Raw genomic sequence first — 57,011 nt, 5'->3', positions numbered from 1 at the left:
AGCTCGATCAGCGCGTCGGTGTAGCCGAGCCGGTTCTCATAGACCGTCTCGTGCATGATCGACAGCCCGTTGGCCTGGGTCAGGGCCACGACGAGCGGTTGCTGCCAGTCGGTCATGAAGCCGGGGTGGACGTCGGTCTCCAGCGCCACAGGTGACAGCCGGTCGCCGGGGTGCCAGAAGCGGATGCCCTCGTCGGTGATGTCGAGCGCGCCGCCCACCCGGCGGAAGACGTTGAGGAACGTCATCATGTCGGCCTGCCGGGCGTTCCGTACGAAGATGTCGCCGCCCGTCGCGAGCGCGGCGCAGGCCCACGACGCGGCCTCCATCCGGTCCGGCAGCGCGCGGTGGACGTACCCCGTCAGCCGAGAGACTCCGGTGATCCGGATGACCCGGTCGGTGTCGAGGTTGATGATCGCGCCCATCTTCTGCAGTACGCAGATCAGGTCGATGATCTCCGGCTCGACGGCCGCGTTGCGCAGCTCGGTCACGCCGGACGCGCGCACGGCGGTCAGCAGCACCTGCTCGGTCGAGCCGACGCTGGGGTACGGCAGCTCGATCACCGCGCCGGTGAGGCCTTTCGGCGCGGTCAGGTGCAGGCCCTCCGGCCGCTTGTCGACCACGGCGCCGAACTGGCGCAGCGCGTCGAGGTGGAAGTTGATCGGCCGGTCGCCGATCTTGCAGCCGCCGAGGTCGGGAATGAACGCGTGCCCGAGCCGGTGCAGCAGCGGCCCGCACAGCAGGATCGGGATCCGGCTCGCGCCCGCGTGCACCTCGATGTCCGGCAGCGCGGCCAGCTCGACGCGCGCCGGGTCGAGCGTCAGCGACTCGCCGTCGGAGCTGCAACTGACGGCGACGCCGTGGATCTCGAGCAGGTTGCGGACGATCTCGACGTCGCGGATCCCCGGGACGTTGGTCAGCGTCGATGGACTGTCGCCCAGGACGGCGGCCACCATCGCCTTCGGAACGAGGTTCTTCGCACCGCGGACGCCGATCTCGCCGACCAGCGGGGTACCACCCGAAACGTCGATGGTGTCTGCGCTCATGCCGACTCCTTATCCGTGGACACAGCGATGTGACCGCAGCAGAGGGCGCTCAAGGTCGGACATACCGTAGTGCCTTGGACGCAGGTCCGTCCCCGGTGGTGCCATTCCGTTTCGGGCCGGACGCGGGTTACAGTGCCCGGCATGCCACAAGACACGAAGCGTGAGCTCGCGGTTATCGGCGCCGGCCTGATGGGTGGCGGTATCGCCCAGGTAGCCGCGGTGGCCGGCTGGAACGTCACTCTGCGAGATGTCACCGACGAGGCACTGACCCGCGGTATCTCCGGCATCCGCGCCTCGCTCGGCAAGTTCGTCGAGAAGGGCCGCCTCGATGCCGACGCGGCCGAGACCGCCGTCGAACGCATCACGCCGACGACGGACCTGGACGCAGCGGCCGGCGCGAGCATCGTGGTCGAAGCGGTGTTCGAGCAGCTCGACGTCAAGCGCGAGGTGTTCGCCGTTCTCGACCGGATCTGCGGCGACGAAACGATTCTGGCCACGAACACCTCGGCGATCCCGATTACCAAGATCGCCGCCGCGACGTCGCGGCCGGAGGTTGTGGTCGGTACACACTTCTTTTCACCCGTACCCCTGATGCAGCTCTGTGAACTCGTGAGGGGCCTGCACACGTCCGACAGCACGCTCACGACGGCCAGGGAGTTCGCCGAGTCGGTCGGCAAGACCTGCGTCACGGTCAACCGCGACGTCGCCGGCTTCGTCACCACGCGGCTGATCTGCGCGTTCGTGATGGAGGCCGTACGCCTGGTCGAGTCCGGCGTGATGAGTGCCGAGGATCTCGACGTCGCCTGCAAGCTGGGCTTCGGCCACGCGATGGGCCCGCTGGCGACCACCGACCTCACCGGCGTCGACGTCCTGCTGCACGCGTCGACGAACATCTGGAACGAGACCGCCGACCCGAAGTTCTTCCCGCCGGAGCTGCTGACCCGCATGGTCGAGGCCGGCGTGCTCGGCCGCAAGTCGGGCCAGGGGTTCTACTCCTACGAGCGATGATTTCCGCTCCTTTCGCAGATCTGTACTAGTAGAAGCGAAAGGAGAATCTCCACGATGGATATCACCGCCCGACCGAACGTCGTGTCGCCGCAGGACTGGCTCGCCGCGCGCAAGGAGCTGCTCACCGCCGAGAAGGAGCTGACCCGCCAGCGCGACGCGGTGAACGCCAGGCGCCGCCGGCTGCCGATGGTCCGCGTCGAGAAGGACTACGTCTTCGAGGGACCGGACGGCAAGCGGAGCCTCGCAGACCTGTTCGAGGAGCGCAGCCAGCTCTACGTACATCACTTCATGTGGCGCGACGAGCTGGACACGGGCTGCCCGAGCTGCACCCGCGCGGCGGGCCGGCAGTTCAACGACGCCCACTTCAGCGCACTGCACGAGCGCGACGTCTCGTTCGCGGCCATCGCCAGGGCGCCGTGGGAGAAGCTGCGGGCGTACAAGGAGGAGCACGGGTGGACGTTCCCGTTCTACTCGTCGTACGGCAGCGACTTCAACTACGACTTCCACGTGAGCCTGGACGAGTCGAGGGCGCCGATCGAGTACAACTACCGCGACAAGGCCGGGTTGCTGGCGGCCGGCTGGCCGGAGCAGTTCCTCTCCGGTGACCTGCCGGGCGCGAGCGTCTTCCTGCGCGACGGCGACGAGGTGTTCCACACCTACTCCGCCTACGCCCGTGGCCTGGACGCGCTGACACCGACCTACCAGTTCCTCGACCTCACGCCGTTCGGACGGCAGGAGGCCTGGGAGGACTCGCCGGAAGGCTGGCCACAGGCAGTGACGTCCGGCCCGTGACGCTGTGTGCCGGCGTCCGGCCGACGAGGGCGGTTGGCCGCCGGCACTAGTCTCAACCACGTGACCGAAACGCTGTTCAACGTCGCGCTGTTACTGGCCGTGGTCGGTCTGGTCTCCGGCCTGGCGCGACGGCTCGGCCTGCTGCGCCCGATCCTGCTGCTGGTCGTCGGCGTCGGGTTCTCGTACGTGCCGTGGGTGCTCAACATCGAGCTGGATCCGGAGCTCGTGCTCGAGGTGATGCTGCCGCTCCTGCTCTACGCCGCGACGCTCGAGATCTCGGTGCCGGCGTTCAAGCAGAACCTCCGCCCGATCGGCTGGCTGGCGCTCGGGCACGTCATCTTCATCGCGGTTCTGGTCGGCTTCGCCGTGCACGCGGTGGTGCCGCAGATTCCGCTCGCCGCGGCCGTCGCACTCGGAGCGATCGTGGGGCCGCCCGATGCGGTCGCCGCAACCGCGGTGGCACGCAGGATCGGCTTACCGCGGCAGGGGGTCACGATCCTCGAGGGCGAGAGCCTGCTCAACGACGCGACCGCGCTGACCCTGCTCCGCGTCGCGACCGCGGCGGTCGCCGGCACCGCCGTCGGCTGGATCGACGGGAGCCTGCAGTTCGTGGTGTCGGCCGTCGGGGGAGCGCTGGTCGGCGCCATCGCGGGCCGGCTGGCCGCCTTGGTGCACCGGCTCACCGACCACCCGCTGATGGACAACACGATCTCGATCCTGACGCCGTTCTTCGCCTTCCTGCCGGCGGAGTTCTTCCACTGGAACGACTACCACCTGTCCGGCGTCGTCGCTGTCGTCGTCTGCGGCATGTACGTCTCGCATCGCCGGCCGCTGCTGATGGGCGCGGCGTCCCGGCTGCAGATGGACGCGTTCTGGCGGGTGGCACGCTTCCTGCTGGAAGGCGCGGTGTTCCTGCTGGTCGGCCTGCAGGTCCGCGGCATCCTGGCGAGCCTGAAGTTCTCGGTGTGGACGGTCGTGGTCGCCACGCTCGTGGTGATCGGCATCGTCGTGGTGGGCCGGTTCGCCTGGGTGGCGCTCGGCAACGTCGTGCCGAAGCTGTTCGGGAAGCAGCCGGTGCTGCCACCCAGGCTGGCGGCGGTGGTCTCGTGGGCCGGCATGCGCGGCGTGGTGTCGCTGGCCGCCGCCCTGGGCCTCGCGGCCGACTTCCCGGGGCGCGACCTGATCATCTGGATCACGTTCGAGGTGATCGTGGTGACGCTGGTCTTCCAGGGCCTGACGTTGCCGTGGTTCGTCCGGGTGCTGAAGGTGCCGCGCGACGATCCGGCCGACGACGTACTCGCCGAGGCGCAGGTCCGGCAGGCCGCCTTCCGGGCCGCGTCGATGTGTCTCGACAAGCACGTCGCCGACGACGACCAGCCCCGCGACGTGATCGACCGGCTGCGTACGTTGTCGGAGAGCCGTGCGCTGCGAGCCTGGGAGCGACTCGGCGACCAGGCACGCGTTCCGGCGTCGGAGGCGTTCCGGTCGCTCCGGCTGGACATGCTCACCTATGAGCGCCAGGCACTCCTGGACGCGCGCTCCGACGGCGTACCGGAAGAAGTGCTGCGCAAGATCCAGAACGAGCTGGATCTGGAGGAGATGTTGCTGACCCGGCGGGCCAGGGACGAGGAGGTCACTGTGAGCGGTCCAGGCACTGGCCAGTGCAGGCATCTGGCGGACGCCGTGGAGGACGTCACTCCGCGCACGCCCAGCGGGTGCGAAGGCTGCATCGCCGACGAACGGACCGACTGGGTGCACCTGAGACTGTGCCTCGACTGCGGCTACGTCGGCTGCTGCGACTCCTCGCCGCAGCGGCACGCCACCCAGCACTTCCAGGCCGAGGGCCACCCGGTGATCCGCTCCTTCGAGCCGGGCGAAGTGTGGCGCTGGTGTTTCGTCGACGAGCAGCTCGGTTAAATGCCTCGCTCCCGCGCGACCTGAACCGGCCAGGCGCTTTACGAACGCCCCGGACCGTCTCAGTGTGAAAGGAGGTGTTCACGCTGAGGGAGGGCCGGGTCGATGCGCAATTCGGGGTCTGGGGTCGTCGCCAGAAAAACACTGCCAATCCGCCTGCTTGCCGCGACGGCGATCGTGGGTGCCTTGCTGGCGCCGATCTCCGCGAGTGCGAGCCGTTCGGTTCCGACTCCGGAGTCGGTCATCGGCTGGAAGCCCTGTGCTGACTTGCAGATGGCGACGTACGAACAAATTGCCGACTACTACCGCAAGCTGGACCAGGCCAGCGACCGGATGCGGATGTGGGAGATCGGCAAGAGCTCTGAGGGCCGGCCGATGTATCTCGCCGCGGTCTCGTCGGAGAAGAACCTGCGGCCGGAGAACCTCGAACGCTACAAGGCGATCGCCGGCCGGCTGGCCAAGGCGAAGGGCCTCTCGGCGAGCCAGGCCCGGGCGTTGTCCGAGCAGGGCAAGACGATCGCCTGGGTCGACTTCGGCATCCACGCGACCGAGACCGCGCCGACGCAGGAGGCGCCGGACTTCGCGTACCAGCTGGTCTCCGGTGAGTCGGACGAGCTGAGGAACATCCGCGACAACGTCGTCACGTTGATCGTGCCGAACCTCAACCCCGACGGCGGCACGCAGGTCACCAACTGGTACCGCGCCAACAAGCAGAAGTCCTGGGAGCTCAGGCTGCCCGAGATCTACCAGAAGTACGCGGGACACGACAACAACCGCGACTGGTACATGTTCAACCTGCCGGAGTCGAAGACGATCGCGCGGCAGTTGTACGCCGAGTGGTTCCCGCAGATCGTGCACAACCACCACCAGTCTGGGCCGTTCCCGTCGCGGATCTTCGTTCCACCGTTCGAGGATCCCGTCAACCCGAACATCCCGCCCGAGGTGACGCGAGGCGTCAACCTGATCGGCGACACCATGACGCGCCGGCTGACCAGCGAGGGCAAGGAGGGCGCGGTCTCGCGGATCTCGTTCGACATGTGGTGGAACGGTGGCATGCGCTCGGCGCCGTACTACCACAACATGGTGGGGATCCTGACCGAGACGTCACACAACTCACCGACGCCGACGTTCAACGATCCGGCGGACTTCCCGGACACCTTCGACAACGGCGAGTCGACGAAGGACCCGTCGGTGTCGTACCCCGATCCCTACCGCGGTGGGGAATGGCACATGGGCCAGAGCTGTGGGTACGTATTGTCGACGTCGCTCGCGATGCTGGATCTGGCGGCCGAGAAGCGGACGGAATGGCTGTACGGCATGTACCGGATGGCAAGCCAGGCTGTCGCCGCCGGCGCCTCGGAGACCTACGTCGTGCCGGCCGACCAGGTCGACCCGCCGACCGCCGTGAAGCTGGTCAACACATTGCGCCACGGCGGGGTCGAGGTGGAGCAGGCGATCGCTCCGTTCGCGGTGGGCTCCCGGACGTATCCGGCGGGCAGCTTCCTGATCCACGGCGCGCAGGCGTTCCGGCCGTACCTCACCGATCTGCTCAACCCACAGGTCTATCCGGAGCGGCGGGCCTGCGACACCTGCCCGCTCGACGAGCCGTACGACATCACGGGCTACACGCTGTCGATGCAGATGGGCGTGACCGTCGACAAGCTCGCCTCACACGTGTCCGCGCGGACGCGCCCGGTCTCGTGGGCGAGTGTGCCGCCCGGTTCCCTGAGCGAGGCTCCCGGCGCGGCGTGGGCGCTCGACCCGCGCGTCAACGACAGCTTCGCGGCAGTGAACGCCCTGCAGAAGAAGGGCGTCTCGTTGAGCCGGGCCGCCGAACCGGTGACCACGGACGCCGGCGCGTTGCCGGCCGGCGCGTTCCTGGTGCCGCAGAACGCCGGAAACCGCTCACTGCTTGCGGAACTGACGTCCAGGCTGGGGTTGACGGTGGGCTCGGTGGCGTCCATGCCGTCGTCGGCCCACCCAGTGCGTGCGCCGCGGATCGCGTTGTACCAGGCGTGGAACAGCGGCGCCTACGACGAGGGCTGGACGCGGTATGTCTTCGACACCTTCGGCTTCCCGTACACCCGTCTGCACGACTCGGACATCCGCGCCGGCGGCCTGGCCGACCGCTTCGACACCATCGTCCTCCCCGACGCGACCTACCGTTCGATGCGCGACGGCAACGCCCCCGGCTCGATGCCCCCGGAATACACCGGCGGCATGACAGCGGCGGGCGTCGCCAACCTCGACACCTTCGTCAAGGCCGGCGGAACTTTGGTCGCGATGGACTCGGCCACGCAGCTCCCCGTCCAGGGATTCGGGCTTCCAGTCCGTGACGTGACCAGCGGAGTGCCGGACTCGGAGCTGTACATCCCAGGCTCTGTCCTGAACGTCGACATCGACAACAGCCGGCCGTTGGCGTACGGCATGCCGGAGAAGGGTTACGCGTTCTTCTCCGACAGCCCAGCCTTCGAACTGTCATCAGCCGCCGGAACGACGGTGGCGAAGTATCCGTCATCGAATCTGCTGGCCAGCGGCTGGATCCTCGGCGAGGACATCCTGGCCGACCAGACAGCCGTCGCAGACGTACCAAGGGGCGACGGTCACGTGGCCTTGCTCGGCTTCCGAACGCAACATCGAGCCCAAGCCCACGGGACGTACAAGCTGCTGTTCAACGCCGTGTACCTATAAGCAGCGGATTGGGCTGGGTGGGGGAAGTGTGCACCCCCAGCACAATCCAAGTCCCGCTTTCCGGTTCCTCGCCTGTCGGACGCGGCATGCTTGCATTTGGCCGGCGCTGCCCAGGGATGCAAGGCCAAAGCCAAAGCAGACCGAGGCCGGGCAGCCTTGCATCCCTGGGCAGCGTCGGCTAAACCTCTGGTGACGTGTCCGACAGGCGAGGGGCCGGAAAGCCCCGGTTCCGAACCCGAGTGTCCGGCCCGCCGGAGGCCACCCACAACGACGACTCGCCGTCAACAGCCGAGCCCAAAGCGACGACCGTCACCCATCCGCATCCGTCACAAGAGCCCGCCGCGGCCCTTCCCGGACGACAGCGATCGTCTCCTCAGGCTCCAGCACAGGAATCCACTGCCCGAACCAGGTGGCTCCAGCTTCAGCCTGCCCGGGAACGTATGTCGGATCCGGCCCGCCTCCGACTCGAAAGTCGTAACCGTCAGCCGTCCCCTTCTCCTCTTCCACCAGCCGCCGGAGCTCACGAATGTCCTCAGCCGTGATCGGCTCCGGCCCAGACTTGTAGGCGAAACACCCATCCCACCGAGCCAACCGCCGCCGCACGCCGGGAAGACGCAGGTCTCCACCCACCCAGATCGGAATCCGGGGCCGTTGCACCGGCCGAGGCGACAACCGCACGCCGTCGACCTGATAGTGCTTGCCCCTGAACGTCACCGGCTCACCACTCCACAGCCCGTCGATGATCGCTAGCGCCTCGTCGGTCAGCTCGGCCCGTGTGCGAGCGTCCACCGCCTCGCCGACCGAGGAGACGAACGGATCACCCCCATCTCCCAACCCGACACCAAGGATCACCCGCCCACCCGACAGATGATCGACCGACATCGCCTCGGCCGCGAGCTTCCACGGCCGCCGTCGCGGCAACGGAGTCACCGTCGTGCCGAGGCGGATGCGCGAGGTGGTCATCGCCATCGCCGCCAGGCAGACCCATGGGTCGTACGTCGGCACGTCGGGCTCGCCCTGATAGGCGATGTAGTCCTCGAGGAAGAGCGCGTCCCATCCGCTGGCTTCGGCGAGCCGAGCCAACTCGGCCAGCGAACGCGGATCCCGGCCAGGCCCGCAGGCGCCGAGCGTCAGAGAGAATCGCATGCCCGGCACCCTAACCGCTTCCACCGACACCCCGCCGTCGAAGGAAATCCGCTGGCCGCCGCCAACATCCACCTGCGAGCATCACCCGCATGAGCACCAACGTCGCCCAAGTGATCGACGCGCTCGCGGAAGGGTGCCGGCGGCTGGGTTTCGAGCAGTCGTCCGGCCCGCTCACGGGCGCGCTGTTGCGCAGCCTCGCCGCCTCCAAGCCGGACGGTTCGATCCTCGAGCTGGGCACCGGCGTCGGCATATCCACCGCCTGGCTGGTGGACGGTATGTCGCCAGGCGCCACGCTGCTCACCGTCGACAACGCCGCCGACCAGCTGGCGCTCGTCGAACAGGTTCTGGGCGACGACAGCAGGCTCACGATCGTTCACGCGGACGGCGCGGATCTGCTGACCGAGCTCAACGCGAGCGAACGCCGCTTCGACCTGATCTTCGCCGACACCTGGCCTGGCAAGTTCACCCATCGCGAGCCGGCGCTGCGCCTGCTCGCCCCCGGTGGCCTCTACGTGGTCGACGATCTGCTCCCGCAGCCCACGTGGCCGGCCGACCACAAGTCCGCCGTCGACGCACTGTGCGCGGACCTGACCGCCCGCGAGGACCTCGCCGTGGTCGAGGTGCAGTGGTCGACCGGCCTGCTGATCGCGACTCGCCGGCCGACGCCATAGATCGTCTAGCCACGTGGCAGCAGCCCGCGCTCGGTGGCGACGGCGACCGCACGGGTGCGGTTGTCGACCCCGAGCTTGCCGAACACCTTCAGCAGATGGGTCTTCACCGTCGACTCGCCGATGAACAGCTGCCGGCCGATCTCGGCGTTGGTCGAGCCCGCCGCCACCAGCTTCAGCACCTCCAGCTCCCGAGCCGTCAGCGCCGGAACGGCCGGATCGGCGCCGATCCGCAACCGCCCCACCAGCTTCGCCGCCACCGGTGGCGCCAGCACGGTCTCACCGCGCGCGGCCGCCCGCACGGCATCGGCCAGCTGCGAACGCGGAGTGTCCTTCAGCAAATAGCCCGTCGCGCCCGCCTCGACCGCCCGCACGATGTCGGCGTCGGTGTCGTAGGTCGTCAGCACGAGCACCCGCACACCCGGCACCTCCCGCGCGATCCGCGCGGTCGCGCTCGCGCCGTCCAGCCGCGGCATCCGCAGGTCCATGAGTACGACGTCGGGCCGCAGCCGCACCGCCAGCGCCACCGCCTCGTCGCCGCTGCCGGCCTCGCCGACGACGTCGAGGTCGGGCTCGGCCGAAAGCATCGCCGCCAGGCCTTCGCGTACGACCGGGTGGTCGTCGGCCAGCAGGACTCGTACGTTCACGGTACGACCACCTTCACGCTCGTGCCCTGCCCCGGTCTCGACGTGACCTCGAGCCGGCCCTCCACCTGCCGCACGCGGTTTCGCATGCCACGCAAGCCGAAACCCTCGGCCGCGTCGACGTCGAAGCCGACGCCGTCGTCGCTGACCTCGACGCTCGTCTGGTCGTCGCCATAGGTCAGCGTCACCTCGACCAGGGATGCCCGGGCGTGCTTGCGTACGTTGGTCAACGCCTCCTGCGTGGCGCGCAGCAGGACGACCTCGGCGTTGGCCGGCAGCGTCCGCGGCTCGCCGTGCAACCTGAACTCCCCTCGCACCTCGAGCCTCTCGACCACCCTGCGGCAGGCGTCGGCGAGCGTGCCGCTGCGCAGGTCGTCCGGCCCGAGCGCCTCGATCAGCGAGCGCGCCTCGGCGAGGTTTTCCCTTGCCGTACGTTCGATTCGCTCCATCCGGTCGGGTGTCTCCGGCGCCTGGCTCAGCATCAGGATGCTCATGAACCCCTGCGCGAGCGTGTCGTGGATCTCGGTCGCCAGCCGCTCGCGCTCGGCCAGGACGCCTTCCCTGTGGTGCGATTCGGCCAGTTCGGCGCGGGTCTGCTCGAGCTCGTCGATCAGCGCCTGGCGCTGCTCGCTCTCGCCGATCACCCCGGTGATCCACATGCCCAGCAGGAATCCCAGCGCGGTCGTGATGCCGTAGACGATCAGGCTGGTGAGGATCGCCGACAGCGTCCGATCGCCGAAGACGAGCGACAGCACGACCAGGGCACCGGACAAGCCGAACGCGAAACCCGCCGACCAGCGAAACGGCAGCATCGACCAGATGTGGGAGAACGCGATGAACAGCAGGAAATGGCTGAACGCCTGCATCTGGATGAGCACGAGCGTGCACACGCACACCAGCAGGAGGTAGCCGATCTTCTCGGCCGACGCGTCCATGGCTCCCATCAGCAGGCGCCGCCCGACCGTGGCGTAGGCGGCCACCATGACGGCGAGCAGGCCGAGCCCGATCCAGCGCTGCGTGGGGGGAATGTCGGGCCCGACTGCCCAGGCCGCGGCGATCACGAGCATGAACACGACGTAGGCCACATGCCACCATCGCTGGGAGCGTTCACGGAACGAACGCTCCCGGGCGACGGTCTGGACGGAGTTCATCACGAGGGAATCTACCCTTCGCCGCGGCGCTTCCAGCGGAACGTCGTGAGGCAGAGCACGACGGCAACCACCAGCCAGGTGAGCAGCACCAGCGCCACGCGGCCGAGCTCGAAGCTGTGGGCCGGCTCGATGACCGCCATCTCGTCCGGCAGGAACGCCGCCCGCAGGCCCTGGGCGATCCACTTCAGCGGGAAGAACGAGCCGATCGTGTGCAGCCAGTCGGGCAGCTGGTTGAACGGGATGAAGATGCCCGACAGGAACTGCAGCACGAGCACAGGAAAGTTGATGACCGCGGCCGCCGACCGCGAGCTGCGCGGCAGGCTGGACAACGCGACGCCGAGCGTGCCGCAGACCGCGAACGCCACCAGCACCACCCAGGTGAGCGTCAGCCACTTCTCCGGCGTCGCGGGCAACTGCACGCCGTACATCAGCACGCCGGCCACGAGCAGGATCGCCGACTCGATCAGCCCGACGACGACCATCATCACGATTTTGCCCAGAAAATAGGCGATTCGCGGCATCGGCATCGTGGTGAGCCGGCGCAGCGTGCCGTTGTCGCGGTCGACCGCGATCCAGATGCCGATGTTGACCAGCGTCGTCGATGCGATGCCGAGCGTGAGCATCGACGGCACCAGCAGCTGGCTGTACGTCGTGGTCCCGACCACCGTGTCGCTGCCGAAGATCACGCCGAACAAGGCCAGGAAGACCACCGGCAAGGCGAACGAGAACACCACCGAGTCGCGTTCGCGGAAGAACTGCTTGATCTCGAGGCGGCCGCGGGCCCAACCGACGCCGAGGGTGGACGGCAGCTTGATGGATTCGGAAGTGCTCACAGCGAGTGCTCCTTGTCGTTGCCGATCAGCTGGAGGTAGATGTCTTCCAGGCTCGGCCGATGAACGGTCAGCCCTGGGATCTCGCCGCCGAACTTCTCGGCGAGCGCGAGGACGGCTTCGGTGGGCTTGCGGGTCTGGATGACCTGCTCGGCGCCCTGGTCGTCCCAGCGCACCGTGATGTCGGCCTGGTGCCGGCCGCCGAGCTCGGCCGGCTTGTCGGTGGCGACGATCCGGCCGCGCGTGATCACCGCCACCCGGTCGGCGAGCGCCTCGGCCTCGTCGAGGTAGTGCGTGGTGAGAACGACCGTCGTGCCTTCGGCGGCGAGACCGCGGATCAGGCCCCAGAACTGCCTGCGGGCTTCGGGATCGAAGCCGGTCGTGGGCTCGTCCAGGAACACCAGCTCGGGGCGGCCGAGGATGCCGAGTGCGACGTCGAGGCGCCGGCGCTGGCCGCCGGAGAGCTTGCGTACGCGGGTGCCCCACTTCTCCTCGAGGCCGACCAACGCGGCGACCTCGTTCGGATCCCTGGGCCTCGGGAAGTAGTGGGCGAAGTGCTCGACGACCTCGCGGACGGTGAGCTCGCCGGCGTCCGTCGCGTCCTGGAGCACGACGCCAACTCGTGTCCGCCAGCGCGGGCCGGCCGTACCAGGGTCCTGGCCGAGCACGCTGACCTCGCCCGCGTCGCGCCGGCGGTAGCCCTCGAGGATCTCGACGGTGGTGGTCTTCCCGGCACCGTTCGGGCCGAGCACGGCGAAGACCTCGCCGCGTTCGACGGTCAGGTCGATGCCGTCGACGGCACGTACCTCGCCGTAGCTCTTACGCAGCCCCTTGACCTGGATGACTGCATCGGTCTGTGTCATGCCATCCAGCATCGCGACGGCGAGCGCCGCCCGGAGCCATCGAAGGACTGGTCGGGCATCCACCAAAAGGTGGAGGCGACGCCGGCTCGATGGCGCTCAGGCCGGTGCGGGGTGCCCGCCGCTCAGCTGGACGTGGACGTCGGCCTCACGGAAGCCGAGCCGGGTGTAGAGGGGATGCAGCTCGCGTACGGCGGTCAGCCAGATCAGGCTCGGGTCCAGCTGCCTGGCCGCTTCGACGGCCGCCGCGCTGATCGCGACGCCGATGCCGCGGCCGCGATGGCTCGGCAGGACGGCGATGCCTCCGATGTACGCGGTGCCCGCTGCCAGTTCGACCTTCGCGCACGCGACCGGCTGCCCGTCGATGCGGCCGACCAGGTACCGGGAGTCCTTGTGCGCAAGGGCTTGCGGAGCGAAGAGCGGAGCGAACTCTTCGCCGAACACCGCGAGGAACTCCGCTCGGTCGTGGCTGCGGCCGATGGTGAGGCCGTCGACGGCATGCACCGAACCCGCTTCCGGGCCGGCGGACAGCACCAGGCACGGCAGCTCGAGGCGCGGCGTCAGGCCGGCGAACACCGGCTCCCTCGCATGCGCGGCGCGGATCGTCACCGTCCAGGCCGCCGCGTGGTCGGCGAGCCATCCGGTCGCGGCGGCCAGTGCGTGCGGCGACGGAACGTCCATCACCTTGGCCTGCGTCGCCCACGGCTGCCGGAGCGGGTAGCTCACGCACGGGATGCCGGCGACGACTTCGGCGAACGCGCCTTCGGCGAGCTCCGCCGGGAGAGCTGACTCGGCTGCCGACAACGCGGCAACGACATCGGTGCTCATGGCCTGATGGTCGCAGGCCGTACGGGCGAGGGGCCAACGGATTTCGGACGGCTGGCGGTGGATCTCATCCCAGCACGACCGCCACGCAGGCGCCGACGAAGAGCAGTTGCATCAACGTGCGGGGCACCAGCGGCGTCGCCGGCCTGCCGCCGAGCGGCACGTCGCGCCGGGCGGCGTAGACGTTCGCGGGGAACATCGCCACCATCAGCAGCGCCAGGCACACCGCCGCCGCGGTACGGGTGGCCGGGAGGAGCAGGCCGGCGGCGCCGAGCAGTTCCAGCCCGCCGGTGAGCGCGACCAGCAGCTCCGGCCGCGGCAGCCGGGGCGGCACCATCGCCACCAGGTCCGCCTTCAGCGGTCCGACGAAGTGCGCCAGGCCGGTGACGACGAACATCGCGGCCAGGCCGCCGGCCAGCGCCGGCTGCCAGCTGTCGAACGCGGACCAGGCGAGTCCGAGCAGGCGGAACAGGATGCTGCCACCGATGAGAGCGATGAGCGGGGCCATCCCGGTCTCCTATCTTGTCACTGACTAGTTCGGATGTTGGCGACACTACTCCACGAACTTGTCATTGGCAAGATCGGCTGCCAGAGTGAACGGCATGACCGCTCGCCCCTACCACCACGGCGACCTGCGGCGCGCGCTGCTGCGCGAGACCGCCGTCGTCCTCGCCGAGTCCGACGCCGGTCCGGCGGCGCTCAGCCTGCGCGACCTGGCTCGCCGGGCCGGTGTTTCGCATGCGGCGCCGGCACACCACTTCGGCGACAAGGCCGGGCTGCTGACCGCGTTCGCCGCCGAGGGTTACGACCTGCTCGCCGACGCGCTGGCCGGCGCCTGGAGCCGGCACGACGACTTCATCGAGGTCGCTGTCGCCTACGTCCGCTTCGCGACGACGCACCGGCAGCACTTCGACGTGATGTTCCGTCCCGAGCTCTACCGTCGCGACGATCCGGACCTGGTGGCGGCCGAGCGCCGGTCCGCCGAGCAGTTGTACGCGGGGCTGGCGCGACTGGGCGAAGCGCCGCCGCGGTCGCCGGCGGGGTCCGACCCCCGTGCGATCGCGGCGTGGTCGCTGGTCCACGGGTTCGCCACGCTGCTGCTGGCCGGCAACCTGCCCCAGGCCGAGAAGGACCCGGAGGCTGCCTTCCGTTCGGCCGCGACCACGTTCGTCCGGGCCAGGCGTTGACGAGCGGTCAGCCCGCGTGCGCGTCGACGAGGGTGCGCACCTCGTCGGCGCAGCCCCAGGAGAGCGTCATTCCCGCGCCGCCGTGGCCGTAGCAGTGGACGACCAGGCGGCCGTCGCCTGCGGGTTCGGCTTGCAGGCGTACGGTCGGGCGCTTCGGGCGCAGGCCCACCCGGTGCGCCACCACCCTGGCGCTCGCCAGCGCCGGCACGAGCTGTTCGGCCTTGCCGAGCAGGCGGCTCGCGACCTCCCGCCGCGGTGTGCGATCCCACACGCCGTCCTCCGCCGTGCCGCCGACGACGATGGTGTCGAGGCGCGGAACGATGTAGCAGAGGTTCTCCTCGTCGCCTTCGTCGAGCCACCACTCGGTGAGCCCGACCTGCTCCACCAGGCAGATCTGCCCGCGTACGGGAGTCAGCGACTGGTCCGCGGCGAGGTGCCGCGCGCCCAGGCCGCTGCAGTTGACGACGATCGGCGCCTGGTTGGGCAGCGCGTGCATGGCCTGGCGAGTCAGCGTCCCGCCGAGCTCGGCGAGCCGTTTCGTCAACCAGGCGAGGTAGACGTCCATGTCGGCGACCGGCGACTCGAAGCGCCAGCCGTCGGCGTAACCGTCCGGAGGAGTGAGCCGGTCGAGCCGCCGGACCGCCGATGCCCACCACGGATCGGCGGGCGCCGGCTCGGTCAGCAGTTCGGTGCCCCAGCGCATCCGTACGCCTGCGCCGGGCTCGGTCCGCGCCAGCTGCTCGAACGCCGTGAAGCTTGTCGCAGCCCAGCCGAGCACGCGGTCCTTCGGCTCGGCGAGGTAGGGATACCAGAGCGCGGCCGCCACGGTCGAGGTGGTCTCCGGCGGCAGGTCGCGAGCGATCACCGAGACGTCGTAGCCGGCTTCGGCGAGCCGGACGGCACACGTGAGTCCGACGACGCCGGCACCGATGACGAGCACACGAGTCATGTTGGTTCCCTGCCCCAGGCGAGCTTGCCGGCAACGTAGGCCGTCACCTTCGGCGCCGCCGCGTAGGTGGTGGCGAGTTGGTAGCTGTAGTCGTCGCTCTGGTCGAGGTTCGTCCAGTCCTGCTTGTGCACCCTGATCTGGATCTGGCCGGTCGACTCGCCAGGGTTGAGCCAGCTCGCCCCAGCGCCGAAGCCGAGCACGAGCACGCGATCGGCGCCGTCCCGGCCGTCGGTGACCACCTCGATCCCGCGGCGGATGTTGTCGCGGTTCCTCACGGCGTAGTCACACTCGGCCTGGAACGTCGCCGGGTCGTCGTCGGCGCTGAACCAATAGCGGATCGTCACCTGGGACAGCTTGATCGGCTCCTTTCCCCGGTTGAACAGGTCGAAGTAGGCGTTGATCTGCTGGCCCTCCGCCGCGCCGGCGTTCTGGACCCGTACTTCGAGCTCAGCGGGTGGGGCGACCGGGCTGGCCGGCGGCGTCGTCGTTTTGGTCGGTGCGGCGGTCGACGGCCGGTCGGGGCGGTTCAGCGCGAAGACGAGCAGGAGGATGATCGCAATCGCGCCGATCGTCGTGGCCAGGAGCGTGGCGAGGTTGCGGTTCTGCGTACGCGTGCTCTTGCCACGCGTACGGAACCGGGTCGTCAGCGCGTCGGTGAGCAGCCGGGTCCTGGACGGCGGTGGGGGAGCCGCGCCGTTAGCCGGCTGGCTGGTTGTTGGCACGAGGGTGCCCGCGATCTCGGCCATGGTGGGCCGGTCGCCCGGTGCCGCTGACCGGCAATGTGCCTGTAGTTCAGCCAGTTCAGCCAGTTCAGCGTGCTCGGCCGGGTGGTCGCGGGGCACGAGCTCGCCGAGGATGACACCGAACGAGTAGACGTCGCTCTCGGGAGTGGCGGGCGCGCCGGCGAGTACTTCGGGTGCGAGGTACTTCGGCGTGCCGTGCGTGGCCGTCTCTGCGTGCCCGATCGTGGAGATGCCGAAGTCGACGACCTTGGCGCCGGCCGGGGTCAGCACAACGTTGCCGGGTGTCACGTCGCGATGGACCACTCCCCGGCGATGCGCGGCCGCCAGCGCCGAGGCGATCTGGCCGGCGATCGTCCTGGCCGTTGCCGGGTCGGGCGGTGTGGTGGTCAGCCGGGCGGCGAGCGTGTCGCCTTCGAGCAGCTCCATCACGATGTACGGTGGCGACTCGCCATAGTCGTACACGCTCGTGATGTGCGGGTGCGAGAGCCGGGCCGCCGCGCGGGCCTCCTTGCGGAGCTGCTCGCCGCCGGAGGCCATCAGCTTCACCGCGACGAGTCGTTCGAGTACCTCGTCGTAGGCGCACCACACCGTGCCCATGCCGCCGCGCCCGATCTCGTTGACGAGGCGGTAGCGCTCGCCGATCCGCGTACCGCGGGCGAAAGAGCTCACGGGACCCAGTCTGCACGGTCCCGTTTCGACTATGCGGGGACTCGTGACTAGTGCGGGCTGCCGCTCGGCTCGTACTCCGTGCCGCACGGGCCGCCGCCGATGCTCGCGTCGAGATGGATGCGCTGGCCGTTCATCCGCATGGTCGGGTACGACGTCGAGATGCGTGCGGTCGACGCGCCGACGTAGTGGCAGATGAACGAGCGGCGGAACCGGTCGGACGTGTTGGGCCCGGAGCCGTGGACCAGGCTGCCGTTGAAGAACAGCACGTCGCCTGGCCGCAGGTCGACCGGGACGGCCGAAAGGCCGGGCGGCGGCGGCACGTACTCGCGGGTGAACGACACCGACGAGTCGGCCTCCTCGGGGCAGAACAGGTCCATCGCGTGGGTGCCGGGGACGACCTCGAGTCCGCCGTTGTCGCGTCCGATCACGTCACACGCGACCCACGCGGCGACGCACGTACCGGGCTCGACCTTGAGGTAGAAGTTGTCCTGGTGCAACGCCTGGCCCTTGGCACCTGGTGGCTTGAAGTAGAACATGCTCTGCGCAGCGAGCACCTCCTCGCCGAGGAGACCCTCGAGGATCGCGTTCAGCCGGGAGTCCAGCAGGTAGCGACGGGCCAGCGGGCTGAACTGGTCGGGGAACATCACCCGCGGGTACTCCCGCAGCGCGTCGTACGGTTCGCCGGGAAGCTGCGGCTGCGGGCTGAAGTGCCGGGGGACCGGTCCGCCGGCCTTGATCGCCGCGAACTCCTCGCAGATCTGCGCGATCTCGTCCGCGTCGAACAGGCCGCGGACGACGGCGTAGCCGGATTCGGCGAACCGGCGCAGCTCAGCTTCGCTCAAAGTGGTGGATACGCTCGAATCGATGCTCGTCATGCTGTCGAGGCTAAGCGTGCGCAGGCCGGCCTGGGGATGTCTGTGAGTGCCGAGGACCTGCCTGATCCTGCTGCCGCTCGCGAGACTCCCGCGCCGCCGGCCGAGTCGCTGGTGGCGGCATGCCACAGCCAGCAGGCGTTCGTCCACCGTGAGCGCGGTGCGCCGAACTGGCTCTTCACCTGGACGACGACCGGCAACGGCTGGTTTCGGCAGGGCGGGGTTGACGTGCTGATCCAGCCCGGAGACCTGGTGATCGCCGGCCCGGACGTGACCCACGACTACGGCGTGGCACGCGGAGCGCCGGGATGGACGCTGTGGTGGGTGCACTGCCAGGCGCGCAGCACGTGGCAGCCGTGGCTGCGGCCGTACGAAGTGGGGTCCCGGCTGTACGCCCTGCGTGGGGTCGCGGAGGCGGTGCGGCCGCGGATCGAGTCCGCGTTCCAGCGCCTGCACACCGACGCCCGCTGGCCGGGCGATGGGGCAGCGGCTCCTCCGCCCCCTCCCGCTGGGGTGGACTGGTCGCGCCCGGCGATCGCATGGGGCGCGTCGGCTCGGGAGCTGGCCCTGAACGCGGTCGAGGAGATCCTCCTGCTGGCGATGGCTGCCTCGGCCGGCGCTTCCGCGGTTGGCGACGACGTGGCCGGGGACGACCGAGTCCGCCGCGTGGAGGCTCTCCTGCAGGCCGACCCAGCAGCTCCGCACACGGTCGCGTCGCTGGCCGCGCAGGTCGCGTTGTCACCGTCCCGGCTGGCACACCTGTTCGTGGAGCAGACCGGCCGCACCCCGATGCAAGCCCTCCGCGACGCCCGCCTGCGCCATGCCGCCCGCCTCCTGGAGGCGACCGACCTGACCGTGGAAACGATCGCGGCGGCCTCGGGCTTCGCCAGCCCTTTCCACTTCTCCCGCGTCTTCCGCGACCGGTTCGGCACCCCACCAGCGAGCTACCGAACGGCCTACCGGTCGGCTCGCGCCACCGGCTGAACAGCGACCCGCCCGCCGCGCTCACCGCGAGCGCGACGGCACTCCACCAGTGAGGTTGGCTCAACTGTGTGCGCTTCAGGCACCCCGTCGGCAAGCGAGCCGGGCTCTAGACGATCGGAGCATTGGTTGTGTGGTCTGACTTAGGTCCGGTGCACTCAGAAGAGGCGGAGGCTGGGGTCGTCCAGGCCGCGCAGGGCGTCGTAGTCGACGGTGAGGCAGGAGATGCCGCGGTCGGTTGCGAGGACGCGGGCCTGTGGCTTGATCTCCTGCGCCGCGAACACGCCGCGGACCGGCGCCAGCAGCGGGTCGCGGTTCAGCAGGTCCAGGTAGCGCGTGAGCTGCTCCACCCCGTCGATCTCGCCGCGGCGTTTGACCTCGACAGCCACCGAGGCGCCTTCGCCGTCACGGCAGAGCAGGTCGACCGGGCCGACGGCAGTGGGGTACTCGCGGCGCACCAGCGTCCAGCCCGCGCCGAACGTCTCCGGGTGTTCGGCCAGCAGCTCCTGCAGGTGCGCTTCCACGCCGTCCTTCTGCAGTCCGGGGTCGACGCCGAGCTCGTGGGCGGAGTCGTGCAGGACGGCGGCGATGGTGATCCGGAGCTCCTCGCCGGCCTTGTTGGTGACCTTCCAGACGCCGTCGTCCTCTTCGAGCTTGCAGGGCGGCGACATCCAGTTCAACGGCTTGTACGACCCGCCGTCGGCATGCACCAGCACCGAGCCGTCGGCCTTCACCATCAGCAGGCGAGGGGCCATCGGCAGGTGGGCGGTCAGTCGTCCGGCGTAGTCGACCTGGCAGTTCGCGATCACGAGGCGCACGACGGTTCACCATAGTGCCAACGGGGCGTTCGACCGCGCTCAGTCTCGCCCGCGTGGCGTGATGCCAATGCCTGTGCGGCAGCGCGGCTCACAGGCTGTCGTACGTCGCCACTTCGATCAGGTTGCCGTCGGGATCACGCAGAGCGATCAGCGTCATCTCGCCGAGCCAGTCCTGCCGTGTGATCGGGCCCTCCTCGATGGCGACGTCGTTCTGCCGGAGGTGTTCCATCACCAGTCCAAGGGGTACAGCTGAGACGAAGCTGATGTCCACCTGGCGATCGGATCCTCCCTCGCCCCGACGAAACTCGATCCACTGATGCGTCGACCGCACTCCGATCCGCCCGTCACTGAACGTAGACGGCACCAGGCCCAGCATCTGGATGTAGAACCGCCGGCTGCGCTCCGGGTCGGCCACCGTCAACGTCAGATGGTTGAACCGGTCCATCCGGACCAGCGGCCGTCCGGCCAGCAGCGCGCGCAGCGCCGGTCCGTTCTCCAGCTCGTCGAGCTTGTCCAGCTCGACCCAGCACGCTTCGTACGAACCGCGCTCCGCCCGCCATTCCTCCGGCTTCTCCAGATGATCAGGCCATTCGCCCGTACCGAACCGCCCGCCGACGATGTGCGCGCGGAAGTAGATGAACCGGTGGTCGCCGAACGTCTCGTCGTACGGCTCGCCGGTCACCTCGACCCGGACACCGAGCTCCTCCCACGCCTCACGCTCTCCGGTCTGCTCGAACGTCTCGCCGGGCTCGACGCCGCCGCCGGGCAGCGTGTAGTAGACCCGGCCGCCACGAGTGCGGCGGATCATCGCGAGGCGCCCGTCTTCCACGATCAGGAGCCTCACCCGCGGAGGCTGCGGTGGTGGCTTCATGGCACGGGAGCGTAGCGCCGCATGAGTTGGATACGCCGCAGCCTGGCCGCCCTGGTGACTGTCGGTTTGGCCGTCCCCACCGCCACCGCGGGAGCCGACGCGGGGGCCGACGCCTCGTACACCGTGCAGGTCACGCTCGTCGATCGGGCCGGCCGGGTGCTCGACGACCCGGACGACCCTGCCTTCGAGGGTCCGGCCTGGCTGGAGAACGTCGCCGACGGCAACCTCGTCCCGCTCGAGGCGGGGGCGGGCCACCTGCGGGCCAAGGTGACACGCGGCCGCTACACGCTGGTCACGGCCGTACGTTCACCCGACGAGTCGCTGACGCTGCTCGCCGAGCCGAAGCTCCAGGTCACGGCCGACGCCGCGGTCACGCTCGACGCGCGCCGGGCGAACCCCGTCGACCTGACCGTCGACGCGCCGGACGCGAAGCGAGAGCAGGCCACGCTGGGCATCGTGCAGCAGAGCGGTGTGCCCGGGTCGGTGGCGGGCACCCTGTTCGACGTCCGCCAGGACGTCCCGCTGTACGCCTTGCCGACCGCGCCAGTCACCGACCAGAAGCTGCTCTTCTACTACCGCGACCGGCTGAGCTCCGGCCGTGGAACCTACGACGTGCTGGTCGGCACACCGGACCGGATCCCGGCCGACCCGCGCTACTCACCGCACGACTCCGACCTGACCCAGGTCGACGTGGACATCGCCCAGCCGGGCATCGCGGTGCCGGGCGTGTGGCGGCTGACCACGTCGCTTCCGCGGGAGATCAGCCGCGAGGTGGAGGTGAAGCTCCCGATCGAGGGCCCCGGCAAGCACACGGTCCTGGTCAATCCCGTGCTCCCGGACGGGCAGCCGGCCCTGTGGACGGACGGCTTCGAAGCCCAGCCGACGGCGGACGATCCGCGTCTGCACTACTACCAGGAATGGGGCGCCTACAACGACTCGACGTTCCGCCCCGGCCGGCGGGTGCCGATCACCTACGGCACGGCCGCCTTCGGCCCGAGCGCCGGCGGCTGGTGGGACGACGAGAGTGGCGTGCTCAGCGTCGACGAGCTCGTCGCCTCGACCGGGCGGACCTTGTCGCCGTCCAACCACTACGTCGGCAGCGGGAAGCTGTGGCGGGACGGCGAGGTCATCGCGGAGTACGGCCCCGACTACGACGGCTTCGAGTTCGAGCCGTCGGCGCGCCGGGCAAACTACACCGTCGAGTTCGGCAACGAGCCGGGGCTGGACCCGCGCTGGGCCGCGTACGGAACCAAGGTCACCGGCCGCTGGACCTTCGTCGCGGCGCATCGGCCGGGCTCCGGGCGTGCCGACCTGCCGCTGCTGAACACCCGCCTCACCGGCCCGTTCGACGAGCTCGGCCGTGCACCGGTGGGCCGGCCCTTCCCGCTGACCCTCCACGCCGGCGACGGCGAACCGGCGGCGCGCCTGACCTGGGCCACGCTCTCCCTCTCGTACGACGACGGCCGGACCTGGCACAGCGTGCCACTGACCAAGGCACCCGACGGCAGCTGGCGCGGCACGGTTACCCACCCACCGGCCGGCAACGGCTTCGTCGCCACCCGCGTCAACGCCCGCGACGCCAACGGCTCGGGCGTCTCGTACACGATGCTGCGCGCGTACGGACTGCGCGAGCCGTAACAACCCTCCCCAAGGGCGCGGCCGTGAGCCGCGAGCTGAAGAGCAGCACAGCCACCGCGATCGAGCAGAGCAAGCAGACCACCGCGGGCTCTGGAAGTGGCTCGCCACCGCCCACTCCATGCCGCCGATCAGGTCGGACTCGTACCCGATGCCGTGGTCGCAGAGGCGCTGACAGTCGCCGCGACCAACCGGAACCAGACCAGCTCGCGAGCTGACTAACGGCCGCAGCCGCAGGAGCCGCCGCAGCAGCCTCCACCCGAGGCAGCGGCGGCGCCTCGGCTCCCGCCGAGCGCGACGGTCGACAGCAGCTTGACCGTGTCGTCGTGCCCAGCCGGGCAGGCCGCCGGGGCGCTGGACTCGCTCATCGGGCGGTTGGCTTCGAAGGTGTCGCCGCAGGTGCGGCAGCGGTACTCATAACGCGGCACGCCACCAGCTTAGGGTCTTTGGACCTGACTTTCGAGAGCTCCCCGGTTCGTAGCAACTTTCCATCAGGCGTGTGGCGTCTGCGTTCATAACGCTGGGCCGCGCGTCGAGCGGCTCGCATCGGGAGGGGAACAGCGCTCATGAGCTCATGGCGTGACTCGATGTTTGGATCTGTACGAAAAACCATGCTCGCCTTGCTGGCGAGCGGGCTGGCCATCACGACGATTTCCGCGTCGGTCCCGGCCTCGGCGGTGGTTCCGCCCGGCTCCGGATCGGACTCCGGAAACGCCTCCGCACATCGCGGCGAGAAGTTCAAGATGGTCACACTCATCACCGGCGACCGAGTTCGCCTGGTGAAGGGAGCGAAAGGGTACGCGGCAACCGCCTCGCCCGGCCCCGGCCGGGACGGCGTGGTGTTCGGTACCGAACGACGCGGGGACTCGCTCTGGGTGTTCCCGTCGGATGCCGTCTCGCTGGTGGCGTCCGGCCGGCTGGACCGGCGGCTGTTCGAGGTCTCGCAGCTGGCCGAGGACGGATACTCCGACAACGTACGCAAGACGATCCCGCTGATCGTCCAGCACAGCAAGGGCAAGCAGGTCTCTACGCTGCCCAAGGGCGCGGCGACCAGCCGTGAGCTGGCGAGCGTCGAGTCGACGGCCGTACAGCAGAAGAAGCAGTCGGCGACGGCGTTCTGGAAGTGGCTGACCGGCAGCACGAAGGCGGTGCCCGGCAAGAAGCAGGCGATCGCCGGCGCGTACGCCGGAGACGTCCGGAAGGTCTGGCTCGACGGCAAGATGAAGGCGTCGCTGGACCGTTCGGTGCCGCAGATCGGCGCCCCGGAGGCCTGGAAGAAGGGCTACACCGGAAAGAACGTCAAGGTCGCGGTCCTGGACACCGGCATCGACACCGCGCATCTCGACCTCAAGGGCGCCGTGCTGGCGTCGAAGGACTTCAGTGGCAGCGGCAGCGTGATCGACCACTTCGGTCACGGTACGCACGTCGCCTCGATCATCACCGGGGATGGTGCGCGGTCGGGCGGCAAGTACAAGGGTGTGGCGCCGGATGCCAAGCTGCTCAACGGCAAGGTGCTCGACGACTTCGGTTCTGGTAGCGAGTCGACGGTCATCGCCGGTATGGAGTGGGCGGTGGCGCAGCAGGCCAAGGTGGTCAACCTGAGCCTGGGTGGCGGGCCGACCGATGGCACCGACATCGTCGACGTCGCGCTCAACGAGCTCAGCCTGTCCTCGGGCACGCTGTTCGTCGTCGCGGCCGGTAACTATGGCCCGGATCGCTACACCGTGACCACGCCGAGTTCGGCGAACGAGGCGTTGTCGGTGGCGGCGACCAACCGCAACCAGACCACGGCCGACTTCTCCTCCGCGGGCCCGCGGATCGGCGACTTCGCGGTGAAGCCGGAGATCGCGGCACCCGGCCGCGACATCGTGGCCGCGCGTGCGGCCGGCACCGAGCTCGGCCCGATCGTCAGCACTTACTACACCAGCCTGTCGGGCACCTCGATGGCCACGCCACATGTCGCGGGCGCGGCAGCGATCCTGGCCCAGCAGCAGCCGACCTGGAACGCGCGGCTGCTGAAGTCGGCGCTGATGGGCACCTCCAGGCTGCCGGTCAACGAGTCGGTGTTCCGCCAGGGCGCCGGGTTCCTCGACGTGGCCAGGGCGGTGAACCAGAAGGTGTTCACCCTCGAAGGCAGCCTCTCGGCCAACCTGCAGTGGCCCCACACCCAGAAGGCCACCCGCACCCTCACCTACCGCAACCCCGGCGCGAGCCCACTGACGCTGAGCCTCGCGTTCCGTCCGGTCGACCAGAACGGTGCCGCCCCGGCAGCGGGCGTGTTCAGCATGCCCAACACCGTGACCGTCCCCGCGCGCTCCACCGCCAAGGTGACGCTGACCATCGACCCCACCAAGAGCCGGCCCGGCCTGCTCTACCAGGGCCGCATCACCGCCACCGCCACCGGCATCTACGTGCGCACACCCGTCTCGGTCAACGTCGAGCAAGAGGCCTATGACGTCAGCCTCGACATCACCGACCGCAACGGTGACAAGGTGACGGGTCTCGACCAGGGCCAGCTGTTCGACGCGCCGTACCTCATCAACGCCGCGACGGGCGAATCCGCGATCGTGGCGCGCCCGAAGGACGGCAAGTGGGTGGCCCGGGTTCCTCGTGGCGCGTACACCGTCGCGCTCCAGGTGCTCACCCTGGCGCCGTCCGGCTCGCTGAGCCAGACCACGCTGGCCGTTCCGAGGATCACGGCGACCGCGCCGGTCGCGCTGACCCTCGACGCCAGGCAGGGCAAGCAGGTCACCGCCAAGGTCGACGGCGCGAGTCCGGTGACCCAGACGATCGGCACCGCGCTTGCGATGGACATCCAGGGCATCGTCTGGGGAAGCGGCGTCCAGGTCACCGACCTGACCGCGCAACCGGAGGCGTTCGCCGTGGGCGTCGCGTCGTTCGGGCGTCCGGCGGAGTTCTCGCTGTTCCAGGAGATCTCCACCACGGCCGGCTCCTACGACATCCCGTACACCAGTTCCGGCTCGATCCCGGACGGCCTGGAGTACGCCGTCGCGGACAGTCAGCTGGCCGAGGTGAACGTGTCGATCAACGCGCACAACGTCAAGGCGGTGGGTGACTACCTCCGCGACGTGTTCTTCGGCTCGCCCGAGTTCTTCACCGCGTTCGGCTCCTCGGCATCGGTCACGACGCCGACAGCTCGCACGTACCGGGTGCTGCCGGAGGTCTCCGGCCAGCCGACGGAGTGGTACAGCACGCTGTGGGCGAACCAGCCCAGCGGCGAGTGGGCCTACGACGAGTTCCTCTACGAGGGACTGGCGTACGAGGCCGGCAAGCAGTACGCCGTGAAGCTGAGCGCGGCCGCCTGGTCGCCGCAGGGCACCGGGGCGATCTGGAGCGACAACTACATGGAGGTCGACTTCGGCCCGTTCGACCCGTCGGGCGGGAGCTCGATCTACCCGTACCCCGAGGAGTCGGTGACGGGTGACTGGGTGCTCAAGCGCGGCAGCACGACGGTCGCCACCTCGGCGACGCCGTGGTACGTCTACACCGAGCGTGCTGTGCAAGGCGCGACGTACACCGCCGTGATGCACGCGGCGAAGCAGTCGCCGTGGTCGCCGTTCGTGCCGAAGGTGTCCGGGACCTGGGTGTTCAAGGCCCCGGCGGTGACCGAGGACGTGGCCACACTGCCGATCATCTCGACGGCGGTCACCGGTGACTTCGACAAGTGGGGCCGGGCACCGGCCGGCCGGGCGTTCCCGATCACGCTGAACGTCACGGGTGCCCAGGGCGGCGTCGCCACGGCGACCGTCCGGGTGTCGAACGACGACGGCAAGACCTGGACGTCGGTGCCGGTCAGCAACGCCTCCGGGCAGTGGGTGGCCAACGTGCCGCACCCGGCGACGTTCACCAACCCGTACATCTCGCTGCGGGTCGTCGTGACCGACGCACAGGGCAACAGCGGTGGCTGGACCGCCACGCGCGCCTACAAGATCGCCAACCTGGGGTGAGGCTGGTGACAGAGTCTGGCTGAGTCCAGCTCTGGCCGGCCGAGGGCGGGCCTCCTCGTCATGTGACGGGGAGGCCCGCTCCAGTTCATCCGTAAACTGCCTGTGTGTCCCGCCGCCACCGCCGCAAGCCGCAGCCGGCCGCCGACTCCGAGCCGCGGCCGCTGTTCGGTGGGCACGAGACGATCGAGGAGTGGCCTGACGGCGAGTGGCACGTCCGCCGGATCACCGGCTCCTCCAGCACCAAGCCCTACCGCTGCCCGGGCTGTGACCAGGTGATCACGCCGGCGACGCCCCACACGGTCGCCTGGCCGGTCGACCCCATCTCGTTCACCGGCACCGGTCTCGACGAGCGGCGGCACTGGCACAACAGCTGCTGGCGGGCCCGGCTCAACCGGCGCACCCGTCGGTAGGGTCGAGCCTGTGGCACCGATTCGCGCGAACAGCGTTCTTCCCGCCCGTCGCACGCCGCTGACCCTGCACACAGCCGACGGGCTGGCCCTGATCGGCGAGCTGGCGGTGCCGCTCGACCGCGACCCGGTGGCGACCATCGTCTGCGTCCACCCGCTGCCCACGCACGGCGGCATGATGGACAGCCACATCTACCGCAAGGCCGCCTACCGGCTCCCGGCCCTGGCCGACCTCGCGGTGCTCCGGTTCAACACCCGCGGCACCAAGAGCGTGCAGGGACAGAGCGAGGGCACGTTCGACTCGGCGCAGGGGGAGCGGTTCGACGTCGCGGCGGCGCTGGAGTACGCCGAGTTCGCCGAGCTGCCGCACATCTGGCTGATCGGCTGGTCGTTCGGCACCGACCTGGTGCTGAAATACGGCTGCGACCCGAGCGTGGAGGGGGCGATCCTGCTGTCGCCGTCGCTGCGGTGGTCGACGCCTGCGGATCTGGCCGCCTGGGCGGAGTCCGGGAAGCCGGTGACCGCGCTGGTCCCGGAGCTCGACGACTACGTACGCCCCGACGAGGCCCGCGAGCGGTTCGCGGCGGGCATCCCGCAGGCCGAGGTGGTCGCGATCGAGGGCGGCAAGCACCTCTGGGTGGGGATGGCCGAGCGGGCGCTCGACGAGATCGTCGCCCGCGTACGCCCAGGCAGTGGGCCCCTCCCGGCCGCCTGGGACGGCCCGATGGAGCTCGCCGACGCCAGCGCCTACGCCGACCAGACGGTCGCCGCGTTCGCCGACAAGCCGGTACCAGGGCCGGAACGAGAGGACTGACCCCGCGCCGGCGGTTTCGTAAACTTGCCGAAAGCGGTCAGGACTGCTACCCGTTCACCCGGACGAAACTTTGGATTGCGGTCCCTACACTGGACGTCGATGACAACGACGGACCCGTCGGCTGCCTCCAGCGCGGCCGTTCAACCTCAGGTTCCAAACCCCCTCCGCGTCGGCGTGATCGGGCTCGGCTTCGCCGGGCAGGCCGCCATGCAGGGGTTCCTGGACCTCCCTGATGTGGAAGTCGTCGGCCTGGCTGGACTCGAGGCCGACCGGCTCGCCGAACTTGGCGAGAAGCACCAGATTCCGCATCTTCACCTCCGCTGGGAGGATCTGCTCGCACGTGACGACATCGACGCCGTCAGCATCGCGACCCCCAACCAGCTGCACGAGCCGATCGCTGTGGCCGCTCTCGAGAGCGGCAAGCACGTGCTCTGTGAGAAGCCGTTGGCCCGCTCCGGCGTCGAAGCCGAGAAGATCGTGCAAGCGGCGGTTGACAACCACCGCGTGCTGAGGGTGATCTTCAACCACCGGCAGCGCGGCGACGTCCAGACGCTGAAGAAGCACGTCGACGCCGGCGAGCTCGGGCGGATCTACTACGCGAAGACGCACTGGGTCCGCCGCAACGGCATCCCCGGCCTGGGCAGCTGGTTCACCAGCAAGGAGCTCGCCGGTGGTGGCCCGCTGATCGACCTCGGCGTACACATGCTCGACATGACGCTCTACCTCCTCGGCGAGCCGAAGGTGCTGTCCGCCAGCGCCACGACGTTCGCCGAGCTCGGCCCGCGTGGGCTGGGTGGCTCGGGCTACGCCGCCAAACACAACGTCGGGTCCGCGTACGAAGTCGAGGATCTCGCCACGGCGTTCCTCCGGCTCGAGGGCGGCGGCGTGCTGGCGCTCGAGGTGAGCTGGGCGATGTACCGCGAGTCCGGCGACAACTTCGGCGTCGAGCTGTTCGGCACCGACGGCGGCGCCAAGATCGAGGTGCCCAACTACGCCACCGAGAACACGCTCCGGGTCTACACCGACGTGGCCGGCGTGCCCGCCGAGATCAAGCCCGAGGTGCAGCGCGGCAAGGGCCACCGCGAGGTCGTCCGCCAGTTCGTCGAGGCCATCCGCGGCGGCAACTGGAACGACCACGTAGGACGCGACGGGCTCGTCCGTTCGAAGATCATCGACGCCATCTACCTCTCCGCTCTCGAGGGCCGCGAGGTCCTCGTCAGCGAGTAGCAGCCGGCCGACACAGACCAAAGAACTGAGGACATATGAGCCCGATCCGGGTCACAGTGTGGGGCGAGAACGTCCACGAGCAGAAGGATGCCTCCGTCAAGGAGCTCTACCCCGACGGCATGCACAACACCATCGCCGACGGCATCCGGGAAAACCTCGGCGACGATGTTGTCGTCCGTACGGCCACCTTGCAGGACCCCGAGCACGGCCTCACCGAGGAAGTGCTGGCCGAGACCGACGTCCTGACCTGGTGGGGTCACGCGGCGCACGGCCAGGTCTCCGACGAGGTCGTCGAGCGTGTGCACAAGGCGGTGCTGTCGGGCATGGGCCTGATCGTGCTGCACTCGGGGCACTTCTCGAAGATCTTCGTCAAGCTGATGGGCACGACGTGCACACTGGACTGGCGTTCGGAGCACGACCGTGAGCTGATCTGGACGGTCGCGCCGGGTCACCCCATCGCGCAGGGGATCCCGCACCCGCTGATCATCCCCGAGGACGAGATGTACGGCGAGCTGTTCGACATCCCGCAGCCGGACGAGCAGATCTTCATCAGCTCGTTCTCCGGCGGCGAGGTGTTCCGCAGCGGCTGCACGTGGCGTCGCGGGCGCGGCCGGGTGTTCTACTTCCGTCCGGGTGACCAGGAGTACCCCACCTACCACCAGAAGGAGATCCGCAAGGTCATCTCCAACGGTGTGAAGTGGGCCGCTCCGACCGACGCCGAGCGCGTCCTGCCGACGGTCAACCGCCGCCCGACCGGCTGGTACGAGACGGGGGAGACGGTCTCCTCGACCGACCCGCGCCTCGCCAACCACTAGACGATCTATTCCAAGGGGTCGCCTGACGCGCGACGCCTGGCATCCACGCTGGCTGCGTTGTCGTCGATCGCCGGAGGCCCCTCCTGGCTCCTCCTCCGCCTTGCCAGCGCGGCGCCATGCGCCGCGCGCTTGACCGGCGACCCCCTGGAACAGATCGCCTAGAGCTCAACCACGCCGAACGCCTTCGGGCGCCGGCACAATGACCACGGGTGCTCGGTCATCCAGCCTTTGCCAGGCAGATTTGCCACGGGCGAGCGCTAATGACCGAGCACCCGTGGTCATGTAGGTTCTGCCAGGCAAATGTGCGGCCGGCGTCAGGCTCGTTCCTGGCGCGGGATGACGACCTCGCGCATGATCAACATGATGGCGGCGGCTGTCGGGACGGCCAGCAAGGCGCCGACCATGCCGAGGATCGAGCCACCGACCAGGGCGGCCACGACCACGATCATTCCCGGCACGCTCACCGAGCGCTGCATGATGCGCGGGTAGATCAGGTAGTTCTCCACCTGCTGGTAGATCACGTAGTAGACCAGGCAGATGATCCCGGTCGACAGCCCGCCCGTCAGGAACGCGAGCGCGATCACGAGGACCGACGACACCAGGCCGCCCACCAGCGGGATCAGCCCGAGCACGGCGACCGCGATGGCCAGCGCGAGCGCGTATCCGCGCAGCGGCCCCGCGAAGATGGTCAGGAAGAGGAACGTCATCGTGCCGGCCACCGCGGCGACCAGGAGCTGCCCGCCGACGTAACGGCCGATCTGCTCCAGGATCTTGTCGGACAGCCTCGACACCCGGTCACGGCGAGAACGCGGAACCATCTGGTAGACCGCGTGGGTGATCTTCGGCAGCGAGCCGAGGAAGTAGAGCGTCAGCACCAGCACGGTGAACGCGCTGAAGACCGCGCCGAACACGATCTTGCCGAAGCCGAGGATGCCGCCGAACAGGCCCGCGGCGAGGTCGCCGCTGGCGACGTAGTCCTCGATCTTGCCGATGATGTCGTAGCGGTCGTCCAGCTGCTGGATGTCGGGGTTGCGCTGAAGCTGCGCCAGCCAGTCGGGTACCTGCTGCACCAGCGCGGTGACCTGCTCGGTGACGACCGGGATGATCGCGAGCGCCATCAGGCCGAACAGCGCCAGCGCACCGATCACCACGGCGAACACCGCGAGCCCGCGCTTGACCCGGTGCCGTACGAACCACTCGACCAGCGGGTTCAGCGCGATCGCGAGGTACATGCCCACGATGAGCAGGACGAGCACGCTGCGTGTCGAAGCAAGCGCGTTCCCGAGCAGCCAGGCGGTGAGCACACCGATCGTTCCGACGAAGCCGAGGTAGAACGGCGACGTCCGCGACAGCCGCCGTCCGGCCACGCCCAGCGAGCCGTACGGGCCGACACCAGCGGTAGGTTCGCCGCCACCCGCGTCGGCCGGAGCCGATCCGTCGACACCACCCGAGCCGGAGCCCGTACCGGTGTCAGCGGCCTGGTCAGAGGGTGCGGCCGCGGCTCCCGGATCGGGCTTGGACGGGGTCTCGGACTGCTCCGGCTTGTCGGTCACCGTGCAGAGGATAGAGCGTCGGCGATCTCACCAACAGGGCGAGGAACCCTGGAATAGACCCGGATTCAGCCCTGGGATCGACCGGAACCGGCGCGCCGGTCGTCTAGGCCCCGTCCTTGCGCGGTGGACGCTTTGTCCCGCTCGGCCCGCCGGACTGCTGTCCCTGTCCGCGGCCGGACTGTCCTTGCCCGCGTCCGCCCGGCTGGCTCTGTCCCTGTCCACGGGTCGGGCCGTCGCCGCCCTTGCCCTGGGCGAGGGGCTGCTTGATGCCCTGTCCGCTGCTCTCTATCGGCGGGCTCGGCACCGGCTTCGGCGCTGCCTGCGGCGGCTCGGGAGCCGGGCGTACGGAAGCCGGCCCGGCGGGCTGCTGTCCGGGCAGCCCGGTGATCCGGCCCACGTTGTCGCGCAGCCGGGTGAGGCTTTCGAGCAGGTCGTCGCGCTGGCGGCGAAGGCTCGCGATCTTGCGTTCGGAGGCCGCGATGTCTTCGCGGGCCTTGGCCTTGCCGTCTGCCACTATGCGCTCGGCCTCGCCGCGAGCGTCCTTACGGATCCGCTCGGCCTCCCGGCGGGAGCCGGCCAGGACCTGGGTGACCCGGTCGTTGGCCGCGCGCAGCCGCTCTTCGGTGCGCTGCTCGGTGTCGGCGGAGTGCTTCTCGGCCGTACGCCGCAGCTGCTCGGCCTGCTGGCCGATCCGGTCGCTCTCCGCGACCGCCTTGCGGTGGATCTCGGACGCCTCACGACGTGCGTCGTCGACGATCTTGGCGACCTCGGAACGCTTGTCGGCGGCCTCGCGCTCGGCCTTGGCGATCAGCGACTCCGCTTCGTGCTCGGCCGCCTGCTTGCGCGCCGACATGCGCTGCTCGAGCTCGCGCTGCTGCCTGGCCGCCAGTTCGGTGGCCTGCGCGACCAACTCGTCGTGCCGCTTCTGCGCGGCCTCGATGATGCGCTGCGCCTCGCCCTCGGCGGAGTTCCGGCTCTGCTCGGCCTCTTCGTGTGCGCGCCGGCGCACCTCGGACGCGACCCGCTCCGCCTCGTTGTGCAGCCGGCGGGCGTCGGTCTCGGCCTCGGCGCGGATGTCGGCGCCCTTCTCCTCCGCACGCGCCGCGACGTCCATCGCCTGCTCTTCGGCGAGCGTCAGGATCTCCTGGGCGCGATGGCCGAGCTTCGCCCAGGTGGGCTCGCCCTTCTTGGCCAACTCACGCCGGGTCGCGGCCAGCTCGCGCTGCAGCTCGCTGATCTTGCGATCCTGCTCGGAGAGATCGCGTTCGAGCCGCGCGACACACGAGTCGACCTCCTGGCGGTCGTAGCCCAGCAGCACGGAAGTGAACGTCCGAACGGAAGTTCCCTTCTCCAAGATTGCAAGGCCCTCGTCGGGCGGCTCAGTCATCACGTTCTCCTCGACGCATTTGTCCAGCTATAGGTTGCAGCACGTGCGGGGCGCGCAGGGTACCAGTCAATCACCCGTCACCAATGTGAACGATGCTGTGCTCGACTAGTTCCACAAGAACTCCGCCCGCGTTCTTCGGATGGATGAAGTTGACCTTGGAACCCCCAGTACCCCGACGATACGTGTCGTAAAGCAGTTCCATGCCTTGCTGCCTTAGTTGTGCGGACGCGGAGGCGATGTCGTCGACGGCGTAGGCGACGTGGTGCAGACCTTCGCCCCGCTTGGCGAGAAAGCGCGCGACGGGTGTGTCGTCAGACAACGGCGCCACCAGTTGGACCGGCGGTCCGGCCGCGCCCGCCGGGCCGATCTCGAGCATGGCTTCGTGAACGCCTTGCTCTTCGTTCACTTCTTCGTGGCTGACGCGCATTCCGTAGGTCGAGGTGTAGGCGTCGATCGCGGCGTACAGGTCGTGCACGGCGATGCCGACGTGGTCGATGCCCTCGAACACACCGGGGTGGGGAGTGCCGGGCATTGCTTTGGTGGACATGGACCCATCCTGCGGCATCCGCCTGTGCTCCCGTGCGCTGCCGTACGCTCCGGAGCGTCGGCCCAGGTCGGTGCTGTCACGACCTAAGGTGGTCATATGACATCGGTACTGGTTGCGGGCGCACGCACGCCGATCGGCCGGCTGCTCGGCGCGTTGAAGGACTTCTCCGCCGCGGATCTCGGCGGCATCGCCATCAAGGCGGCACTCGAACGCGCGGGCGTGACACCTGAGCAGGTGCAGTACGTCCTGATGGGCCACGTCCTGCAGGCCGGCGCCGGGCAGATCACAGCTCGGCAGGCCGCGGTCAAGGCCGGCGTACCCATGTCGGTGCCGGCGCTCACCATCAACAAGGTCTGCCTGTCCGGCCTCGACGCGATCGCGCTGGCCGACCAGCTGATCCGCGCGGGTGAGTTCGACCTCGTGGTCGCGGGCGGCATGGAGTCGATGACCAACGCGCCCCACCTGCTGCGCAACTCCCGTACCGGCGTGAAGTACGGCGACACCACGCTCGTCGACTCGATGCAGTACGACGGGCTCTGGGACGCGTTCACCGACGTCAGCATGGGTGAGCTGACCGAGAACCACAACGCGAAGCTCGGGCTCGGCCGCGAGGAGCAGGACGCGTTCGCCGCGCGCTCCCATCAGCTCGCGGCCGCCGCCATCAAGGACGGCGTGTTCGACAGCGAGATCACCCCGGTGTCCGTGCCGCAGCGCAAGGGCGACCCGCTCGTGTTCGACACCGACGAGGGCGTCCGGGCCGACACCAGCGCCGAGGTCCTGGCCCGGCTGCGTCCCGCTTACACCAAGGACGGCACGATCACCGCGGGATCGGCCTCCCAGATCTCCGACGGTGCCTGTGCGGTCGTGGTCGCCTCCAAGGAGACCGCCGAACGCCTCGGGCTGGCCTGGATCGCGGAGATCGGCGCGCACGGCGTGGTCGCCGGACCCGACTCGACGCTGCAGTCGCAGCCGGCCAACGCGATCAGGGCGGCCTGCGCGAAGGCCGGCATCCAGCCCTCCGACCTCGACCTGGTCGAGATCAACGAGGCGTTCGCCTCGGTCGCGCTCCAGTCCACCCGCGAGCTCGGCATCGACGAGGCACGGGTCAACGTCCACGGCGGCGCGATCGCCCTCGGGCACCCAATCGGCGCGTCCGGCGCCCGGATCGTCCTCCACCTCGCGCTCGAGCTGGCCCGGCGCGGTGGCGGGCTCGGCGCGGCCGCGCTGTGCGGTGGCGGCGGGCAGGGCGACGCGCTGATCGTCCGCGTACCGGCGGCTGTGTGACTCGCGACCGGCGCCGCTCCCGGCCGGTCGGTGAGCTGGTCGACGCCGCCCGTACCGGCGACGCCCGCGCCGTCGCGCGGCTGATCTCGCTCGTCGAGAGTGGCGGGCCGGAGTCCGCGGAGGTCCGCGAGATCGCCAGACTGCTGGCTCCGTACACCGGTGAGGCGGAGACGATCGGCATCACGGGCTCGCCGGGGGTTGGGAAGTCCACGCTGACGTCCGCCCTGGTGGGCGCGTACCGGAAGCAGGACCGCCGGGTCGGCGTGCTGGCGATCGACCCGACCTCACCGTTCTCCGGAGGCGCGCTGCTGGGCGACCGCGTACGCATGCAGGAGCACGCGACCGACCCCGACGTCTACATCCGCTCGATGGCCACCCGCGGGCACCTCGGCGGTCTGGCCGCGGCCACTCCGCAGGCGCTGCGGGTGCTGGATGCCGCCGGCTGCTCGGTGATCATCGTCGAGACCGTCGGCGTGGGGCAGTCGGAGGTCGACATCGCCGGGCTGGCCGACACCACGCTGGTGCTGGTCGCCCCGGGCATGGGCGACGCGATCCAGGTCGCCAAGGCCGGCATCCTCGAGGTGGGCGACGTCTACGTCGTGACCAAGGCCGACCGGGAGGGCGCCGAGCGGGTCAGCCGCGACCTGCGGCACATGCTCGGCCTGGCGCAACGCGACGCCGGCGACTGGCGGCCGCCGATCGTGCTCACCGACGCCACCACCGGAAAGGGCGTCCCGGAGCTGGTCGAGGCGGTTGGCCGACACCGGACGTACCTCACCAGCGGTGACGAACTGACCCGGGCCAGGACCCAACAGGCGCGGGCCGAGATCGAGGCGCTGGCGTTCGCGGCACTTCGGGCACATGCGGCGAAACTGCCCGGCGACGATCGGCTCGACACGCTGGCGCGCCGGGTAGTCGCCGGTGATCTTGACCCGTACACTGCGGCCGACGATCTGCTTGGTGCGGTTTCCGCCAGGGTAGGTATGCCTTAGCCCGTTGCTACCAACTGGCCAGGTATGTGTACAGGCGGAATCGTAAAGTAGGCAGAGAGTAGCCAAATCCCTGGAGGGGGACTTTCGCGGCGTGGCGGATTCCACCTACAGTTCTAGATGGGCTACAACATGCACGGAGCAGCAGAGCCCCGGGAGGAGACTCGCACGTGTCGCCAGGCGTGAAGAAGATCGTGACGTGGGTGGCAATCGCCTTTGTCGCGTTCTACTTGATCAGCAACCCTGAGGACGCAGCTGGTGCCATCCGTGGCATCGGAAGCTGGTTCGCCACGGGTTTCCAGGCCATCATCAGGTTCCTCACCTCGGTCTTCCAGTGAGCATGTTTCGATGGATCCGACGCACCTTAGGTGACCCGAGGATCGTCAAGCATCTCCTCGCCGATGAGGGCGAGGTCGTCGTGGACGAGGTGCGCCACCACTGGGTGGTGTACGTCTTACCCGTCCTCGAGTGTGTCCTCGCCCTGATTCTTCTCGTCGTGATGTTCGGGCTCAGCACCGACACGTTCTGGGTACCGTTCGCCGTGGCGATGGTGCTGTTCGGCCATGCCGGCTGGCAGGCGCTCGAGCAGCACATGGACCGCTTCGTCATCACGAACATGCGCGTGTTCCGTGTGAGTGGTGTGCTCACCAAGAAGGTCGCCACCACGCCGATCATGCGAATCCTGGACATCACGGTCGACAAGCCGTTCATCGGGCGGATTCTCGGCTTCGGTCACTTCATCTTCGAGTCGGCCGCGCAGGAGCAGGGCCTCCGCGACATCAAGTACGTCGGCCGGCCCGACCAGCGCGACCTCACCATCCAGCGATTACTCCAGCGTTCCGGCCTGCGGGCGACGGCCAAGGAAGCCGACGCCGAGGACGAGGCGCCCGACAAGCCGGCCAGTCCGCGCTACCGGGCGGGCGGCAAGAAGGCCGACCACCCACGCCTTGGCAACCGCCCGACGGCGCGCCGGTTGCCTCGCTGACTCTCTCAGCAGATCATCACTCTTCGTCACCGACCCAACGGGCGGCTGGGCTTGCGTATGCGTACACAAGCCCGGCTTGTCCGGGTCGGCTAGGCTGATTGCTAACAGAGAGTGTCGCGTTGGTGAACGTCGCGGACTATTTGTGAGTGTTTTGTCAAGGATCAGCGTCTGAGCTGGCCCTGACCACCACTGACGCGATAGAACCGAATATGCGAGGTTTTTCGCCCGCACCCATCACGTGGGTCGCTGCGGCAGGTCTCGTATGCTCGTAGGGTTGCCCGGGGGTTGACGGCTTGTCCTTTAGCCCTCGGCGATGTGCCCGTGCGGGTGGGTTCTACCAGGCCAGTGGGAAGGGAGTCGGCTCGAGATGCGAGGTCAGGTCTCGGATGTGAACCGGGACTTGTCGTCCGGGAACCGGTCACGTCCTCCGATCCTGTCGATCTTCCTGGCGATGGGCGTGATCGCGATCTTCGCCGACCTCGCGATGGGCGGAGTCCTGCTGAAGGTCGACGCGCTGGTCGCTGGCGTATGGACTTACCGCGGGCCTTACGACTACCCACTCGCCGACTTCCTCGACCCGATCGGACAGCGGCTCCTCTGCCTGCCGATCCTGTTCGGCGTGGCCTACTGGCTGTGCCGGCGGCTCAGCACGATCCGGCCGCTCGTCATCGCGGTCGGCGGCACGTTGCTGCTCAACTTCGTGATCGGCGTGGTCAAGATCGCCACCGAGCGGCAGAGCCCGCGCACCGGTGGGCCGGAGCTCTTCTCCGGCGACAACGTGCTGTTCCCGTCGGGGCACACCGCCAACGTGGTGTTCGTCTACGGCCTCGCGGTCGCGCTGCTGATCCGCTACGGCAAGGTCCGTCCCAGCACGCGCGCGCTGCTGGTCAGCGTGGTCGGTGCGCTGTTCGCGCTGATGACGGTGATCTCGATCTACCGGCACACGCACTGGTTCTCCGACCTGGTGGCCGGCGGCATGATCGCCGGTGGAGTGCTCGAGCTGACCCTCCGCGCCGACAGCGACTGGCCGCTGGTGCGCGGCTGGCTGAAGCGCACCATCGGCCCACTGTGGGCAGTCGTCGAGCTCGTGGTCGGCCGCCTCCGCCCGGTCGTGATCCGCCCCTCCGGCGGACCGTCGGTCGACAGCACCCGCCGAGCTCGGCGTGGCGTGACGACGCGGCAGCTGTGGCCGTCAGATGTCCGGACGCCCCAGGTGGGCGGCGTCGTCAACGGCCGCCGCTGGCCCCCGTCGTCCTGGCGTGACGACGATCGTGAGGCGAAGACGCCGGCCGGCCGGCCCTGACTCTGCCTGGCGGCCGCTGCCCGGCCGTCGCTCGAACGTGGCCTTGGCCAACGGCCGGTCGAACCTGTGGTGGGCCACGTGTGCCTCGGGTCTTGATCCGGCCCGCCCGCCCGCCCATCGGTCGACATCTTGCGTCCGGCACGGCATCAGATGGTCGGACGCCGCGAGTGGCTCGCCTGCGGCCATACGCCGACCATCTCGACCCAGCCACCCCGCCGCCGGGTGGCGTGTTCAGCGGTCGGCGTTGGAGGGGCTCGTGGGCTGCTGCCCAGACCGCAGCCGGCGGCCCGGGCAACTCCGCTACGTCGGCTCGGGGCCACGTATTCGGTAGCGCGCTGACCTCAGATGGTCGCACCGGAAGGTGCCGGACCCTCCTCGTCTAGGATTCGTTTTCGATGGTGAGACGAAAGGCGCTGCGCTTCGATCCGATCGAAGAGGCGGCACGGCAGTGGCGTAGCCACTTCGGCGCGGATTCGGCGGTCGACGCGATGCGCGCCGTCACTTCGTTGATGCGGGCGCAGCAGCTGGTGCTCGGCCGGCTGGATCAGAAGCTCAAGGCGTACGGCCTGACGTTCGCCCGTTATGAAGCGCTCGTCCTGCTGAGCTTCACCCGGGCCGGCAAGCTGCCGCTCGGCAAGATGGGGGAGCGCCTCCAGGTCCACCCGACGTCGGTGACCTCGATCGTGCGGCGGCTGGAGCGTGACGGCCTGGTGCGCCGCCTCCCGCATCCGGAGGACGGGCGGGGCGTGCTGGCGGAGATCACCGACGAGGGGCGTGAGCTGGTCGGCTCGGCCACCAAGGACCTTGTCGAGGACGACTTCGGGCTGAGCGCGCTCGACGATCCGAGCCTGGCAACCGTTCACGACCTGCTCACCAAGGTCCGCCGCGACGCCGGCGACTTCCAGGGCTGAGCCCAGCGCGCCGATTGGCCGAAATGCTCGCAGAGTGAGATAGTAGGACGTCCTACTATTTGGGTAGAGGGGTCTGCCCCACAAGGGCCGGCCAATCTCGAAGTGCATGGAGGATCCCATGAAGCCCGAGGACGTCGAGGCCGGACGTGAGCGCTGGCAGCGCCGCTACGAGAAGGCGCGCCGCGGCGACGACGCCCTGCACACCACGCTTTCCGGCGATCCGGTCGACCCGGTCTACGGCCCGGAGCCCGGCACCGCCGACCCGCGGCTGGAGCGGATCGGCTGGCCTGGCGAATATCCCTTCACCCGTGGCCTCTACGCCACCGGCTACCGCGGCCGGCCGTGGACGATCCGGCAGTTCGCCGGCTTCGGCAACGCCAAGCAGACCAACGCGCGTTACCGCCAGATCCTCGCCAACGGCGGGCACGGCCTGTCCGTCGCGTTCGACATGCCGACGTTGATGGGCCGCGACTCCGACGACCCGCGGGCGCTGGGCGAGGTCGGTCACTGCGGCGTCGCGATCGACTCCGCGGCCGACATGGACGTGCTGTTCGACAGCATCCCGCTCGCCGACGTCACCACTTCGATGACGATCTCCGGGCCGGCCGTGCCGATCTTCTGCATGTATCTCGTCGCCGCCGAACGCCAGGGCGCCGACATCGGCAAGCTCGACGGCACGTTGCAGACCGACATCTTCAAGGAATACATCGCGCAGAAGGAGTGGCTGTTCCCGCCGAACCCCCACCTGCGGCTGATCGGCGACCTGATGGAGTTCTGCGCGGCCGAGATCCCCGCCTACAAGCCGCTCTCGGTTTCCGGCTACCACATCCGCGAGGCCGGCTCGACGGCCGCGCAGGAGCTGGCGTTCACGCTGGCCGACGGCTTCGGGTACGTCGAGCTGGGGCTGTCGCGTGGGTTGGATGTCGACGTGTTCGGGCCGGGGCTGTCGTTCTTCTTCGACAGCCACATCGACTTCTTCGAGGAGATCGCGAAGTTCCGGGCCGCCCGCCGGATCTGGGCGCGGTGGATGCGCGACGTCTACGGCGCGCGGACGGAGCGGGCGCAGTGGCTGCGCTTCCACACGCAGACGGCGGGAGTGTCGCTGACAGCTCAGCAGCCCTACAACAACGTCGTGCGTACGGCGGTGGAGGCGCTTGCGGCTGTTCTGGGTGGCACGAACTCCCTGCACACCAACGCGTTGGACGAGACGCTCGCGCTGCCCTCGGAGCAGTCGGCGGAGATCGCGTTGCGCACGCAGCAGGTGCTCGCGGAGGAGACCGGCGTCACCAACGTGGTCGATCCGCTGGGCGGGTCGTGGTACATCGAGGCACTCACCGACCGCATGGAGGCTGAGGCGGAGCAGACCTTCGCGCGCATCCGCGAGCTGGGAAGCGACGGCACCATGACGTCCGGCCTGCTGCGTGGCATCGAGGAAGGCTGGTTCATGTCGGAGATCGCCGAGTCGGCGTTCCAGTACCAGCAGGCCTTGGAGAACGGCGAGAAGAAGATCGTCGGCGTCAACAGTCATGAAGCCTCTGTGACGAACGACATCGAGATTCTCCGCGTGAGCCACGAGGTCGAACGCGAGCAGTGCGCGGCGCTGGCCGAGCTTCGTCGTACGCGGGAGCAGGGCACGGTGGATGCGGCGCTCCGCAAGCTGGTCGAAGCCGCCCGCACCGACGCCAACCTCGTCCCGATCATGCTCGACGCCGCCCGCGCCGAAGCCACCCTCGGCGAGATCTGCGGGGCGCTGAAAACGGAGTGGGGGGAGTACCACGAGCCTGCCCGGTTCTAGGGCTGTTCCGCCGACGCGACGGGCGCGAGCGCGCAGCCCTCGCAGCGCGACTGACCACCCTGGGGCACTGGCGTCGTGGACGCGCCCGGCGACCGTGTCGCGAAAACCCTCGGCAGGTGCCTGAGAATGGTCGGCATGATCAGGATCCTGGTCGCCGAAGACATGCGAATCCTGCGGGACACCCTGGTGGCCGTGCTGAACCTCGAGGACGACATGGAGGTCGTCGCCGAGGTTGTGTCCGGTGACCGGATCGTCGCTGAGGCGCTCCGGTTCGGTCCCGACGTGGCCGTGCTCGACATCGAGCTGCCTGTCGTCGACGGGCTCACCGCCGCGGCCGAGCTCCATGCCGCGCTTCCCGGCTGCCGGGTCCTGATCCTGACCGGCCTCGGCCGCCCCGGGCATCTGCGGCAGGCGGTCGCGGCGCACGTCTCGGGGTTCATGCTCAAGGACTCGCCGTCCGACGAGCTGGTAGCCGCCGTACGCGAGGTCGCCAAGGGTGGCCGCGTGTTCGACCCGACGCTGGCGGTGGCCGCTCTGGAGACGGCGGTCAACCCGCTCTCGACGCGCGAGGTCGAGGTGCTCAGGGCCCACGCCGACGGCTCGTCGGCGGTCGAGATCGCGAGCGAGCTGCATCTGTCGTACGGCACCGTTCGCAACTACCTCGCGTCGGCGGTGACCAAGCTCGGTGCCCGCAACCGGGTGGACGCCGCCCGCATCGCGCGGGACGCCGGCTGGCTCTAGGCGGTGTGAGGCGGTGTGCATTCTGCATGCCGAGCTCGTGCCGGTGACACTGGCCGGGCGGTCCAGGATCCGCCGAGACTGGTGCCGTGCTCACACGGGTTCTGGTCGCCGAGGACGTGGATGTTCTCCGCGAGACGTTGGTCGCCCTCCTCGAACTGGAGGACGACCTCGAGGTGGTCGCCGAGCTCGGGTCCGGTGACCGGGTCCTGCCGGCCGTGCTCGAACACCATCCGGACGTTGCGCTACTGGACATCGACCTGCCGGTCGTCGACGGGCTGAGCATCGCCGCGGAGCTGCGCGATCGGCACCCTGCTGCCTGTCCCGTCCTGCTCCTCACCGGCCTCGCCCGGCCGGGCATCCTCGACCGCGCGCAGGCGGCCGGGGCGTCAGGGTTCCTGGTCAAGGACGGTCCGGCGGACCTCCTCGTCGACGCCGTACGCAGGATCGCCCGGGGCGAGCGCGTCTTCCCCGCCGGACGCTGACGGGGCGAGCGGCGCGCGTACGGTTAGCTCGAACCGCCCCGCGTCGACGCCTGCCGACAGCCGGCCGCCCACCACCGCGGCCCGGCCGGCCAGGTTGGTCAGACCGTGTCCGCCGCCCTGCCGGGAGTCCGCGGTGGAGGCACTCTCGGCACGCACGCCGTCGTTGGCGACCCGCAGGCGAACGTCGCCCTCGTCCAGGGTCAGCTCGATCTCGCAGCGGGTGGCCTCGGCGTGCCGCAGCACGTTGGTGACCGCCTCCCGGAGCACGGTGGCCAGCATCGGGTCGATGTTCTCGGGAAGTGCCCGGTCTGCCAGCTCGGCGCGTACTTCGACGTCCACGCCTGCGGACTCCAGTACGTCGCGGGCGGCTTCCAGCTCGTTGAGCAGGGAGACCTCGCCCTCGCCCGTGGTGACCGCGCGGAGATCGGCGCGGGCCTGCCCCGTCAGCCGCAGGATCGTCTCCAGTTCGCGGCCGGCCCTGGCATCGTCGCGGCCGATCAGCCTGGTGGCGAGGTCGCTCTTGAGCGCTACCGCGGACAAGCCGAGGCCGAGCAGGTCGTGGGTGTCCTGGGCGACGCGCTGCCGCTCCCTTTCCACGGCCGCGCGGGCCAGCTCCCGCCGGATCGCCTCGACCCGTTCGGTGAGGTCGGTCAGCCGGGACAACCCGTAGACCACGATGCCGGCCGTCGCGGCGGCTCCCATCTGGTACAGCACGGTGGCGTTGTCGGTGGCCACGGCGTAGACGCTGCGGTTGCCGATGCCGTAGTAGATGCCGAGCACGGGTAGGCCCCACGCCACGCCGACGCCTCCCACCACGCAGGCGAAGACGATCCAGCCCCAGCGGCGCGGCAACAACAGCAACGCGGAGCCGGCAGCGATACCGGCGAGCGTGAGGACGTTCCAGTCGTAGGCCGGAAGCCAGGCGAACGGCAGGAGGGTCTGGGCCGCGAGCGTCAGCGGCCATCCGCGCGGCCGGGCGTCGGCACGCCACCCGAGGCTGTGCTGGAGCTGCAGCGCCACCAGGACGACGATGGTGACGATCGCTCCAGCCACGGCGATTCCCGGGCCGCGCGCGACCAGGATGTTCGAGGTCAGGATCACGGCCTGGCCGCCAAGCACCACCGCGAGCGTCAACCGCGCCAGGCGCGGCGCGAGGCTGGCATCGGCCAGCCGAGGATCGGCATCCGCCTGCGGCCTGGCCTGGTCGGCGGCAACGGCCGTCCGGACCTGCTCGAGAGCCCGGCGGGCGGCACCCGCGACCTCGGCGAGCTGCGTGCGGGCCTGGTCGCGGCTGTCCGGCAGCGCGGTGAGCGCGGCCCTGGTGCGGCCCGCCACGACTTCGAGCTGGTCACCGATGGCCGTACGCAGGCGGTCGGCCGACCACTGGCGTTCGGCGGTGACGGCCAGCTCGGCGAGCTCGGTCCTGGCCGCGCGCAGGGCGACCACCAGATCGCCCAACCGGACCAACCCGAAGAACGCCAGCCCGGTGACCACCGGGGCGACCAGCATCCAGGTGTAGAACGCGGCCTTCGGACCGTCCCACGGAATGCCGAGGACGGCGATCCGCACGGCCTCGACCACGGCGATGGCACCGAACAACAGCCACGACCCCGGTGCGGCCAGCGTCAGCAGCACCAGGCCGGCCAGCAGCCCGGCGCCGGCGTTGATCCAGTGCTGGCCCAGCACCGCCAACGGTGCGTACGTCAGGACCAGCTGGACGGCCAGCAACCAACCGCGGTGCCTGGCCCACAGGGTGCGTCCACGCGGGATCGCGTAGAGCAGCGGCAGGACGAACAACGCCGCCAGCATCGCGCCGCCGGCGAGCCCACCCCAGTAGACGGCGTTGCCGAACCGCGTGAGCAACGTCAGGCCGAGGAACGCCACAGGGAACAGCAGGGCGAGCCCGTACGCCGGCGCCTCGCGCCCACCGTCGTCGTTCATCCGCACCTCCTCGCCGAACCTGCTCGGCATGACCATAAGCCCGCGACCGTCGGCGTGCGCGGGCGATGTGCAAAGTGCACACGGACGTGGGTGCAGACCCCACGGCGAACCGGTGATCGCGCGCACTGGTTGCGTCTTCGCAGGTCGGACCACACTGGCAGCACTTCAGAGAAGCCGAGCAAGACATCCGGTAAGCGGAGGCAGCCATGACAAGCAGCGTGCAGGTCATCCACGAGGAGTGGGCGACGGGACAGACGGGCCAGGAGCCGCCGAGGCGGCGACGGCGGGGTTGGGGGCGGTTCGCCCTCCACTACCTCGAGATGACGGTGGCGATGCTGGCCGGCATGGCCGTCCTCGGCGGCGCACTGCGTGGTGTCCTGGCGCTGGCCGGCGTGCCGTACTCGATGGACCGCCACCCGGTCCTGGTGACGCTGGAGATGGGCGTGACGATGGCGGCGGGCATGGCGGTGTGGATGCGCGTACGGCGGCACGGCTGGGCGCCGACGCTGGAGATGAGCCTGGCCATGCTGGCGCCAGCCGTAGCGGTCGGTGCCCTGATCCGAAGCGGGGTCGGCGCCGGAGCCCTGGATCACATGACGGCGATGACCGTGGAGCACACGACGATGTTCCTGCTCATGTTCGCGGTCATGCTGCGCCGCCGCGAGGAGTACCTGAGCCACCACGCTCACAACAGTGGACGGTTGGGGCGGGCGATGCGGAAGGCGCTGCGGAAGGCGCTGCCGGTGGTCGGCCGCGGCGTGGTCGTCCTGCTCGCCTTCCTCGCGATCCCGTCCGTGGTGTTCGCCGTCGGTTCCAAGGCCTACGGGCTGAGCCGGTACGCGCCGCCGCCGAGCAGCAGTGCCGCCGCAGTCGCCGCTGTCGCACCGCCGGCGTACGACGCGAGCAAGCCCACCGCGGTGGTCGTCGTGGGCAACGACGGCGCGAACGTCGCCGACACGCTCGTTCCGTACGACGTGCTGGCGTCGACCGGAGCGTTCAACGTCTACACCGTTGCCCAGGACCGCCGCCCGGTGCCGTTGCTGGGCGGGCTGGACCTGGTGCCGGACTTCAGCTTCGCCCAACTGGGGCGCCTGCTGGACGGCTCGGCGCCCGACGTGACGGTCGTCCCGGACATGCCGGTTTCGGAGGAGTCCGACGCCGAGGTGGCGGCGTGGCTGCGTAACACCGCGGACGACGGGCTGCTGCTGGGTGTGTGCACAGGCGCGCGGCTGCTGGCCGAGGCCGGACTGCTGGACGGGCGCGAGGCGACGTCGCACTGGTACCGGCTCGCCAAGCTGCAGCACGACCACCCGGCGGTCAAGTGGCAGCGCGGGCTGCGATACATCGACGACGGTGACGTGATCACCACGGGTGGCCTGCTGTCGTCGGTGGACGGGACCCTGCGCGTCGTCGAACGGCAGCTCGGCACCGACACCGCAGCCAAGGCCGCGGCTGCGGCAGGCTGGCGCTACTACTCGCCTGGCAGGGCAGCCACGATGCCGCAGTCCCACCTGACGCCGGCGAACGCCGTCACGCACGTGCTGAACGTCGGCTTCCGCGCCAACCACACCACCGTCGGGGTCGTGCTCGCCAACGGCGTCGACGAGCTCGAACTGGCCGCCGCGTTCGACCCGTACGCCGAGGGCAAGACCGCCAGGACGCTCGCCCTCACGGCAGACGGCGGCGCCATCCGTTCCCGGCACGGCCTGACCTTCGTCCCGCGGGCGGATCAGGGCGCGGTCGACACGGTCGACCGGGTGCTGGTCACCGGGACTGGCCGGGCGTCCGGCGTCGCGGCTGCCGCCGGCCGAGCGGACGTGCCCGTCACCTACCTGCACGAACGGAACGGCTTCGAGTTCGACCCGGCGATCGAGGAGATCGCCCGCACCATGGACGTGCCCACCGCCCGGTGGACCGCGAAGGTCCTGGAGTACCCGGCCTCGGGCCTGGACTCCTCCGGTCCCGACTGGCCGTGGCTGCTGGCCCTGCGTCCGCTCGGCCTGGGTCTGCTCGGCCTGCTGAGTCTGGCGCTCGCCGTCGGCCTGACCCGTGTCCTGCGGCGTAACCGCGTTACGTCGGCCTGATCGCAAACGCCCAACGGTTCTTGAAGGAGAAAGACGATGACCGCGACACCCGCCCAGATCACGCCGGCGAACACCCTGGTTTCGAGGCTCCGTACGCTGCTGCGCCGCTGGCCGGCGGCGGTAGGACTCGGGTTCGGTGCGTTCCTCGTTCTCGACGGTTCAGCGAACGTGGGTCTTGCGTACGTGCTGGCCGTGGCGGCGGTGATCTACCTCGCCGCGGCCGCGTTCGGGAAGGCGGCCGCCGCCTGGCCCGCGTTCCTCGCGGGCATCCTCGTCATCACGGTCGCGGACTTCGCAGGGCTCGGCGTCGCCGCGACGACGTGGATCCTGCTCGGACTCGGTGTCCCGGTAGCGGCCTACGGCCTCCTCCGCGGCGCGGGTCGTCCGGCGGCCGGGCTGCCGTTGCAGGCGGCGGCTGTGCTCGGTTTCGGTGCCGTGGCACTGGTCGCGCTGGTCGCCTCGCCGGTGGTGGGCAGCTACGTCGTGGCGTTCGGCCTGCTCGGCCACGCAGCCTGGGACCTCCACCACCACAGGACGAACACGGTCGTCGCCCGCTCCTACGCGGAGTTCTGCCTGGTGCTCGACACCGCCCTGGCCGCAACGATCCTCGCCGCGACACTCACAGCCTGAACCCACTGCCCGCGTGCTTCCGGTGAACCTCGACTCCAACGTTCTCCGCCCGCACGCGGGCGGCACCATGTCCGCGGTTTGGCAAGGACATCCAGTGGCCGGCGGTTGGCCTTTGTTCGGTCGCGCCGGCGGAGGCTGGGTATTGGCTGCCGTCAGTCGTCGGCTTCGGCGTCTTGTTGGCGGAGGAGGTCGAGCAGGGCGCCGGCCGCCGAGGCTTTGGCGATTGCCTTGCTGGGGCCGGAGCCGGCGCCGGTCAGGGATGCGTCGGTGCGGCCGTCGATGGCGCGGACGAGGCAGTCGTGGGTGGTTTCGTGGGGGGAGCCGGAGCTGGTGAAGGACCAGTCGAGCTCCCTCAGTTCGCCGACTTGGCTGAGCTCGTTGACTGCGGCGACCGGGTGGCCCTCGGGTAGTTGCCGGGCGCGGCGGCCGGGTTCGGCCGGGGCCGGCTGGTCGAGGTCGCGGGACTGGTCGGGGACGCCGGCGAGTGCGGCGATCAGGCCGAGCGCCGCTTGCTGCCGGGCCTCGCGCTTGTTGCGGGCCAGTCGCTGCGGCGAAGCCACCACACCGCCGCCTTCGCCGTCGGGAGAGGCCTTGCCGTCGAGGAGGGAGACCTGGACGGCGAAGCAGGGTCGTTCCGGTGAGCCGATGTCCTCGGTCTCCCATTCCAGCTGCCCGGCCTCGGCGAGCTGTGTGTACATCGTGACCAGCGTGATCGAGTGCGACGGCTCGTCGGCCGCCCACTGGGCCACGCGGTCGCGGACGGAGCTCCAGCGTGGGCCGCGGGTGAAGAACAGCGCGTAGCACGCGTCGCGCGGGGTGAGGACGCCGTTGTCCGTACGGCGGACGATCTCGTCGACGATCTCGGGGGAGTAGCGGTTCTCGCCGATCGCGACCTTCACGACGCGGTGGAACTCGTCGGCGTCCAGGCTGCGCAGCACGCCCTCGGCGAGCTTCTGCCGGGCGTCGTCCTTGGCCGCCGCGCGCAGGCGGTCGGCCTGGCGGCCACGCCAGCGCCGCAGCTGCAGGTTGGCCTCCTCGGCGTACGCGGCCAGGTCGTCCTGCTTGTACGGACTGGGCTTCCCGGCCGCCGCGGCCAGCAGGACGCGCTGGTTCACCAGGTCGGGGTAGCGCCGCAGCGGCGAGGTCACATGGGTGTACGCGAGCAGCCCGAGGCCGTAGTGCCCGCCGACGTATGGTGCGTAGGCCGCCGGCTTCAGCACCAGCGCCAGCCGCTGCCGCACCGACTCCAGCCGGGCACCCACCGGCTCGGCCTCGACCGCCGCCAGGTCCTCCAGCAGCTCCTCGCGCGGTGGCGCGACCGCGGACACCCGGTGGTTGCGGAACAGGATCGGCAGCTCCCGCTCGACGCACCAGTGGGCGGCGGCCTCGTTGGCGGCGATCATCAGTTCCTGGACGATGACGTAGCCGGCGTTCCGCTCGTTCATGCCGAGCTGGACGACGTTGCCCTCCTCGTCGGTGGCCCAGCCGCGGCTGAGCTCGTAGACCGCGAGTGCGCCGCCCGCCCGCCGCCGGTTGAGCAGCAGGCTCGCGAGCCCCTGCGCATCGGACAGCATTTCGTGTTGCGGGCTGGCGGGATCCTCGATCGCGTCCGCCGCGGCGGAGTAGCTGAGCGCCACGGGGTGCTCGAGCCAGCCGTTCGACACCTCGATCGAACGAGTGGAGCCGTCGAGCTCGACGTGCATGGAGATCAGGCAGGTGGGTTTGGGCTCGCCGGCCGCCAGCGAGCCGGCCCGTTCGAGCTCGTCGGGCAGCATCGGGATGGTGCTGTTGGGGAGATATCGGGTGCGGCCGCGCCTGCGGGCCCGGCGGTCGGCACTGCTCCCAGGCGGGACGAGCCGAGCCACGTCGGCGATGTGGACATGCGCGACGAACCCGTCGTCGACCCGCTGGACGTGGATGGCGTCGTCGCGGTCGGCGGAGTCCGGGTTGTCGATCATCACTCCCGTCGTGCTCTCCACGGAACTGATTGTTCACCGTCCGATGCGGCCTGTGCATCCGGCGTCCTGATCCTGGACATCGGCGCGTCACCGGAAGGCGACAAACCAGGCCAGAAGACGCTCAGGCCAGTGGCGCGCGGAGGTTGTCCGACATCGGTCCAGAACGGGCGCATCGCCTCCTCGAGCGAGCACGTTCAGCGCCTGCCAGTGCCGGCGGGCGACCCGCTGTTCGGTGAGAGCACGGTCGAACGCCGACTCGATCAGGCCGTCTCCTGAGAACTGGTCACGGTTTTACCGATTCGCGCGCAACGCTCGGACCGCCCCCCGTCGTCCTGTAGGGCAGGTGGCCGCGGCGTCTGGTTCGCGGCCTGCAAACGACCTTGGGGGGTCGATTCATGCCTGTACAGACCCGCAAGTCCCGCAAGAGACCGGTGGCTGTCGTGGCCGCGCTGGCGTTGGCCGCGACGACACTGGGCGGCATCGGCGCGGCATCCGCCGGTGCGGCAACCACCGAGCCACCGCTGCGCCTGGTCGCGGCGTCCAGCTCGGTCACGCTGGACCGGTTCCCGGAGGAGGGCGTCTACCTCGACCTGCCGGTGCACCTCGTCGCCGGCGCGAATCCGTTCGAGATCTGGGCCAAACGGACCTCGTACTCCGAGCCGATCACCGCGAGCAAGGCGGTCTGGCGCAACGGCAGGAAGCGGTTCGTGCCGCTGCCCGCCGGCCTCGTGCGCGACTTCGGAGGACTGTCCGACTTCACCCACGTCACGATCACCAACGCCGACGGCGACGTCGTGGCCGACCTGGACAGGACGTTCTGTCCGAACAATGAGGCGGTTCGCACCCGCCCGGACGCGCCGGACCGCTCGCCGTATCCGGCCGGCTGCTCGGGCTGGAACCCGTTCACGATCGGCTCGGTGTGGGGTCTGCAGAGCGGCTGGGGCGCGAAGGCGGAGGGCGAATGGTGGGACTCCGCCCCGCTCGACCTGCCCGACGGCTCCTACACCGCGACCGTCAGCGTGAACGAGCAGTACCGCGAGCTGTTCGGCGTACCGGCGAACCAGTCGTCGGCGACGATCGCGATGACCGTCCGGACGTCGGACTGCGGCGGTCCGTTCGGCTGCCTCACCGCGAAGCAGCAAGCGGCCAAGCAGCATGCCGCCACGCAACGGGCACGATCCAAGGCCCCGCAGCCCGCCGCGAGCCGGCCGACCGGCAAGGGAAGCGTGCCGAAGGGACCCAAGCCCGACCTGCGGTCATTGCCGGCCTGGAACATCGTGCTCACCGACGGAAGCGACGACGAGGACGAGGGTGCCGACGAGCCCACCGGCGACTACCTCACGTTCAACGCCACGGTCTGGACCGGCGGCACGTCCCCGATGGTCGTCGACGGGTTCCGGCGTTCCGGCGAGGACATCATGGACGCCTACCAGTACTTCTACGACAGCGCCGGCAACCAGACCGGCTACGCCCAGGTCGGCACGATGGAGTGGGACGCCCGCGACGGCCACACCCACTGGCACTTCACCGACTTCGCGCAGTATCGCCTGCTCGACGAGAACAAGCAGCTCGCGGTACGCAGCGACAAGGAGGCTTTCTGCCTGGCCAACACCGACGCGGTCGACTACACCCTGCCGAAGGCGAACTGGCGGCCGGACAACACCGACCTGCACACCGCGTGCGGCGACTACGGCTCGCTGGCGGTACGTGAGGTGCTCGACGTCGGCTCAGGTGACACGTACTCGCAGTACCTGCCCGGCCAGTCGTTCAACGTCACCGACCTGCCCAACGGCACGTACTACGTCGAGGTCTCGGCGAACCCGGACCACCGGCTGTACGAGCAGGACCTGACCAACAACGTCTCCTACCGCAAGGTCATCCTCGGCGGTGTGGCCGGCGCCCGCACGGTCGAGGTGCCGCCGTACGAGGGCATCGAGGGCTGACCAGAGGCTGACCGGAGCCTGACGTTATCCACAAGCGCTGACGCGGCCACGCGGGTGCTCGTGCGAGGATCGATTGCCGTGGACAGACTTTGGCTGGGCATCGACCTCGGCACGCAGAGCGCTCGCGTGGTCGCGGTGGCCGACGACGGCGAGGTGCACGCGCGCGCCGGCGTCGCACTGACCAGCCGGCGCGACGGCGTGCACCACGAGCAGGACCCCGAGGACTGGTGGTCGGCCGTCGTGCGCGCGGCGCAGGTCGTCACCCGTGAGATCCCCGCGGAGCAGATCGCCGGCGTCTCGGTGTGCAGTACGTCCGGCACGGTGCTGTTCGTCGAGGCTGACGGAGCCGAGCCGGCCCGGCCGGTGAGCCCGGCACTGATGTACGACGACGGGCGGGCGGGGGACTACGCCACGCGTGTGGTGGCCGAGCCCGCCGACGGCTGGGCCCGGGCGGGCGCCCGGCCGCAGACGTCCTGGGGCCTGGCGAAGGCACTGTGGCTGCTCGACAACGCCGACATCCCTGCCGGCGCACGGCTTTCCCATCAAGCGGATCTCGTCAACGCCCGCCTGACAGGCGCGCTCGTCGCCACCGACTGGAGCCACGCGCTGAAGACCGGCGTCGACCTGACCACCGGCGACTGGCCGCTGGAAACCCTTGCCCGGTTGGGCTTGCCGGCCGGCCGGCTGCCTCCCGTCGTCGCTCCGGGCGCGCGACTCGGCCTGGTGGGTGCGCACGCCGCCGAAACGACCGGCATCCCCGCCGGCGTTCCCGTCTTCGCCGGCCTGACCGACGGCTGCGCGGCCCAGGTCGCGTCCGGCGCCCTCAGCGAAGGCGAGTGGAACTTCGTCGTCGGCACGACGCTCGTACTCAAGGGCACCACCGGGCAGCCGCTGGCCGATCCGAGCGGTGCGGTCTACTCCCATCGCAGCCCCGACGGCTCGTGGTGGCCGGGTGGCGCGTCCAGTTCCGGCGCGGGCGCGCTGGCCGAGCAGTTCGAAGGGCGCGACCTAGCCGCCCTCGACCAGGCCGCCGCCGAACGTGAGCCCGCGCCCTGCCTGACCTATCCGCTGGTCGGCAGCGGCGAGCGATTCCCCTTCGTACGCAAGGACGCCGAGCCGTTCACGATCGGCGAGCCGCGCGACGAGATCGACCGCTACGCCGCGATCCTGCAGGGCGTCGGCTTCGTCGAACGGCTCTGCCTCGAACACGTACAGGCGCTGGGTGCGCCGATCGCGGGCAGCGTGCGACTGACCGGTGGCGCGACGGCCAGTGCGTACTGGAACCAGTTGCAGGCCGACATCATCGGCCGCGAGGTAGCCGTGCCGGCGACCGCCGACAGCGCGTTCGGCATGGCCGTGGTGGCGGCGGCGAGCGCGTACGGCTCGCTGGCCGCGGCGGCCGCGGCACTGGTCAGGGTCCGGCACGGTTTCCAGCCGCGGCCCGAGGTCGCCGCCCGGCTGGACGAGGCCTACGACCGTTGGAGGAACGAGCTCCGGCGTCGAGGGTGGTTGGAGTGATGATGCGCTGTCGGGGGACCGGGAGGGGAACGATCGTGATGAAGCGAATCGTCGCGGGAGCGGCCGCGGCACTCGTGCTGGCGCTGGCGTCCGGCGGCGCGAGCGGTGTGGCGTACGCCGACGAAGGCGAGTCGATCGAGCAGTACCGCATCGACTACGACATCAAGGCCGATGGCGTCGTCCACGTCAAGGAGGACTTTCGCTACAACTTCAGCGGAAGCGAGCACCACGGTCCCGAACGGCTGATCTCGACCCGCGAGCAGGCCGACAAGGACAACGATCGGGTCTACACGATCAGCAACGCGACCGCCAGCAGCCAGACGTCGGCTCCGGACGACGTCGACGTCTCCGCCCTCGGTGACGAGACGCGGATCCGGATCGGTGATCCCGGCGTCACGGTGTCCGGCCAGCAGCAGTACACCCTGGAGTACGACATCAAGGGCGGCCTCAACTCCGTCGACGGGCACGGCGAGCTGTTCTGGGACGCGGCCGGCCCCGACTGGGACGTTCCGATCGAGGGCCTGACGGTGACCGTACGCGCGCCGGGCGCGGGAATCTCCAAGCAGCGTTGCCTGTTCGGCGAGCCCGGCAGCAAGGACCCGTGCGACGACGGAACGTTGTCGGGCAGCGAAGCGACGTTCGAGCAGGCGCGGGTCGACCCGGGCGAGGTGCTCACGGTCGTCGCCGCGTTCTCGCTCGACGACGTGACCGTGCCCGCGCCCGTGCTCATCGACCGCGTCACCACGGCCGACTACTTCGCGCTGACGCCGCTCACCGGTGGGGTCTCGGCCGGCCTGCTGGTGGTCGGCCTGGTGCCGTTTGTCCTCTCGCTGCGTGGCAGGCGTGACCTGCGGTACGCCGGCGTGACTCCCGGGTTGCTGCCGGCGACAGGCGTCGCGGCGGCGACGGAGCCCGCGCCGTCGGAGCGGTCGGAGGACGCCGCTGTCCAGTTCGCCCCGCCGGCAGGGATCTCGCCGGGCGAGGCGGGTGTGCTGCTGCGCCGCAAGACCACGACCGTCGAGACCACCGCGACGCTGATCGACCTCGCCGTACGCGGCTACCTGCACATCGACGGCAGCCGGGGCGACTGGACGCTGACCGCGTTGCACCCACCCGACAACCACCTTCGCCCGCACGAGCTGGCGTTGCTGAACGGGCTGTTCGCGGGTGGCACGACGACATCGCTGGGCTCGAGCTCGCGCAAGCTGGCCGGTGCGGTCAAGCAGGTCAACACCGCGCTCGGACGCGAGGCCAAGGACCGCGGGTGGTACCGCAAGCTCTCAGGTGGGGCGAGCATTCCGATCCCGCTGATCATCTTCCTGTGCTTTTTCTTCTTCATCTTCAGCATGCCGTTCTTCGCCATCATGTCCGGACTGGGCGCGGCGTTCCGGGCCGGCCTGGTCGTGGTCGCGCTCGTCCTCGCGATCCTGCTGATCGTCGTTTCGCTGTTCCTGCGGCGGCGCAAGGGCCGGCTGCCCGAGGGCTACGCGGCGTACTACCAGGTGCTGGGGTTCAAGCGCTATCTCGAGACCGCGGAGGCCGACCAGTTGCGGTTCGAGGAAGGTGAGAACATCTTCAGCCGCTACCTGCCGTGGGCGATCGCGTTCGGGCTCACGCATCGCTGGGCGCAGGTCTGTGAACGCCTTGCCCAGCAAAGCCGGATCCCGCCGGACGTCGATTGGTACCACGGCAGCAATGCCTGGTCGTATGCTGGCTTCAGCAGCTCGTACGCTTCGCTGCACGGCACCGTCAACACGGCGCACAGCGCGGCCAGCTCGTGGTCGTCCTCGTCGTCGGGTGGCGGCAGCGGCTTTTCGTCCAGCTCTTCCTCTGGCGGCGGGGGAGGTGGGGGAGGCGGTGGCTCCTGGTGACGACCTACGTCGTCCTGCTCGGTGTACTGGCGTTCGGCGGGCTGCTGCTCTCGCGGGCACTGCTCGCCCGTCGTGACCATCGCTATGCCGGCCTGATCCCGGGCCAGCTGCCAGCCGCGGGGGACGGGTCGGCGGTCGAGGCGGCCCGGGCCGAACGCGCGATCGATGTCGAGGTGCGGTGCGTGCCGCCGGCTGGGATCTCGCCGGGTGAGGCCGGCGTGCTGCTGCGCCGCCGCACATCGCCGGCCGACGTCCGGGCGACGCTGATCGACCTGGCGGCGAGAGGTTACGTGCGCGTCGAGGAGACCGTCGACGACCGGACGCTGACGGTGGGGCGCCCGGCTGACGCCGACCTGCTTCCGCACGAGCGGGCCTTGTTGGCTTCGTTGTTTCCCAACACCGACACCGTGCGGCTGAGCACGAGCGAGCGCTTGCTGACCCAGGTGACCGAGGATGTCGAGGACGCGCTGGCCCGGTCCGCCGTCGAGCGTGGCTGGTACCGGAGGATGTCCGCCGGCAGGTTTCCGGTCGCGATGGTGGTCTTCGTGGTCGTGTTCAGCCCCGTCCTCGCCATACCCGTCGTGCGTGTCCTCGCGCCTGCGCTCGAAGTGGCGGGCATCGACGACGACCGTACGGTCGGCACTCTGCTCCTGCTGTCCGTCCCGGCGGTGGCGGCGATGTTCCTGCGCGGGCGGACGGGCCGGCTGCCCGCGGGTTATGCCGCACACCATCAGGTGCTGGGATTCAAGTGCTATCTCGAGACCGCCGGACCCGCTGTCCTCGAGCGCTACCTGCCATGGGCGGTCGCGTTCGGGCTCACGGCCGCTAGACGATCTATTCCAAGGGGTCGCCTGACGCGCGACGCCTGGCATCCACGCTGGCTGCGTTGTCGTCGATCGCCGGAGGCCCCTCCTGGCTCCTCCTCCGGCTGTGCCCAACCCCCACGAACGGCGCCATGCGCCGCGCGCTTGACCGGCGACCCCTTGGAATAGATCGTCTAGCGCGTCGCTCGACTGGCATGGGGTAGAAAGCTGGTTGTGACGAACAACGCGGTGACAGTGGTCTTTGTCCGGCATGGTGAGACGCCCCAGCATGCGGAGAACCGATACGTCGGGCGCAGTGACGTACCGCTGACTCCGCGCGGGCACGAGCAGGCGGCCGCGCTTGCCCTGTGGGCGAAGCAGGCCGGGCTGACCGGGATCTGGAGCTCACCGCTGCGCCGCGCGCGTGAGACGGCCGAGCCCTCGGCGGCCGCGGCCGGGCTGGAGGTGCGCGTCGACGACCGGCTGGTCGAGCTCGACTTCGGGCAGGGCGAAGGGCTTACCAGCAAGGAGATGCGCGAGCAGTTCCCCGAGGCTCGGGCGGCGTTCGAGGACGATCCGTACCACAACCCGCTACCCGGCGGCGAGCGTCCGGCGCTGGCGACGGCGCGCGTACGGCAAGTGCTCGACGAGCTCGGCAACGGCGTGGGCGGTGAGAAGGTGCTGGTCGTGGCGCATGGCACGTTGTTGCGGTTGTTGCTGTGCGACGTGTTCGGCGTCGACCCGGATCGCTATCGGCACGCGTTTCCTGATGTACACAACACTTCGGGGGCGGTGTTGCGGCTGAGCCCGGAGCGGGGCTGGGGGCTGGTGGCCTGGAACGCGCCGCTGGTCGCTGACTCGCCGTTCTGAGGCGGGCAAAGCTCCCTAGCTGTGTGCCTTGACCAGGGGCAGGAACACCTGGTCGACGATCTCCTCCAGGACCGCGGCCGGTGCCTCGGAGACGCCGTGGACGGCGTATTCGTTGCGCAGCAGGTCGACCGCGACCGTCGCCACTCGCGGGGTCATCGCATCCGGGCCGGCTTCGCCGCGGGCAACCGCACGGGCCAGGACGGTCAGCCAGGGGCCGAGGCCGGCGTTGGCCAGTTGCTCGCGCACTTCCCGGATGAGCTCGGGGTCGGTCGGGAGGTCGGCGAGCAGCTCGCGCAGGATCGCGCCCACCGGTGATGACAACCGCGCGTTGCCACGGTTGAGCAGCGCGAGCGCGTCCGAACGTAGCGACCCGGTGTCGGGCGTTTCCTCCGGGGCGGTCGGAAGCATCCGCCGGTACGCCGCCACGCACAGCGCTGCCCGATTGGGCCAGCGCCGGTAGATCACGTTCTTCGCGGTGCCCGCACGTTCGGCCACGCCGTCCATCGTGAGGTTGCGGTAGCCGACCTCCACCAGCTCATCGATCGCCGCCCGCAGGATCGCCTCCTCCAGCGCCGCCCCGCGCCGCCGGGTGGCCTTGGTGGTCTGGTGGTCCGCAGCCATGCTTCCTCCCGTATTAGATACCACAAGTATTTTACCTCACGTTGACCTGTGCATGTCCAGTGGACCAATAAGCTACTTGTCGTATCTTATTCGAAGACATGCTGAGAGAGGTTTCCATGGACAAGCGCAAGCTCCTGCTGGGACTGCTGTGGGACGTCGGCGTTCCGGCCGTCGTCTTCTACGCGGCCCGGGCACTCGGCGTCGACGCGCTGCCGGCACTGGCAGCGGGCAGCGCGGCCGCCCTGCTCCGGGTGGCCTGGGTGGCGGTCGTGAGGCGACGGCTGGACGGGCTGGCCGGCATCGTCGGCGTCAGCTTCGGGCTGCTGCTCGTCGTCTCGTTGCTCACCGGCGATCCGCGGATCCTGCTGGTCAGGGAATCGGTCCTGTCCGGTGCCGCCGGGCTGCTGATGACCGGGTCCTGCCTGCTCGGCAGGCCGCTGGTGTACGCCGTCGCTCGCCGTTTCATGGACGGCTCCGGCAAGCAGGAGGTGACGGCACAGTGGGACGAACGGTGGCGCACTCAGCCGGCGTTCCGGCGGCACTTCTTCGTGCTGAGTGCCGTCCCTGGCGTCGTGCTGCTCGCCGAGTCCGTCGTTCGCGTGGTGCTCGTCTACTCGTTGCCGGTCGACGTGATGGCGGGCCTGACCACCGTGCTGCACCTCGGCACGATCGGGCTGCTCGTGGGTTGGCTGCTGTGGTACCGAACCCGGCGGCGGGCCGCTGACGCCGGCTCGGCGGCTCAGGTGGCTGGGGAGCCGACCCGTGCGCGGTAAGGGCGTCTACTACGACACCGGCACGCGCATGTCGTCCGGCTGGACGCGAGAGGTGTTCGACCGGGAGACAGTCAAGCGCGAGCTCCGGGTCATCGCCGACGACCTGCACTGCAACGCCGTACGCATCACCGGCAGCGAACCGGACCGCCTGGCCGCCGCCGGTGAGCAGGCGGCCGAGGCCGGGCTCGAGGTCTGGCTCGCGCCGTTTCCGTGCGACCTCACCGCCGAGCAGTTGCGGCCGCTGTTCACCGAGTGCGCCGATCGGGCGGAAGCCATTCGCGAGCAGGGTGCCGAGGTCACGCTCGTCATCGGCGGCGAGCTGAGCCTGTTCGCCCGCGGCTTCCTGCCAGGCGACAACTTCTTCGCGCGGCTGGGGCTGTTGAGAGAGCGCGGGCCGGAGTTGCCGCAACTGCTCCAAGCGGTGCCGGCCAAGCTCAACGCGTTCCTGGCCGAGGCGGCCGGCGCCGTCCGCGCCAGGTTCGCCGGCAGGCTCA

At 69.7% G+C, this 57,011-nt stretch carries 50 protein-coding genes and 1 pseudogene (1 of these 51 cut by a window edge); 31 read left to right on the top strand and 20 right to left on the bottom strand.

The features are described 5' to 3' along the window. Nucleotides 1-1,043, bottom strand: the 5' portion of a protein-coding gene (gene murA / locus ACYVF6_RS16345; protein WP_460522008.1) for a UDP-N-acetylglucosamine 1-carboxyvinyltransferase. Its footprint begins 277 nt before the window's first position; 1,043 of the gene's 1,320 nt are visible here — the first part of the coding sequence; its start codon is at nucleotides 1,041-1,043; its stop codon lies off the left edge, out of view. Nucleotides 1,044-1,184: 141 nt separating this feature from the next. On the opposite strand from murA, the gene ACYVF6_RS16340 reads away from it, so the two are divergent. From ACYVF6_RS16340 to ACYVF6_RS16325, 4 genes are all read left to right on the top strand, one after another. Then, nucleotides 1,185-2,051, top strand: coding sequence for a 3-hydroxyacyl-CoA dehydrogenase family protein (locus ACYVF6_RS16340; protein WP_460522006.1), 867 nt, complete (start codon nucleotides 1,185-1,187; stop codon nucleotides 2,049-2,051). 54 nt (nucleotides 2,052-2,105) lie between these two features. After that, nucleotides 2,106-2,843, top strand: coding sequence for a DUF899 domain-containing protein (locus ACYVF6_RS16335; RefSeq protein WP_460522004.1), 738 nt, complete (start codon nucleotides 2,106-2,108; stop codon nucleotides 2,841-2,843). 60 nt (nucleotides 2,844-2,903) lie between these two features. Continuing rightward, the gene (locus tag ACYVF6_RS16330; protein ID WP_460522002.1) at nucleotides 2,904-4,760 is read left to right on the top strand and encodes a Na+/H+ antiporter; all 1,857 of its coding nucleotides are present in this window, start codon (nucleotides 2,904-2,906) and stop codon (nucleotides 4,758-4,760) included. 102 nt (nucleotides 4,761-4,862) lie between these two features. Then, complete coding sequence (locus ACYVF6_RS16325) at nucleotides 4,863-7,448, top strand: M14 family metallopeptidase (protein WP_460522000.1); 2,586 nt, start codon at nucleotides 4,863-4,865, stop codon at nucleotides 7,446-7,448. 309 nt (nucleotides 7,449-7,757) lie between these two features. Here ACYVF6_RS16325 and ACYVF6_RS16320 read toward each other — a convergent pair whose 3' ends face one another. Further along, nucleotides 7,758-8,594, bottom strand: coding sequence for an LLM class flavin-dependent oxidoreductase (locus ACYVF6_RS16320; protein ID WP_460521998.1), 837 nt, complete (start codon nucleotides 8,592-8,594; stop codon nucleotides 7,758-7,760). An 89-nt stretch (nucleotides 8,595-8,683) separates the two neighbouring features. Here ACYVF6_RS16320 and ACYVF6_RS16315 point away from each other — a divergent pair, with 89 nt between their 5' ends. Then, nucleotides 8,684-9,265 (top strand): O-methyltransferase, encoded by a 582-nt coding sequence (locus tag ACYVF6_RS16315; RefSeq protein WP_460521995.1) that lies wholly within the window; start codon nucleotides 8,684-8,686, stop codon nucleotides 9,263-9,265. Nucleotides 9,266-9,270: 5 nt separating this feature from the next. On the opposite strand, the gene ACYVF6_RS16310 is transcribed toward ACYVF6_RS16315, so the two are convergent. The 6 genes from ACYVF6_RS16310 to ACYVF6_RS16285 all read right to left on the bottom strand — a co-directional run bounded on the left by ACYVF6_RS16310 (nucleotide 9,271) and on the right by ACYVF6_RS16285 (nucleotide 14,080). After that, nucleotides 9,271-9,909, bottom strand: coding sequence for a transcriptional regulator (locus ACYVF6_RS16310; RefSeq protein ID WP_460521993.1), 639 nt, complete (start codon nucleotides 9,907-9,909; stop codon nucleotides 9,271-9,273). After that, a complete protein-coding gene (locus ACYVF6_RS16305) occupies nucleotides 9,906-11,057 on the bottom strand; it encodes a sensor histidine kinase (RefSeq protein WP_460521991.1) in 1,152 nt (383 codons plus the stop codon). Before ACYVF6_RS16305 ends, ACYVF6_RS16310 begins: the two co-directional genes overlap by 4 nt. Before the next feature lie 11 nt (nucleotides 11,058-11,068). After that, the gene (locus tag ACYVF6_RS16300; RefSeq protein ID WP_460521989.1) at nucleotides 11,069-11,890 is read right to left on the bottom strand and encodes an ABC transporter permease; all 822 of its coding nucleotides are present in this window, start codon (nucleotides 11,888-11,890) and stop codon (nucleotides 11,069-11,071) included. Next, nucleotides 11,887-12,750, bottom strand: coding sequence for an ABC transporter ATP-binding protein (locus ACYVF6_RS16295; RefSeq protein WP_460521987.1), 864 nt, complete (start codon nucleotides 12,748-12,750; stop codon nucleotides 11,887-11,889). The genes ACYVF6_RS16300 and ACYVF6_RS16295 overlap by 4 nt, the downstream gene beginning before the upstream one ends. Before the next feature lie 96 nt (nucleotides 12,751-12,846). Beyond that, on the bottom strand, nucleotides 12,847-13,575 hold the full coding sequence (locus tag ACYVF6_RS16290) for a GNAT family N-acetyltransferase (protein WP_460521985.1): 729 nt from the start codon (nucleotides 13,573-13,575) through the stop codon (nucleotides 12,847-12,849). Between the two features lie 64 nt (nucleotides 13,576-13,639). Then, nucleotides 13,640-14,080 carry a DoxX family protein gene (locus tag ACYVF6_RS16285; RefSeq protein WP_460521983.1) on the bottom strand — a complete coding sequence of 147 codons (441 nt, stop codon included), beginning with the start codon at nucleotides 14,078-14,080 and terminating at the stop codon, nucleotides 13,640-13,642. A gap of 94 nt (nucleotides 14,081-14,174) precedes the next feature. Here ACYVF6_RS16285 and ACYVF6_RS16280 point away from each other — a divergent pair, with 94 nt between their 5' ends. Further along, nucleotides 14,175-14,759 (top strand): TetR/AcrR family transcriptional regulator, encoded by a 585-nt coding sequence (locus ACYVF6_RS16280; protein WP_460521981.1) that lies wholly within the window; start codon nucleotides 14,175-14,177, stop codon nucleotides 14,757-14,759. A gap of 7 nt (nucleotides 14,760-14,766) precedes the next feature. Here the strand turns inward: ACYVF6_RS16280 and ACYVF6_RS16275 are convergent, their stop codons facing one another. The 3 genes from ACYVF6_RS16275 to ACYVF6_RS16265 are packed head-to-tail and all read right to left on the bottom strand — an operon-like array spanning nucleotide 14,767 to nucleotide 17,995. Next, nucleotides 14,767-15,708, bottom strand: coding sequence for an FAD-dependent oxidoreductase (locus tag ACYVF6_RS16275; RefSeq protein WP_460521979.1), 942 nt, complete (start codon nucleotides 15,706-15,708; stop codon nucleotides 14,767-14,769). Beyond that, entirely contained in the window at nucleotides 15,705-17,120 is a 1,416-nt protein-coding gene (locus tag ACYVF6_RS16270) for a protein kinase domain-containing protein (RefSeq protein ID WP_460521977.1), read from the bottom strand. The genes ACYVF6_RS16275 and ACYVF6_RS16270 overlap by 4 nt, the downstream gene beginning before the upstream one ends. Nucleotides 17,121-17,167: 47 nt before the next feature. Continuing rightward, a complete protein-coding gene (locus tag ACYVF6_RS16265) occupies nucleotides 17,168-17,995 on the bottom strand; it encodes a phytanoyl-CoA dioxygenase family protein (RefSeq protein ID WP_460521975.1) in 828 nt (275 codons plus the stop codon). A 42-nt stretch (nucleotides 17,996-18,037) separates the two neighbouring features. On the opposite strand from ACYVF6_RS16265, the gene ACYVF6_RS16260 reads away from it, so the two are divergent. Beyond that, the gene (locus ACYVF6_RS16260) at nucleotides 18,038-18,976 is read left to right on the top strand and encodes a helix-turn-helix domain-containing protein (protein WP_460521973.1); all 939 of its coding nucleotides are present in this window, start codon (nucleotides 18,038-18,040) and stop codon (nucleotides 18,974-18,976) included. A gap of 155 nt (nucleotides 18,977-19,131) precedes the next feature. Here ACYVF6_RS16260 and nucS read toward each other — a convergent pair whose 3' ends face one another. Together nucS and ACYVF6_RS16250 are read right to left on the bottom strand one after the other, a co-directional pair. Then, a complete protein-coding gene (gene nucS / locus ACYVF6_RS16255) occupies nucleotides 19,132-19,791 on the bottom strand; it encodes an endonuclease (RefSeq protein WP_460521971.1) in 660 nt (219 codons plus the stop codon). Nucleotides 19,792-19,879: 88 nt separating this feature from the next. Further along, a complete protein-coding gene (locus ACYVF6_RS16250) occupies nucleotides 19,880-20,662 on the bottom strand; it encodes an NUDIX domain-containing protein (protein WP_460521969.1) in 783 nt (260 codons plus the stop codon). Between the two features lie 21 nt (nucleotides 20,663-20,683). Here ACYVF6_RS16250 and ACYVF6_RS16245 point away from each other — a divergent pair, with 21 nt between their 5' ends. Next, nucleotides 20,684-22,300 carry a hypothetical protein gene (locus ACYVF6_RS16245; RefSeq protein ID WP_460521967.1) on the top strand — a complete coding sequence of 539 codons (1,617 nt, stop codon included), beginning with the start codon at nucleotides 20,684-20,686 and terminating at the stop codon, nucleotides 22,298-22,300. Nucleotides 22,301-22,515: 215 nt separating this feature from the next. On the opposite strand, the gene ACYVF6_RS16240 is transcribed toward ACYVF6_RS16245, so the two are convergent. Beyond that, nucleotides 22,516-22,725: an FmdB family zinc ribbon protein gene (locus tag ACYVF6_RS16240; protein WP_460521965.1), complete on the bottom strand. Its 210-nt coding sequence runs from the start codon at nucleotides 22,723-22,725 to the stop codon at nucleotides 22,516-22,518. A gap of 183 nt (nucleotides 22,726-22,908) precedes the next feature. Here ACYVF6_RS16240 and ACYVF6_RS16235 point away from each other — a divergent pair, with 183 nt between their 5' ends. The 5 genes from ACYVF6_RS16235 (at nucleotide 22,909) to ACYVF6_RS16215 (ending at nucleotide 29,528) form a co-directional block, all read left to right on the top strand. After that, entirely contained in the window at nucleotides 22,909-26,265 is a 3,357-nt protein-coding gene (locus ACYVF6_RS16235; protein WP_460521963.1) for a S8 family peptidase, read from the top strand. A gap of 104 nt (nucleotides 26,266-26,369) precedes the next feature. Further along, a complete protein-coding gene (locus ACYVF6_RS16230) occupies nucleotides 26,370-26,675 on the top strand; it encodes a hypothetical protein (protein ID WP_460521961.1) in 306 nt (101 codons plus the stop codon). 10 nt (nucleotides 26,676-26,685) lie between these two features. Beyond that, complete coding sequence (locus ACYVF6_RS16225) at nucleotides 26,686-27,486, top strand: alpha/beta hydrolase (RefSeq protein WP_460521959.1); 801 nt, start codon at nucleotides 26,686-26,688, stop codon at nucleotides 27,484-27,486. 99 nt (nucleotides 27,487-27,585) lie between these two features. Continuing rightward, a complete protein-coding gene (locus ACYVF6_RS16220) occupies nucleotides 27,586-28,713 on the top strand; it encodes a Gfo/Idh/MocA family protein (protein WP_460521957.1) in 1,128 nt (375 codons plus the stop codon). 35 nt (nucleotides 28,714-28,748) lie between these two features. Then, nucleotides 28,749-29,528, top strand: a complete 780-nt coding sequence (locus tag ACYVF6_RS16215) for a ThuA domain-containing protein (protein WP_460521955.1) — start codon at nucleotides 28,749-28,751, stop codon at nucleotides 29,526-29,528. Nucleotides 29,529-29,842: 314 nt separating this feature from the next. On the opposite strand, the gene ACYVF6_RS16210 is transcribed toward ACYVF6_RS16215, so the two are convergent. From ACYVF6_RS16210 to mce, 3 genes are all read right to left on the bottom strand, one after another. Next, nucleotides 29,843-31,081, bottom strand: coding sequence for an AI-2E family transporter (locus tag ACYVF6_RS16210; protein WP_460521953.1), 1,239 nt, complete (start codon nucleotides 31,079-31,081; stop codon nucleotides 29,843-29,845). A gap of 103 nt (nucleotides 31,082-31,184) precedes the next feature. Further along, a complete protein-coding gene (locus ACYVF6_RS16205; protein ID WP_460521951.1) occupies nucleotides 31,185-32,468 on the bottom strand; it encodes a DivIVA domain-containing protein in 1,284 nt (427 codons plus the stop codon). A gap of 70 nt (nucleotides 32,469-32,538) precedes the next feature. Continuing rightward, nucleotides 32,539-33,015, bottom strand: a complete 477-nt coding sequence (gene mce / locus ACYVF6_RS16200) for a VOC family protein (RefSeq protein ID WP_460521949.1) — start codon at nucleotides 33,013-33,015, stop codon at nucleotides 32,539-32,541. Between the two features lie 96 nt (nucleotides 33,016-33,111). Here mce and ACYVF6_RS16195 point away from each other — a divergent pair, with 96 nt between their 5' ends. The 9 genes from ACYVF6_RS16195 (at nucleotide 33,112) to ACYVF6_RS16155 (ending at nucleotide 41,505) form a co-directional block, all read left to right on the top strand. Beyond that, nucleotides 33,112-34,299 (top strand): acetyl-CoA C-acetyltransferase, encoded by a 1,188-nt coding sequence (locus ACYVF6_RS16195; RefSeq protein ID WP_460521947.1) that lies wholly within the window; start codon nucleotides 33,112-33,114, stop codon nucleotides 34,297-34,299. Continuing rightward, complete coding sequence (gene meaB / locus ACYVF6_RS16190) at nucleotides 34,296-35,291, top strand: ArgK/MeaB family GTPase (protein ID WP_460521945.1); 996 nt, start codon at nucleotides 34,296-34,298, stop codon at nucleotides 35,289-35,291. Before ACYVF6_RS16195 ends, meaB begins: the two co-directional genes overlap by 4 nt. Nucleotides 35,292-35,470: 179 nt before the next feature. Continuing rightward, nucleotides 35,471-35,626: a hypothetical protein gene (locus tag ACYVF6_RS16185; protein ID WP_460521943.1), complete on the top strand. Its 156-nt coding sequence runs from the start codon at nucleotides 35,471-35,473 to the stop codon at nucleotides 35,624-35,626. An 80-nt stretch (nucleotides 35,627-35,706) separates the two neighbouring features. Then, nucleotides 35,707-36,273: a YdbT family protein gene (locus ACYVF6_RS16180; RefSeq protein ID WP_460521941.1), complete on the top strand. Its 567-nt coding sequence runs from the start codon at nucleotides 35,707-35,709 to the stop codon at nucleotides 36,271-36,273. Between the two features lie 367 nt (nucleotides 36,274-36,640). Beyond that, nucleotides 36,641-37,576 (top strand): phosphatase PAP2 family protein, encoded by a 936-nt coding sequence (locus tag ACYVF6_RS16175; protein WP_460521938.1) that lies wholly within the window; start codon nucleotides 36,641-36,643, stop codon nucleotides 37,574-37,576. Nucleotides 37,577-37,971: 395 nt separating this feature from the next. Then, on the top strand, nucleotides 37,972-38,487 hold the full coding sequence (locus ACYVF6_RS16170) for a MarR family winged helix-turn-helix transcriptional regulator (RefSeq protein WP_460521936.1): 516 nt from the start codon (nucleotides 37,972-37,974) through the stop codon (nucleotides 38,485-38,487). A 118-nt stretch (nucleotides 38,488-38,605) separates the two neighbouring features. Further along, nucleotides 38,606-40,282 carry an acyl-CoA mutase large subunit family protein gene (locus ACYVF6_RS16165; protein WP_460521934.1) on the top strand — a complete coding sequence of 559 codons (1,677 nt, stop codon included), beginning with the start codon at nucleotides 38,606-38,608 and terminating at the stop codon, nucleotides 40,280-40,282. A gap of 135 nt (nucleotides 40,283-40,417) precedes the next feature. After that, nucleotides 40,418-41,023 (top strand): response regulator transcription factor, encoded by a 606-nt coding sequence (locus tag ACYVF6_RS16160; protein ID WP_460521932.1) that lies wholly within the window; start codon nucleotides 40,418-40,420, stop codon nucleotides 41,021-41,023. A gap of 86 nt (nucleotides 41,024-41,109) precedes the next feature. Next, on the top strand, nucleotides 41,110-41,505 hold the full coding sequence (locus ACYVF6_RS16155) for a response regulator (protein ID WP_460521930.1): 396 nt from the start codon (nucleotides 41,110-41,112) through the stop codon (nucleotides 41,503-41,505). On the opposite strand, the gene ACYVF6_RS16150 is transcribed toward ACYVF6_RS16155, so the two are convergent. Continuing rightward, nucleotides 41,410-43,476: a sensor histidine kinase gene (locus ACYVF6_RS16150; RefSeq protein ID WP_460521928.1), complete on the bottom strand. Its 2,067-nt coding sequence runs from the start codon at nucleotides 43,474-43,476 to the stop codon at nucleotides 41,410-41,412. The genes ACYVF6_RS16155 and ACYVF6_RS16150 overlap by 96 nt on opposite strands. Before the next feature lie 176 nt (nucleotides 43,477-43,652). Between ACYVF6_RS16150 and ACYVF6_RS16145 the strand changes: the two genes are divergently transcribed. Both ACYVF6_RS16145 and ACYVF6_RS16140 read left to right on the top strand, forming a co-directional pair. Beyond that, on the top strand, nucleotides 43,653-45,530 hold the full coding sequence (locus ACYVF6_RS16145; protein WP_460521926.1) for a helix-turn-helix domain-containing protein: 1,878 nt from the start codon (nucleotides 43,653-43,655) through the stop codon (nucleotides 45,528-45,530). A gap of 36 nt (nucleotides 45,531-45,566) precedes the next feature. Continuing rightward, nucleotides 45,567-46,160, top strand: a complete 594-nt coding sequence (locus tag ACYVF6_RS16140) for a hypothetical protein (RefSeq protein WP_460521924.1) — start codon at nucleotides 45,567-45,569, stop codon at nucleotides 46,158-46,160. A 152-nt stretch (nucleotides 46,161-46,312) separates the two neighbouring features. Here ACYVF6_RS16140 and ACYVF6_RS16135 read toward each other — a convergent pair whose 3' ends face one another. Further along, entirely contained in the window at nucleotides 46,313-48,139 is a 1,827-nt protein-coding gene (locus ACYVF6_RS16135) for a ribonuclease catalytic domain-containing protein (RefSeq protein ID WP_460521922.1), read from the bottom strand. 374 nt (nucleotides 48,140-48,513) lie between these two features. Between ACYVF6_RS16135 and ACYVF6_RS16130 the strand changes: the two genes are divergently transcribed. From ACYVF6_RS16130 to ACYVF6_RS16110, 5 genes are all read left to right on the top strand, one after another. Continuing rightward, a complete protein-coding gene (locus ACYVF6_RS16130; protein ID WP_460521920.1) occupies nucleotides 48,514-50,061 on the top strand; it encodes a lysyl oxidase family protein in 1,548 nt (515 codons plus the stop codon). Between the two features lie 78 nt (nucleotides 50,062-50,139). Further along, nucleotides 50,140-51,579 (top strand): FGGY-family carbohydrate kinase, encoded by a 1,440-nt coding sequence (locus ACYVF6_RS16125; RefSeq protein WP_460521918.1) that lies wholly within the window; start codon nucleotides 50,140-50,142, stop codon nucleotides 51,577-51,579. Between the two features lie 38 nt (nucleotides 51,580-51,617). After that, nucleotides 51,618-53,450 carry a DUF2207 domain-containing protein gene (locus ACYVF6_RS16120; protein ID WP_460521916.1) on the top strand — a complete coding sequence of 611 codons (1,833 nt, stop codon included), beginning with the start codon at nucleotides 51,618-51,620 and terminating at the stop codon, nucleotides 53,448-53,450. Then, nucleotides 53,447-54,442, top strand: a complete 996-nt coding sequence (locus ACYVF6_RS16115) for a DUF2207 domain-containing protein (RefSeq protein ID WP_460521914.1) — start codon at nucleotides 53,447-53,449, stop codon at nucleotides 54,440-54,442. Before ACYVF6_RS16120 ends, ACYVF6_RS16115 begins: the two co-directional genes overlap by 4 nt. A 45-nt stretch (nucleotides 54,443-54,487) precedes the next feature. After that, nucleotides 54,488-55,123 carry a histidine phosphatase family protein gene (locus ACYVF6_RS16110; RefSeq protein ID WP_460521911.1) on the top strand — a complete coding sequence of 212 codons (636 nt, stop codon included), beginning with the start codon at nucleotides 54,488-54,490 and terminating at the stop codon, nucleotides 55,121-55,123. Nucleotides 55,124-55,138: 15 nt separating this feature from the next. Here the strand turns inward: ACYVF6_RS16110 and ACYVF6_RS16105 are convergent, their stop codons facing one another. Continuing rightward, complete coding sequence (locus tag ACYVF6_RS16105) at nucleotides 55,139-55,744, bottom strand: TetR/AcrR family transcriptional regulator (protein WP_460521909.1); 606 nt, start codon at nucleotides 55,742-55,744, stop codon at nucleotides 55,139-55,141. Nucleotides 55,745-55,860: 116 nt separating this feature from the next. Between ACYVF6_RS16105 and ACYVF6_RS16100 the strand changes: the two genes are divergently transcribed. Together ACYVF6_RS16100 and ACYVF6_RS16095 are read left to right on the top strand one after the other, a co-directional pair. Then, nucleotides 55,861-56,517 carry a DUF3159 domain-containing protein gene (locus tag ACYVF6_RS16100; RefSeq protein WP_460521907.1) on the top strand — a complete coding sequence of 219 codons (657 nt, stop codon included), beginning with the start codon at nucleotides 55,861-55,863 and terminating at the stop codon, nucleotides 56,515-56,517. Next, nucleotides 56,507-57,011, top strand: a pseudogene (locus ACYVF6_RS16095) (hypothetical protein); the annotation flags it as partial. The gene ACYVF6_RS16100 and the pseudogene ACYVF6_RS16095, both read left to right, overlap by 11 nt.

It is taken from the genome of Flindersiella endophytica, from assembly GCF_054779015.1.
This window is presented reverse-complemented; position numbering and strand designations above follow the sequence as displayed.

What these genes read in the sequence shown, in the direction of transcription:
- ACYVF6_RS16325 (WP_460522000.1), top strand. Translation starts at nt 4,863, where the DNA reads ATGCGCAATTCGGGGTCTGGGGTCGTCGCCAGAAAAACACTGCCAATC.
- ACYVF6_RS16105 (WP_460521909.1), bottom strand. Translation starts at nt 55,744, where the DNA reads ATGGCTGCGGACCACCAGACCACCAAGGCCACCCGGCGGCGCGGGGCG.
- ACYVF6_RS16120 (WP_460521916.1), top strand. Translation starts at nt 51,618, where the DNA reads ATGAAGCGAATCGTCGCGGGAGCGGCCGCGGCACTCGTGCTGGCGCTG.
- ACYVF6_RS16280 (WP_460521981.1), top strand. Translation starts at nt 14,175, where the DNA reads ATGACCGCTCGCCCCTACCACCACGGCGACCTGCGGCGCGCGCTGCTG.
- ACYVF6_RS16290 (WP_460521985.1), bottom strand. Translation starts at nt 13,575, where the DNA reads ATGAGCACCGATGTCGTTGCCGCGTTGTCGGCAGCCGAGTCAGCTCTC.
- ACYVF6_RS16265 (WP_460521975.1), bottom strand. Translation starts at nt 17,995, where the DNA reads ATGACGAGCATCGATTCGAGCGTATCCACCACTTTGAGCGAAGCTGAG.
- ACYVF6_RS16340 (WP_460522006.1), top strand. Translation starts at nt 1,185, where the DNA reads ATGCCACAAGACACGAAGCGTGAGCTCGCGGTTATCGGCGCCGGCCTG.
- ACYVF6_RS16305 (WP_460521991.1), bottom strand. Translation starts at nt 11,057, where the DNA reads ATGAACTCCGTCCAGACCGTCGCCCGGGAGCGTTCGTTCCGTGAACGC.
- ACYVF6_RS16320 (WP_460521998.1), bottom strand. Translation starts at nt 8,594, where the DNA reads ATGCGATTCTCTCTGACGCTCGGCGCCTGCGGGCCTGGCCGGGATCCG.
- ACYVF6_RS16130 (WP_460521920.1), top strand. Translation starts at nt 48,514, where the DNA reads ATGCCTGTACAGACCCGCAAGTCCCGCAAGAGACCGGTGGCTGTCGTG.
- ACYVF6_RS16195 (WP_460521947.1), top strand. Translation starts at nt 33,112, where the DNA reads ATGACATCGGTACTGGTTGCGGGCGCACGCACGCCGATCGGCCGGCTG.
- ACYVF6_RS16165 (WP_460521934.1), top strand. Translation starts at nt 38,606, where the DNA reads ATGAAGCCCGAGGACGTCGAGGCCGGACGTGAGCGCTGGCAGCGCCGC.
- ACYVF6_RS16150 (WP_460521928.1), bottom strand. Translation starts at nt 43,476, where the DNA reads ATGCCGAGCAGGTTCGGCGAGGAGGTGCGGATGAACGACGACGGTGGG.
- ACYVF6_RS16220 (WP_460521957.1), top strand. Translation starts at nt 27,586, where the DNA reads ATGACAACGACGGACCCGTCGGCTGCCTCCAGCGCGGCCGTTCAACCT.
- ACYVF6_RS16175 (WP_460521938.1), top strand. Translation starts at nt 36,641, where the DNA reads ATGCGAGGTCAGGTCTCGGATGTGAACCGGGACTTGTCGTCCGGGAAC.
- ACYVF6_RS16335 (WP_460522004.1), top strand. Translation starts at nt 2,106, where the DNA reads ATGGATATCACCGCCCGACCGAACGTCGTGTCGCCGCAGGACTGGCTC.
- ACYVF6_RS16295 (WP_460521987.1), bottom strand. Translation starts at nt 12,750, where the DNA reads ATGACACAGACCGATGCAGTCATCCAGGTCAAGGGGCTGCGTAAGAGC.
- ACYVF6_RS16275 (WP_460521979.1), bottom strand. Translation starts at nt 15,708, where the DNA reads ATGACTCGTGTGCTCGTCATCGGTGCCGGCGTCGTCGGACTCACGTGT.
- ACYVF6_RS16145 (WP_460521926.1), top strand. Translation starts at nt 43,653, where the DNA reads ATGACAAGCAGCGTGCAGGTCATCCACGAGGAGTGGGCGACGGGACAG.
- ACYVF6_RS16245 (WP_460521967.1), top strand. Translation starts at nt 20,684, where the DNA reads ATGAGTTGGATACGCCGCAGCCTGGCCGCCCTGGTGACTGTCGGTTTG.
- ACYVF6_RS16170 (WP_460521936.1), top strand. Translation starts at nt 37,972, where the DNA reads ATGGTGAGACGAAAGGCGCTGCGCTTCGATCCGATCGAAGAGGCGGCA.
- ACYVF6_RS16100 (WP_460521907.1), top strand. Translation starts at nt 55,861, where the DNA reads ATGGACAAGCGCAAGCTCCTGCTGGGACTGCTGTGGGACGTCGGCGTT.
- ACYVF6_RS16140 (WP_460521924.1), top strand. Translation starts at nt 45,567, where the DNA reads ATGACCGCGACACCCGCCCAGATCACGCCGGCGAACACCCTGGTTTCG.
- ACYVF6_RS16235 (WP_460521963.1), top strand. Translation starts at nt 22,909, where the DNA reads ATGCTCGCCTTGCTGGCGAGCGGGCTGGCCATCACGACGATTTCCGCG.
- ACYVF6_RS16315 (WP_460521995.1), top strand. Translation starts at nt 8,684, where the DNA reads ATGAGCACCAACGTCGCCCAAGTGATCGACGCGCTCGCGGAAGGGTGC.
- ACYVF6_RS16250 (WP_460521969.1), bottom strand. Translation starts at nt 20,662, where the DNA reads ATGAAGCCACCACCGCAGCCTCCGCGGGTGAGGCTCCTGATCGTGGAA.
- mce (WP_460521949.1), bottom strand. Translation starts at nt 33,015, where the DNA reads ATGTCCACCAAAGCAATGCCCGGCACTCCCCACCCCGGTGTGTTCGAG.
- ACYVF6_RS16215 (WP_460521955.1), top strand. Translation starts at nt 28,749, where the DNA reads ATGAGCCCGATCCGGGTCACAGTGTGGGGCGAGAACGTCCACGAGCAG.
- ACYVF6_RS16285 (WP_460521983.1), bottom strand. Translation starts at nt 14,080, where the DNA reads ATGGCCCCGCTCATCGCTCTCATCGGTGGCAGCATCCTGTTCCGCCTG.
- ACYVF6_RS16160 (WP_460521932.1), top strand. Translation starts at nt 40,418, where the DNA reads ATGATCAGGATCCTGGTCGCCGAAGACATGCGAATCCTGCGGGACACC.
- ACYVF6_RS16205 (WP_460521951.1), bottom strand. Translation starts at nt 32,468, where the DNA reads ATGACTGAGCCGCCCGACGAGGGCCTTGCAATCTTGGAGAAGGGAACT.